The following is a 57,671-nucleotide window of genomic DNA, read 5'->3' on the forward strand; positions in this document are numbered from 1 at the left end:
TTTGTCACAGGGCCGATTTGTCCTTGATTAAAAACCGTGTCATCTGTTTGGCTAATAGCTACAATCCTTTTGGTACTTCCTGTTGTAAATACTTCATCGGCTTCGAGGTATTCTTGGAGAGATACATCTCTTTCCTGAACCTCAAAGTGCTGCGAAGCCAATTGAATCACGTGTTTACGGGTAATACCAAATAACGCACCTTCTTTGGGAGTTACGATGATATTGTTTTTGACAATAAAGATATTACTTCTTGACGATTCCGACACAATTCCTTCATGATGGTACAACAGATCGTCGGCTTGTGCGGCTTTCATTTGTGGAATAGCCCGAATCGGTACAATATAACTAAGCGTTTTAATTTCAGGAATTTCTCGTTTGTAATTCATACTCAGCAATTTGAGTCCTTTATGAGGGTCTTTAAACTCAAAAGGTTTACCTATTACAACAAGGTTTGAGGGTTGTGTAGGCGTGTAGCCATCGGGCGAATACCCACCCGTAAGAATCATTTTAATACCCAAAAGAGGATAAGGGTTCAAACGAATCGTTTCTAAAATGATTTCCCGAAGTTTTTCTCGTGATTCAGGAATAGGTAAGCCCATGAGTCGAGCCGAATTTTCAAAGCGGTCGAGGTGGTCTTCGATAAAAATCGGTTTTCCCTCAATAGCCCTAAAAAAGTCAAAAATACCATAACCTCGCAACAACGCTAAGTCAGTTACATGAATACGAGCTTCTTCGGCTTTTTCAAAACTACCGTTGACGTAAATATATTCTTGCATAATCAATAACAGAATGAAATTTTACTAATTAAGTAAGTGTACAAAATATATAATAAGCTAGTTGAAAGTGCTGAGTTTTGAGATTAAATTTAAAAACCCAAGACTATTATGTAAAATTAAACTTCATTGACAGGCTCGTCGAGGCGACGTAGCGAAACATGGGCATGAAAAATACTTTGGGCACTACCTCTAAACGCCCCATGAATAGGAGATACCAATGCAGGCAAAGCCGACGCTGCCAAAGGAATATGCCGTCCCGACACCAAACAGTTTTGGGTAGGGTCATAACCTCGCCAGCCACCACCAGGCAAATAGACATTGACCCAAGCGTGCAAATATTGAGGTTGTGAAGGGTCGCTAAAGTAGTAGCCACTCACAAATTTGGCTGCAATACCCAGCGAGCGGCACATAGCCATAAACAATACACTATAGTCTCGGCACGAGCCTCTTCTTTCTAAAAGTGTTATTTCGGGCGAATAAGGGGCTCCTTCTTCACGGATTTCGTAGGCAAAGCCATGAATAAATGTATTAAGTTCTGACAAAAAGCTGTTGGTATCCCAGTTGACACTGGCAGCAATTTGCCGAGCAGTTTGGTCTACCAAAGTAGTAACGCCCGTTCTACCCAAATACGCCTGCAAAGAATCATGCAAATCGCCAGCGTATTTGATAGGAAGCTTACTTGATTCAAAGGGGTGATAAATAAACGAATAGGGATTATATTCTGTGATTTCTATTTGAGAAACCGCCTTGATATGCAAATGGTTAGTTTTCTTGCTAAAAAAAGCAATTTGTTGAATATTATCGGCCGAATCGATATTTTTCGATACAAAGTCTGGGGTAGGGCTTATATCAAGCGAGTAGCTATTGGCTTTCAGATAAGGCCCCAGCTTGGGGTGCATATACAAATAATGCGGTTCAAGCCAAACTTCGCCTGTGTAATCGTAAAGCAACTCATGGACAATTTCGATATTCATAACTTTGTTTGTTGATATACTAATGCTGAGGAATAGTAGGGTATTTAGCTATAAAAGAGTAAAACACAAGAGAAAAGAAAATTTCCCCAGTATTTTACTCTTTTAAGAGCAAATGCCAATGCTAATCAAAAAATAGCTTATGCTGTAGTTAGCACAGATTTTTCGAGTATGGTTTGAACCCAATCGTCAGATAATTTATCAACTGATTCTTTGAGTAATGCGTTCCACTGTTTGGTTACTAAATCCATTTCTTCTTTACCCAATCGGTGTTCGATTAGGTGAAAGCTATTGTTTTGATACACAATTACATCAATCGGATAGTCAACGTCGCTGGCACTTACTTGTGTAGCATCAAACGACAAGAAACCCAATTTTAAGGCCTCTTCAAGTGGAGTTTCGTAAGTTAAGCTACGGTTTAGCAAGGGTTTTCCATAATTAGAGTTACCAATAATTTGATAACGCAAGCCTTCGTTGATTTCAATCCAGTTACCTTCAGGAAACACCAAATACAATTTATGCTCATCATCTTTGGCCATCTGGCCGCCAATAATAGAGTGTAAGTTGAAGTGGTATCCTTCCGATTTCAACATTTCCTTATCCTCTTTGGCTACTTTTCGGAGCATATCGCCAAAGGCATTAACAGCCTCGTACATATAATCGAAAGTAACACCTTGTTCTTCGGTCAAACGATTGAAATAGGTAATAGATTTGTCACGAACAGAACGAAGCCCCGCTGTCATAATAAACAACGAATGCTTTCCTACTTCATGCACAGATACCTTTTTGTTTGAATATACCTCTGTACCCGCCGTAATACGAGTATCAGCAATGGCTATAAGTCCTCCACGAACTTTAATTCCTAAGCAATATGTCATTTGCAAATTTATGGGTGTTTAATACGAAGTAGGTGGCTTTTGGGGTTAACAACGAATTCTTAATATACTACAATCGCCTGCCTATCAATGTTTAGTGATTATGTTTCAATGCAAAGATAAAAAAAGCTGAACACTAAGCACTAATACTATTAAGTATTATTCACTAACAACAGGTTTTAAATCAAAATAAGTATTAAAAATAGCTCTTCCTACGCCATTGTTTTTTGTTTGAAAGTCGTCGAGATATTGATGTAACCCTTTATCAAAAATATCATCAATTTCTGTAAACTCAACCTCCGAACGCAGCTTACTTAATGCTTTTTCTGCTAAATTAGAATAGCTATTAGTAATAGGTGAACCCGAAACTTCGTAAAGCGATAGCTCGGCCTGACGCAAACAGTGCATTACCGAACGAGGGAATTTTTTGTCTAACAGCAAAAATTCTACGATACTAGTAGGGTTCATGACGGGGTATTGCTGACGAAACATATTATAAGCACTTACCGAACGTAATACCGCCGACCAAAGCATTAGGTCGAGGGGCGAGCCCACAGCCTCAACACCCGGTAAAAGCGTAAAGTATTTTACATCCAAAAAGCGGGTTGTTTTGTCGGCTCTTTCCAAGAGCCTGCCCAACCGCCCAAAATGCCAGCCCTCGCCACGAGTAATTGTAGAGTCTACAATCCCATAAAATAATTGGCTTCCTGTTTTAATATTTTCCAAAAAGCCTTGATACTGTGAAAGTTCCCACGATTTACTTTCATGTACCGCATTTTTTACTGTCCAGTAAATCTGATTTACATACTCCCACATTTCTTTAGAGATACTCTCCCGAATGGTTCTTGCATTTTCACGAGCATTCATTAAGCACGACAAAATCGAGTTGGGATTGCGTACATCGAAAGCCATAAAGTGCAGAATGTTTTCACGGGTAGGCTCGTCGTAATGCTCTTGAAAAATAAAATGATCTGCGGTTGCAATAATCAAAGGCTCCCATTGTTCAGGCACATCAGGAGGCAGATCTAAGGCCAAGTTGAAGTTTACAGAAATAAAACGGGCATAGTTATCGGCACGCTCAATGTACCGGTTCATCCAATAAATAGAATTTGCAACTCGACTCAGCATAAGTTCTAGGATTAAGTTGAAAAATTGTTTTTGTTCAAAAGAAAGAGTGAATTCGTTCTTAGGTATAAATGCTTAATTGTTCTAAAATAAGATAATTATTCCAAATAAAATTACCCTTATTTTCTAATTATACAATATTTATTTTGTAAAAATATGTTTTTTGCAAAATATTTCACTTGTGTATTGTACATAGTCGTTATAAATTTAGACTTTTCTTTGGTATAACAAATAAGCATTTAGAAACATTTTTTTTATCAAAGAATTAGAAAGTAAACAATATTTTGTATTTTTAGTTAATTACAATAGAGAAATTGGTCAAAAGCCAAATTCCACTTTTATTTATTAACCTTTTCTAAAATTCACATGAGAAAATTTTTACTGCTAACTGTCCTGTTGGTAATAGGACACTGTGGGCTTACTTTTGCCCAAGACAAAGTGGTGACAGGTAAAGTCACTGATGGAAAAGACGGTTCTCCCTTACCAGGTGTAAGTATTGCTGTGAAAGGCACAACCAAAGGTACTACTTCTGATGGTGCTGGGGTCTTTAAGGTAAATGCCGCCGACAATGCTGTTTTGATCATAAGCTTTGTTGGATATTCTACACAAGAAATCAAAATTGGTAATCGTTCTGTTGTCAATGCATCTCTCTTTGAAAATGTCAATCAACTTTCTGAAGTAGTAGTTACGGGGCTTGCCACGAGTGTCAAGCGTTCTAATCTTGCCAATGCTGTTTCTACGATTTCGGGTTCTCAACTCACTGGTACAACTTCGCCAATTACAACCGATGGAGCTTTGTACGGTAAAATGACAGGGGTAAATATCCAGTCAAACTCGTCTGTGCCAGGTGGTGGTTTTTCTATGCAGATGCGTGGGGTTTCTACCTTGGGGGCATCGGCTGCACAGCCTTTGTTTATTGTTGATGGTGTATATATCGACAACAGCCAGTTCTCGAATGGTCGCTCACAAGCCAATAAGGCTACTGGAGGGTCGTCGTCGAGCCCACAAGATAACAACGCCAACCGTTTGGCCGACTTAAACCCCGACGATATAGAAAATATTGAAGTATTGAAAGGTGCTTCTGCGGCCGCTATTTATGGTACTCGTGCCAATGCTGGGGTAGTAATTATTACGACTAAGCGTGGCAAAGGAGGAAAAACCAAAATTTCATTTGGCCAAGACCTTGGCTATTCTGAAGCATGGCGTTTTTATGGCGGTGCCGATTGGACAGCCGAAAAACTAACCAACTATTTTAGTGCAGCCGATGTACCATTGTTAGAAGCCGCCAAAGCTTCGGGGAAGTATTATAATTATGAAAAGGAAATTTATGGTGGAAAAGGAATCATCAGAAACTCACGTTTGAGCTTGACTGGTGGCGACGATAAAACAAAGTTTTATGTAAATGGTAGTTTATCTGATGAAACAGGTATTATCAAAAATACAGGATTTACCCGAGCTTCTGTTCGTGCCAATATCGACCACAAAATTACCAAATGGCTTGATTTTGGTATTAGTACCAACTATATATTCTCAAACAACGACAGAGGTTGGACAGGTAACGACAACTCTAACGTAAACTACGGTTATAGCTTGGCATACACACGTCCTTATATTAATTTGTATCCAGATGCCAATGGTAATTATCCAGACAACCAAGCAAGTGTTGGTGAAAATCCTTTGGCTATTAGAGACCGTGCTGTCAATAACCAAAAAGTAAATAGATTACTTCAAGGTTTTAATGTGAACCTTCGCTTGTTGAATAGAGAAAGCACTTCATTGACAGTGAAATTTAATGGTGGTTTGGATTACCAAAACGGTTTTGCTACGATTTATCTACCTTCTGATTTACAATCGCAACGTGCAGAAGCTAACCCAGGCTTTGCTCAGGATACTCGTACAGAGGTAACCAATACCAACTGGCAAGTGGCTGGGGTTTTTACCAAATCATTGATGAATTCAAAATTAAATTTAACCACTTCAGCGGGTGTAGTGAGTCTTTCAAAAGATGTGCGTTTAACTTATACACGTGGTACTGGCTTGCCAGCAGGTATTTCAAACCCTGGTGCCGCTAAAGTAGTGTCGTCTATTCCTGAATACCAAAAAAATAAAGATATTGGTATTTTTGCCCAACAAGAAGTAAACTTCAACGACCAAGTAATTGTGGCAGGAGGTATCCGTTTCGATAAATCTACGCTCAATGGTGAGTTTGACAAATACTATGCTTTCCCAAGAGGTTCGGTGGCTGTTAATGTATCTAAATTTGATTTCTTCAAAGTAGACGCTATCAATCAATTAAAATTCCGTTTAGCTTATGGCGAAACAGGGGGTGTACCTAACTGGGGTATTCCATTCAACCAATTGCTTACTGTAGGTACTGGTGGACAAGGTGGCTTGGTATTAAGTACAACAGGTGGTAACGCCAAAATCAAACCTGAAACAGCAACAGAATTGGAGGGTGGGCTTGATTTTGGTTTGTTCAACAACCGTGTTACAGGCGAATTTACTTTGTATAAAAAGAAAGTATTCGACTTGATTCAACCACTTACTTTGGCACCAACTACGGGTTTGACTTCTATTCAAACCAACTTGGCCGACTTAGAAAACGTTGGTATGGAAATTTCATTAGGAGCTGACATCATCAGAAGAGAAAATTTCACTTGGTTTTTCCGCCCAATGTATTGGTATAACCGCTCAAAAATTACACGTCTCGAAATTCCTGAGCGTTTGACAGGTGGTTTTGGGGCAACTTTTGGTCAATGGCGTGTAAAAGGCCCTTCAAATGGGGTTTATTATTCTCCAACCGAAATTGTTGGGCAGCCTCGTACAGACCCTGCTGACCCTACGTCTTGGACATCTTATGGTGACCAACAACCAAAATTCGAAATGTCGTTTGATAACAAGATTACTTTCTTAAAAAACTTTGAATTCTCGGCGTTATTTCACTGGAAAAAAGACTACACTATCGTGAGTTTGTCACGTGTATTGTGGGATGAAGGAGGGAATACTTCCGACTGGAATAGCACAAGCTTAGGATTAGGAAGCGACGGTAAACCTGCAACAGGCTCGAATGTAGTGCCTAATGGTATTGCTCGTCAAAATGTAAATGGTGTTGGACAAGAAGGTTATAACCCTTCATTGGTAAGCTATTTGCGTTTGCGTGAAGTGGCTTTATACTATAGAATTCCTAAAGCCACTATTAAAAAGGCTTTTGCTGGAGTTGTAGAGAACATCAAAGTGGGGGTTTCGGGTAATAACGTTATTACCTGGACTAACTACAAAGCGGGTTATGACCCTGAAAGCTCAAACTTTGGTAGTCAGGCATTAGGTGGTGGTGTTGACCTTGGGTCGTCGCCAGGTATTCGTCGTATGATGTTCCACATCACTGTTGACTTTTAGTAGTTGAGGTATTTGACCAAACTACTTATTCAGTATCCATTTTTCTCAAATTTATTTTCAAGAAGATGAAAACATACAAGTTTAAAATATATTGGGCGGCAACCATGCTAATGGCGGGTGTGTCCTCTTGCAGTGTGCTAGAAACCACCGAAGTTATTGACCCAAACAGTCCTAGCCTTGCATCTGTACAAAATAATGCTAGTAAAGCTCAACTAGATGCCCTGGCCGTTGGTCAGGTAGCTCGTGCACGTGATGGCTTGGCAACGTATTTGCAAGTAATTGGTACGTTGGGTAAAGAATTATTCAATTTTAATACTACGGAGTCTCGCTGGATGACTGAGCTAAATGGCTTACGTCCTATCGACAACTCTGCTTTTTATAATGGTGCTACTACGGCATTTGGAGCTCCAGTGCGTCAGGCCAATGCTTTGATTGCATCTTTGGATAAGACTACTTCGGTAACTGAGCAACAAAAAAATGCTTACCGAGGCCTTGCCAATACTTTCAAAGGCCTTGCCTATTTGTATCAGCTTAATGTACAGTACAACAACGGAGTACGTCTCAACGTAGAAGACCCCTTGAAACCAAGTAAATTTGCTACTTATACTGAATCATTGGCAGGTATCAAAAAATTCTTGGACGATGGTGCTACACAGCTAGATGCAGCAGGAACAGCATTCCCTTTTGTATTACCAGCGTCTTATGCAGGATTCAATACGCCTGCAACGTTCAAAAAATTCAATCGTGCGATTGCTTTACGAGTGGCTATTTACCAAAAAGATTGGGCAGGAGCCGCCGCTTTGTTGCCTCAAACATTTTTGGATGCCAATGCTGATTTTAACCTTGGCCCTAAACATGCCTTTAATGCTACTTCGCCAGATATTGGTAACCCATTATTGAACACTTCGTCTGTTCGTGTGGTAGCTCCAGAAAAACTTGTAACAGATGCCGAAGCAGGCGACAAGCGTGTGGCTTCTAAGGTAAGACTATTGGCAAGTCCTGCTGAATATAGCTCGGGTGTAACCTATACAACCAAGTACATTTTTAATATGTATACGGCTCTTGACCAGTCGGTAGCTATTATTCGTAACGAAGAACTTATTTTGATTGCTGCCGAAATTGCAGCCCAGCAAAACAGAAGCTCAGATGCTGTTGCTTACCTCAATATTATTCGTGCTGGTGCTGGCCTTGGAGCTTACAAAGGTGGAACGTCACAGGCTGACTTAATCAATGCTGTGTTGCATGAACGTTTATATTCGCTGTGGTACGAAGGTCACCGTTTGGTAGACATGCGTCGCTATGGAAAAATTGCTGAGATATACTTGCCTGTTGCAGGTATGAAGGTACTAGAACAATTAGAAAGACCTGTGGCAGAAGTAAACTGGGATAAAGCTAATCCATAATAGATACTAAATGTGAATATTTAGGTATTTATGCCTTTAATATTAGAGAGGGGTTGTTTGAAAAAACAATCCCTCTATTTTTATAGAAAAGAGCTTATTTACTGTTTTTTCGGGTGTTTTCATATCAATAAGCCACTTTAATTCAAGTCTTTTTGCTAGATTTAACGAATGATTATTGTAATTTTACAGAGGATTGTAGAGGTTATTCGGCAGGTAGTTGGGTAGCCTCTCTTCTATTATCCGTTTATTTACTAAAACCATTTCTTTTTGCAATAATCTCAAAATAGAGTATAGAATTTTGCATAATATCAAAGAAATTCCCCAAAAAGAGGCTTTTAGTCTTCTTTTTAAAGTGTTTTGTCGCATAGTATGTAAAAATTGAATGTCTCTCTCTATTTTTGTTACTGTCAAAAAGCAATAATCACTAAAAAGTATGTCAAAGTCTGCTCAACGTATTTTATTTGCTTTCTTGTGTTTAGGAATACTCACTGTATCCTTCGATTCTCTTGCTCAGTATGGTTATGGCGGTGGCTATGGTCGCCAAGGTGGTTTTGGTAATCGAGGTGGTATTCCTCAGGCTGGCCAAGGCGAAACTCGTCGTAGAGACGACGGAATGGACCCCGAAAAAATTGCTGAAGAAGATACTCGCTGGATGACCAAAAAGTTGAAGTTATCCGAAGAACAATTACCCAAGGTCGAAGACCTAAACATTAAATATGCGTTTCAACGGTTTGATTTATTTGAAGAAATCAAAAAAGCAACCAATAATGGAACAATGCCCCCTTCAGACGAAGTACGCGTTAAGATTCGTGAAAAAATGCAGAAAATGAAAGTCGACAAGGACAATGATATGAAAGCCATCTTAACTCCCGAACAGTACGAAACTTACCAAAAGAAACGTAAAGACTAATCGGAGTTGATAATGATAAAGATTTTTTGATTGAGAAGTTTAAAGAGGTTTATACAGCAAAGTCACCCTTAGTTTAGGGGTGACTTTCTTTTTGTAGTAAATAGCGGCTAGGTAGGTTATGTGGAATATAATAAGCTAGGGTATTTGCTCATATCCCGAATTAGTGGTTTATTATAATGTTTCGGCTAAAAATCTTTTGAATTCATCTTTATTTTCTTGCCAGATTTTTTCAAATACAACAATCTTATCTCTTAAATCGCTGTGGTCGTCAAACAACACTCTGTCGCCTGCGGGGTTTCCTTTTACTTTTTCACCCAAAGCATTATCCGATATCCTTAATTCATGCGACAACTCGTCGTTTACTTCGTCTTGTCGGATAAATACACTCTCAAAATGCCCTACCTTAATTTTAATTTCTTGTGCTGTGTTTTGTGCCGATACCGTTGCTAATTGCCCCTGAAAGGTTTTTAACTCATCTTTTACAAAATCTACTTTACTTTTCCACTCGTTAATTTCACTATGTAATTCTGTAATATGTTTTTTGTTGCTCATGGTTGTGACTGTTTTTTATGTTGGGTACAGATTAATTATTATTTTAAAGTAAGGATTTTAAAATGAAGAATATTCTCATTTTCAGTGTTTTATAGAAAAATATTCCGCTGTTATCTGAAACAAAATTCAGCTATTTTTACGAACTTCTACATGATTTCCATCAGACAAATCAAAGACCTTACTCATATTTATTCCTGAGCAAATCCAAGTATCGCAAACCCTTTTCTTTGTAGCATGATTTGCCCTGATTAGGACGGACAAGTAGGGTCAAAATATAAGTATTTAAAGATTATATTTACCTAAATAATGGAAAGGTAATACATGCCATAAAAGGATGAGGAAATGTCTATTACAGGTAGTTTTTGGGTCGACTAATAGAGAAAGCCAGAGCCGATACTTTTGTGACAAACTAGGCCAAAAAATGCTTTGTATTCCTACCTCTTCAACACCGAATAATCACCCAATAATATAAAACGAAACCCAATTGTATGAAAATTAGTCTCTTAACGAAATGCTATCTTGTGGTGTTACTGATTGGTTTGGAAAGTTGTAAAAAAGACCAATTACCCGCAGAGTTAGCTCAATGGGAAGATAAACTTCCCGAAAAAATTGATTATAACGAGCATATAAAGCCTATTTTATCGGATAGGTGTTTTAAGTGTCACGGCCCAGACAAAAATAAAATTGAAGCAGGCTTACAATTAGCCAATTTTGATGGTGCAACGGCTTCTTTGAAAAGTGGTAAAACCGCTATTATCCCGGGGAATATCAATAGGAGCGAGTTGGTTGAGCGGATTTTGTCGCACGATCCCGAAACGATAATGCCAACACCAAAGTCTAACTTGAAACTGACCGACGAAGAGAAGGCTTTATTGGTAAGATGGATTCAACAAGGGGCAGAATACAAAGAACATTGGGCGTTTGTAGCTATCGAAAAACCTGCTATTCCTTCAGTACAACAAACCTCATGGGTACAAAATCCTATCGATAATTTTATCTTGGAAAAACTCGAAAGTAAGAAAATTAAGCCTTCTCCCCAAGCCGACAAAGCTACATTACTTAGAAGGGTATCAATGGACATGACAGGCTTACCACCGACAGTCAAAGAATTGGATGATTTTTTACGAGACAAATCGCCAAATGCTTATGAAAAAGTAGTAGATAGGCTTTTGAACTCGCCACATTATGGCGAACGCCAAGCTGTAGACTGGCTTGATTTGGCCAGATACGCCGATTCTCACGGTTATCAGGACGATGGTATGCGAAATGTATTTCCTTGGCGTGACTGGGTGATTAAGTCTTTTAACCAAAACCTACCTTACGATAAGTTTGTAACTTGGCAACTGGCAGGCGACTTGCTTCCTCATGCTACTACCGAAACCCAAATGGCCACTTGTTTTTTACGCAATCATCCCCAAACACAAGAAGGCGGCGTTGTCGATGAAGAATATCGTACCGAATATGTACTAGATAGGGTAAATACCCTTGGAAAAGCATTTTTAGGGCTTACGGTAGAATGTGCCCGATGTCATGACCATAAATATGACCCTATTGCTCAAAAAGAATTTTATCAGTTATCGGCCTTTTTCAATAGCAATAATGAGTCGGGGATTATTCCTTATAATGGAGAAGCTTCGCCTACCATTACATTGGCAACGAAGGCTACTAAGGCCAAACTACGATATATTCTTACCAAAATAGCTCCTCTCCAAAAAGCAATAGTACCACAGCAGCCTATCTACCAAAAGAACTTTGAAAACTGGATTCAGGTAGCTATTAAAACGCCTCAGCAGTTTGCCCAAAGTAACAAGGGATTAATTGCCGATTTTTCATTTGAGGGAAATACCCTTCGTCCAAATAAGCGTTTTGATAAAAAATTGAATAAAGAAATTACCGAAATGCTTCCTTTGGGCTATAAAAATGCAGCTATCGATACCGTAGATGCTTGGATTGCAGGCGATATGGACAGAAAGCCAAGCTTTGTAAAAGGTAAAAAAGGCAGAGGTCTTAGATTTATGGGCGACTGCGGTATAGATTTTCATAAATCCTTGGATTTTGAACAGGTTCAACCCTTTTCGGTAAGTCTTTGGATTAACCCCCTGAAAGTTGGCGAAAAAGGCCCCATTTTCAACTCTACCAATGGTGAGTTTGAAGGGCATCGAGGGTATCGCTGTTGGCTTCTGCCCGATGGTACATTACAGGTAAGCTTGAGTTATGTCTGGCCAGCCAATTGTATAGATATTGTAACTACCCAAAAGGTCAAATATCGGCAATGGCAAAATATCACATTGGTGTACGATGGTCTTGGCAAAGCAAAAGGAGTGAAGATATACCTCGATGGAAAGGAAATGCCTCGTCAGGTGCTTACCGACAACCTGAGTAAGTCGATACTGTATGGCGAAAATAAAAGCCATTGGGACAGATGGACAGATATGCCTTTTATGATGGGTAAGGAGTTTAGAGAAACACTGCAAAATTTGGCTATCGACGAGCTAAAAGTGTATAAACGACAATTATCGGCTATCGAAATTCAAGATTTAGTGTATCAAAAAAATGCTATTTTATCGATTCTCCAAACTCCTCGAAATTGTTGGACAGCTTCGCAGACGCAGGATTTATTTACCTATTATTTACTAAACTTTGATCCTATTTATGACAAAAATACCCGTGAATTGAGCTACTGGCGTGACCAATTCGTACAAGTAAATACCGACAGGAAAGAAGTGATGGTTATGAGCGAACGCAAAATTCCTCGAAAAACCTATATCCTTAATAGAGGTGTGTATGATGCTTTGGGTGAGGAGGTTTCTTGGGGTACAATCAATAAGATTTTACCTTTTTCCGACGATTATCCTAAAAACAGATTGGGTTTAGCACAATGGTTGCTCGATAAAAAAAATCCCTTATTTGCTCGTGTTGCTATCAATCGAATCTGGCAGAACTACTTTGGCTTTGGTATTTGTAAAACTTCCGATGATTTTGGTAATCAAGGCGAAATGCCTTCTCATCCTGCTTTATTAGATTGGCTGGCTACAGCATTTCGCGATTCGGGTTGGGATGTCAAGGCTATGCACAAACTAATAGTAATGTCGGCTACTTATCAACAAAGCTCAACCCAACGAGCCGATTTACAGGAAATAGATGCCGAAAACCGCTTATTGGCTCGTGGCCCAAGCTATCGATATGCCCATGAACAAATCCGAGATGCTATTTTGGCTAGTAGTGGCTTATTAGTTCGCAAAATAGGAGGCCCAAGTGTGTATCCTTATCAGCCAGCGGGTATTTGGGAAGCCCTAGCTACTCGAAATGTTACTTCTTATAAAATTCAGCATGGCGATTCTTTGTACCGACGAGGTATGTATACCATCTGGAAGCGTTCGTCGCCTCCTCCGTCGGCTATTACCTTCGATTCACCAGAAAGGTACTTTTGTGTTATAAAACGCCAGAAAACATCTACACCTTTGCAGGCATTGGTACTAATGAACGACCCTCAATACAATGAGGCTGCTCGCAAATTGGCCGAAAGAATGCTCAAAGAAGGTGGTGCTACCATTCAAGATAGAATAACCTTTGCCTTTAAAGCTATGGTATCTAGGTATCCAAGTGCCAAAGAGGTACAAATTTTAACCCAATTGTATCAAGACGAGAAAAAAGACATAGAAACGCACCCTTCAAGAGCCAAAGAGTTGCTCAATGTAGGTGAGTCGCCTATCGACCAACAGCTTAATCCTGTAGAATTGGCTGCCAATACGGTTATAGGTATGACGCTCATCAATTTTGACGGAACAATTATTAAGCGATAATCAACGGGCTAGGTTTCTTTTAAAACGAAGTAGGTTAGACGTGTTTTTGAATATAAAAATTTGAGTATTAGCTCTTCAATTTTCGTATTCAGTAATTATATCTTAATCAAACTAGACTTTTTGAGGGCAATGTGTTTTAGGTAATAATACAAACCAATCAGACAATGAATACTAAGCAACATATACAAGATATAGAACGACAACTCAGCAGAAGAGATTTTTTGTTTCGTACAGGTGGGTTGTCACTTGGTGCAATGGCCTTGGGCAATCTTTTTAACCCTTTCCAAAGTTTTAGTAATACAGCCAATACGCCCATTGGGCCACATTTTACGCCCAAAGTAAAACGGGTGATTTACTTGTTTCAGTCTGGAGCTCCATCGCAGTTGGAGTTATTTGACTACAAGCCCAAGCTTAAGGAAATGTTTGGACAAGAGTTACCCCCGTCGGTACGTGGAGGACAGCGGCTTACGGGGATGTCGTCTAATCAGAAGTCATTTCCTTTGGCTTTTGGTAAATTTGAGTTTGCTCAATATGGTCAGTCTCGTGCTTGGATGAGCGACTTGTTACCACATCATCATCAAATAGCCGATGAGCTTACTTTCATCAAGTCGATGTACACCGAGGCTATTAATCACGACCCTGCTGTAACATTTTTCCAGACAGGCAATCAGCAGGCTGGTCGTCCTTCTATGGGGTCGTGGGTTAGTTATGGTTTAGGCTCGGACAACCAAAACTTACCAGCTTTTTGTGTGTTGCTTTCACGCTCTAACAACTACGACCAACCCCTGTATGCCAAGCTTTGGGGCAATGGATTTTTACCATCCGAGCATCAAGGTGTAATGTTTAGGGCAGGAAAAGACCCTGTTTTGTATCTGAATAATCCCAACGGAATGGATAGAACCTCACGAAGACGTATGTTAGACTATCTGGGGCAGTTGCATCATGAGCAATTCAAAAAAGAACACGATGCCGAAATCAATTCACGGGTAAACCAATACGAAATGGCCTACCGTATGCAGATGTCTGTACCCGAAACCTTAGACTTATCAAAAGAACCCGACTATATTTATGATATGTACGGAGCCGACTCTCGCAAACCTGGTACTTTTGCCGCTAATTGTTTGTTGGCCAGAAAATTAGCCGAAAAAGATGTTAAGTTTATTCAGTTGTATCATCAAGGGTGGGATCACCATAGCGGTTTGCCCGATAATATTAAAAAAATCACTAAGGATGTAGACCAAGCTTCGGCAGCCCTAATCAAGGACTTGAAACAAAGAGGAATGCTCGACGACACCCTCGTGATTTGGGGAGGCGAATTTGGTCGTACTAATTACTCGCAAGGCAAGCTAACCCCCGATAATTATGGACGTGACCACCACCCACGTTGTTTTACGATATGGATGGCTGGTGCTGGGATTAAAAAGGGTGTTTCGTTTGGTGAAACTGACGAGTTTGGATATAATATAGCCAAAAATCCTGTACATGTACACGACTTACAGGCCACGGTATTACATTTGATGGGTATTGATCATGAAAAACTTACCTTCAAGCATCAAGGCCGTAGATATAGATTAACTGATGTAGCGGGCAAAGTAGTAAAACCTATTTTGGTATAACTATTTGGTATATTTTAAAGAAAAAAGCCTTTGGCCAGTTAGTTGAAATAGTATTTTATATTGAATAACCTAAGCCTCTATTACTGAATATAGGCTTGGGTTTGAGGTTTTTATGATTGATAATCAGTGGTTTAGTTATTGGTAAAGGCTAGCTAATACTCAAAAGGCCATATCGTAGTAATGAATTTTACTTATATTTGTACTAAATCTAAAAATTAGACGTTATCAAGGCGTTAAAACCCCAATAAAAAACATTTCTTATGAAACAAGTTGCATTATTTTTAGTTGGACTACTTTTAGTAGTGTCTAGTTGCAAAAAAAACTCAGTTACAGTAAAAACAAATACTGAAAAATTAACCGCCAAAGTTTGGTTAGTCGAAGAAGCGAATGCTGCAGGAGGGGTTGTAGTTGTTTATAAAAAAGACCAAGCTAACAATGGCTATGATTTGTCGAAAGTTAGGCTTGAGTTTCTTTCTAATGGAACAATCAGAGGTGTCGATAACAACGGTAATAGCTCAACAAGTGGTACTTGGAAATTTGTAGAAAACGAAACTAAAATAGAAATATCTGGAATCAATCTTGCTGGTGTAAACTTTGGAACAATACAAGTTATTCGCCTCGAAGACGCTAATTTTGATTTTAAAGGCAAAGCTTCTATTCCTCAATTAGGTATTCCAGAAACAGAGGCTACAATCAAAATGATTCCTGCTCAGTAAGCTTATAGTATTGGAAATACCTACAATATATTTCCTGCTGTGAGCAAAAACTTTCTTTATAATTACCTCGAATACGTATCCTATGAGCTACTATTCGAGGTATTTTTTTGTTCTACAATCAAGGCATTATCCATTACTCAGAGAGAGAACACAGTAAGTTTTATCTTCTTTTGCTTCTTGGGTGAAAATCCACAATCGTTTGTTTCAAATATTCACGGTCTAAATGCGTGTATATTTCGGTAGTAGTAATACTAGCATGGCCAAGCATTTCCTGAATAGCCCGTAAATCGGCACCACCTTCAATCAAATGCGTAGCAAATGAGTGTCGGAATGTATGTGGGCTAATATTTTTTTGAATACCAGCACTCAGAGCCAAGTCTTTTATGATTAAAAACACCATTACACGAGTAAGTTGCTTGCCTCGTCGATTGAGAAACAAATGGTCTGAAAAATCGTTGTGAATAGGTTGATACTTGCGTATTTCTTCCAAATAAATAGTAGTATAGTGCATTGCATCTTTGCCGATAGGCACTAGCCTTACTTTATCACCCTTGCCTCGTACCCTCAAAAAACCAATATCAAAATAGCATTCTGAAAGTTTTAGGTCGATTAGCTCCGAAACCCTAAGCCCAGAGCTATACAGTATTTCGAGCATAGCCCTATTGCGTGTACCTTCAGGAGTGGATAAGTCTATGGCATCGAACAGCCGAATAATTTCGGGAAAACTTAGTGTAGAGGGAAGTTTTCGGCCTGTTTTAGGAGCACTAATCAAAGCTGTGGGGTCTACTTTAATAACATCTTCGATACTCAAATATTTGAAAAATGCTTTTAAGCCCGACAACATCCTAGCTTGAGAAGTAGCTTCGAGGCCTAGTTCGTCGATAAAAAGGAAAAAATCAAAAATATGTTTGTCCGTAATTTCCTCAACAGCGGGTAATTCTGGCAAAGAAATTTCGAGGTATTCCCAAAATTTTGCTACATCATGCCAATAAGCCTCAATCGAGTTTTCGGAAAGCGAGCGTTCTAAAGTAAGATAGTTTTTGAAATTTTTCAGATAAATTTGCCACATTGTAAAGAACAAGTATAATATTTGTTTTAATAACAATTAAGGGCTTTAATTGCCACAATTGAACGCCCAAAAGGTTCTATTTGTTATAAATCTGACACAACAACGAAAGAATATCGAGTTTAAAGTTGTTGTGTCAGGTTTGAAATAAAGCACTAAGCTAGCAATCTGGTGTGGAAATAACTAATAAATATGAAGGGGCTTTGTAGTATTGATAAAAGCATTGCTACAGATTGTTTGGTTGTTGTTGAACTGAGTAATTTTTAAGGGAGAAAACTCCTCAATTAAAAGAGTAATAAGTTGTTGTTTTTGGTCAATAATGGTATCGGCTGATTATAAAATCGATAAGTTAGTAACCAAAAGAATTTTAAACAGGAATCGCAGTGGTAAAGAAACAAATTTTGATTGTGAATGGCCCAAATCTAAATTTATTGGGCAAACGTGAGCCAGAGATTTATGGACACCAAACTTTTGAACAGTATTTTGAAATACTAAAAGATAAATACGAAACACAGGTAGAACTGCACTATTTTCAGTCGAACCACGAAGGGGCATTGATTGATAGAATCCATGAGGTAGGCTTTACATTCGATGGAATTGTGCTGAATGCAGGAGGTTTTACGCATACGTCTATTGCCTTGGCCGATGCCATTGCTGCCGTAAAAACACCTACAGTTGAGGTTCATATTTCAAATGTACACGCTCGTGAGTCGTACCGTCATCATAGTTTTTTAAGCAAAAACTGTATTGGTATTATTATTGGGTTTGGTTTGAGAGGGTACGATTTTGCTATTCAGACATTTCTGTGATATGAAGCCAATAAGATTAGGTGAATCTGCTTGCGGCGATAAATCTTATTCTGTTGGCATATCACCTAATCATTTTCAGCATTACATATTACTATGATAACATTTTATCCAGGGCCTTCAAAAGTATATCCAGTGGTTGAGCATTTTCTCAACGAAGCTTTTCATGAAGGTGTATTAAGTATCAATCACCGTAGTCAGGCTTGTATGCAGATTACTCGTACAGCCATCGACTTGCTGCATCAAAAATTGCACATTCCAAGCGACTATACCATTTATTTTGTTTCGTCGGCTACCGAAGTATGGGAAATTATAGCCCAGTCGCTTACTCAGCACCATAGTACCCATATTTATAATGGAGCTTTTGGCGAAAAATGGGCAGATTATGCCGAGCGAATTTTGCCTAAAGTAAGCCGCCTAACTTTTGGTGTAGAAGAATTGATTAGTGCCGTAAATTTACCCAAAGAAACCCCCGATGTAGTGTGTATTACACATAACGAAACATCGAACGGAACACAGGTGAAAGAATGGCCAGAAGTACAAAAAGCGTATCCAGAAGCATTGATAGCTGTAGATGTAACTTCGTCGATGGCGGGTGTACAACTCAACTGGCAAGAGGCCGATATTTGGTTTGCTTCTGTACAAAAATGCTTTGGCCTACCTGCGGGTATGGCTATTATGGTTTGCTCGCCACGGGCTTTGGTACGTGCCGAACAAATTGGCGACCGCAAGTATTACAATAGCTTGCTGTTTATTCATGATAATTTCAAAAAATACCAAACTCATTATACTCCCAATGTACTAGAGATTTTCCTTTTGTCGAAAGTCTTACCGTTGTTGCCAGATATTAGCGAAACCAATGCCCGTATTGAGGCTCAAGCAAGTGCTTGGTACACGTTTTTTGATGAAAACTTCGATACCGATGTAACCACAGGCAGCGTACGCCCTTTGGTGAATGTTGCTGCCTTACGTTCAAATACGGTATTGGCCATAGAAGGCTTACCAGAAGTGATTACTAGATTAAAAAAGGCATTTGAACAAACTGGTATAACCGTTGGAAATGGCTATGGGGCTTGGAAAAATACCACTTTTAGAATTGCCAATTTTCCAGCTATTTCCGAAGCCGACATATTGGCTTTGCAAGAACAATTATTAATACTTTTGCCCGAAAAGGCTTTATCTCCGTCAACCTAAGAAACCTTAAATTCAACACATAAATCTATCAACAAACCATGCACTTCGATTTTAAAGAAATTTTCTCGGTATCACTTATCCTCTTTTCGGTAATTGATATACTCGGTTCGATTCCCGTAATCATAGACTTACGACGGAAAACAGGAAATATCCATGCCGAACAAGCCACCTTGGTTTCGGGTGGAATCATGATTGCCTTTTTGTATGTAGGAAAGTCTATTCTTAATCTATTCGGCGTAGATGTAAATTCCTTTGCCATAGCAGGGGCATTGATTATCTTTTTGATAGGACTAGAGATGATTCTGGGAAGAAATATTTTTAAGTCGGAAGAAGTAGAAGGTAGTAAGGCTGCTTCTATTGTGCCTTTGGCCTTCCCAATTATTGCAGGAGCTGGCACAATGACCACCATTTTGTCATTAAAGTCGCAGTTTGATGAAATCAATATTTTGATTGGCGTTTTGTTGAATCTTGTTTTTATTTATATCGTATTGCGTTCAAGCGAATGGATAGAAAAAATGCTAGGTCATGCAGGCACCAATGTACTTCGTCGTGTATTTGGGGTAATTTTGTTGGCTATTGCAATCAAAATTATTAAATCGAGGTTAGGGTAAAGCTACCATAACTTGGTATTAGTTGTTAAGAGTTTGATAATGGTAAACTAATTTACAAGTAATAGAACTCCGTACTCAAAAACAGTAAAAATAAAACTCCGTAAGTGCAATAATACACTTACGGAGTTTTTTATGGAATAGGAATATGTTTTAGCCCAAAAACTAGAAATTGAAATTGACTCTGGCAAAAACATAGCGTCCATTAAAGCCAAACTGTTGTACACGACGAGAATAAACAAAACGTCCCAGCCCCATATTGGCCGAGTGCGTATGTACGTCTTGATACACATCAAATAAGTTGTTAGCACCTACCGCAAAGTTCAACGATTTAGTCAACTGATAATTTACGGTTAAGTCTGTTACAATTTTTGAAGAGAACGTTTGGTCCAACGTTTCTTTTGCTCCATTGTTAAAGGTATTAGCTACGTAGTTGGCACTGCTCAAAATAGTTGGGTCTAAATACACCACTTCACCAAAGCGAACAGCACGAAGCATTACCCCCAATTTACCAACTTTATAGTTGACAGTACCTGTTATTTTGCTTCTTGGACTAGCCACTTCAATACGGCTTTGGTCTTCACGGTTAAAGTAATTACCAATTTGTCCAGTAGCAATAAGCTTTTCGGTAGCATTAATAGCAGGTTTGCCATCAGCACCTTTGATTACCTCGTTGTCGATAAATGCCCCAGCCAAAGTTACTTTAATAGAGTGGTCTCCAGCAAGACGAGTGCTATACGATGCAACAGCCTCAATACCTCTTGAACGAGTATCGATAGCATTGGTAAAGAAATTAACAGTAGTAGCACCAGCCGCGGCCAACTGAGCCGCCACGGTAGCGTCGCCATTGGCTGTAAAGTTATTGGTAAGGATAATACGGTTTTTGATGTCAATCTGATAAGCATCTACCGTAAGCTCTAATTTACCCAATTGAGCGGTAGCTCCAATACTGTAGTTTTGCGATGTTTCAGCTTTTAGCTCAGGAATACCAAAAATTTTGGCAGGCTGACTATTGTTGGGGAACGTACCACTTTCAACAGGCGTTTGCACACCATTGACAGTTTGGAAAAGTGTATTGGTTTTTGAATAATACTGTTGTTGTAAAGAAGGAGCTCTGAAACCGGTACTGATTGCACCCCGAACCGCAATTTTGTCGGTAAGTTTATAACGAGAAGCCACTTTATATTTAAGGCCAGTATTACCAAAGTCAGAATAGTTTTCAAAACGCAAAGCACCCGAAAGTACCCATGCTTTTGTAATATCTAATTCTAAGTCGGTATAAACCCCAACGTTGTTTCTTGAATGTGTACCTGCGTTAGAAGGTAAAAATCCTGCAAAAACTTGAGCTCCAGCAGCAACACCCAAAGCCGTATTGTAGTTTTTATACGAAGCCTCTTCACCTGCACGAGTACCAAATTCATCTACACGGAACTCAGCACCAAAGGCTACGTTTAGGCCATTAAGTACATCGTCAAACTTGCGACTCATGTCGAAGTTTGTAGTATTTTGTGAGAATGTATTGCCACCAGCATCAAATTTTCTTTGGAAAGAAGTAGTACTAGCTGCCTGAGTATAGTTTACAGAATTATCTACACCGTAGTCGAAGGTATTTTTACCATATACATTACTCAAATCAAAATTCCAGTTGGTCAAAATTTTACCGCGAATACCCGCTGCCACCGAAATGTCGGTTACATCAGAAGTAATTTCAGGCAAAAAGCCATTAGGGTATACAGCAAATACATTGGTTCTTACTGCAGCAGGCACAGAGTTGGGATAACGATAAAAACCCGCAGAATTACCTTTTTTGTTATTCCAGCCCCCAAAAGCATAAACATCGAGGTTGGTATTGATAGGCAATAAAGCATTTACGACAATGCCGCCACCTTTTACACGAGAGTTACCGATTCGCATATCAAAATCGTTGCGAGTCAGACCATTTTCTGCAATAATTTGGTCATCGGTTTTACCTGTTATTGTTGGATACACTTGGCCAGTATAAGTACCTGTACGGTTAGTTTGGCCACGAGAAACATATTCACCTGTAATATTGACATATCCTTTTTCGCCAATACGAACACCGTAGTTTAAGCCCAACTGTCCTGTAAACCCGTCTGTTACCGAAACATCTTTTGGCTGGCCATTCGAGTAATTAATGGCATAGTTTTTCTGATAGTTGGTAATATGTTCACCAGCCGATAAATTACCGCTAAGACCAGTTTGCTTTTTCAACACAATGTTGATTACCCCAGCAATAGCATCCGAACCGTATTGAGCGGCTGCACCATCTCTTAGAATTTCAATTTTTTCTACAGAAGTAGCAGGAATAGCGTTCATGTCTGTACCAACAGTACCACGGTTTACAGTACCATTTACGTTAACCAACGATGATTGGTGTCTTCTTTTGCCATTTACCAATACCAATACTTGATCGGGGCCTAAGCCTCTTAATTGAGCAGGGTCTACGTGGTCAGTTCCGTCAGAAATAGCCTGACGAGTAGATTGGAACGAAGGGGCCACAAATGTTAAAATTTGGTTAATATCAACCTGCCCAACATTGTTGGTTACCTGCGAAAGCGGAATAACATCGACAGGTACAGGAGTATCAATTTTGGTACGTCCCGAGCTTCTTGTTCCTGTAACTACTACCTCATCGAGCGAAGAGATACTTTCGGCCAATACAAAATCTTGTGATACTACCGACGATTCAACTTGTACCTGAACCGTCACAATTTGATAACCTATCGAGCTAGCCTTAATATTATAGCTTCCTGCTTGTAGTTTTAGGCTATAGTTACCATTTGCATCGGAAACCGTTCCGATGTTTTTACCAACAACCGTTATTGATGCCCCAGGAATAGCTTGCCCTGTTTTGGTATCCTTTACCACACCTTTAATACCCTGAGCTAATACGTTAAAACTAGAGAGAACAAGGATTAATAAAACGTAGAAATAATGGAGTTTTTTTTTCATAAAAGCTTGTAATTTAAAAAATGGTTAATAAAAAATGTACTTAAATTATCGGTAAGTTATTACAAATTGAATAAGATTCAAAAAAAAACATATCGTAATACCCAATTTTCTTAGGCAAATAAGTAATTTATCAAAGAGATACTGGTATTTATACTCAGAAAAATAGCGAGTGAAAAATGATGAATTATAGAGGAGGAGAGAAGGTGTTCTGGGGGTAAATAAGTGTAATGATGAGGATTTATCATGAAAAAAGGCACAAAGTAGTGGGTATATTTGCTACTTTGTGCCTTGTATGGCTTCAGGAAAAACTACTTGAACATATATCGAATTCCAACACCATAAGAAAGCGAAATGTTGGGGTTGAAATTGTAGTTGAACTGACGTTGTGTATAAGTTTGAACTGGGCCTTGATTAGGACTAACAGACCCATTTTCCCAAGAATAACCCAAGCTGGCTACATTGAGGTTGAGCAACTGACCTGTAAATGCCCATTTGTCGTTGAGGGTATAAATTAACCCTGCTCCACCTGTCAAGTTTAGACTGATTTGATTGTTGGTTTTATCAGTAAAAAGAAAGGGGTCGTTAGAGGTGATATTGGCAATATCGGATTTTGTATAATTAACACTCCCCAATATACGTCCATACAAACCAAACTTTCCAAAAATATTTTTATAAAATTCTTGTCCCTTGCCCAAGCCAAACGATAAGCTTTTGTTTTTGCTCAAACCCGTACTAGGCAGATTACTGTCGGTATAATTCACAGAAAACGACCATATTCGGGCTGAGTTTTTGCTAATATATTTACCCCAATTAATACTACCTGAATAGTTTTGGGGAGTCTTTTGACCAAAGGATTGCTCAATATTGGCTGAGCCTTGAATAAAATTGGTACCTTCTTGTATTTGAGCATTCGCTCCCAAACTGGCTATTACCAAGAAAAATGCGAGTGATATTTTTGCGATATGTTTCATGACAAATAGGGTTTAGAATGATTTACCAATAGCGATACCGAGTGTACTAACATTCATGATGCTATTAAATTTCAGATTCGAGTAATTAGATGTGTTATCGTTGACATGCTGAAAGTTAAGGTTTACCAACGATGTCTCAGCATTCAAAAACCATTTGTTTTTCAGCTGGTAACGCACCCCAAAGTTTACGCTAGCACCAACATTATAGGTTTTTGTACTCTCCAGATAGTCGCCCGACTGAAAGCCGTAGCCAGCTTTTCCAAGCATTTCGGCATAAATCGCCACCGACTTGCTCAGAGGCTTGAATTTATCAACAAAATAACCAGCTTCAATCGTGTGGTTGTACCAGTCTAATCCTGCCGAATTACCAGACGTAGAATGAAAAGATTGAACATTGTAGCCTAACAGCCAGCCTTTTGCTGTGTTTTGTCCAGTAAACACACCTCTTTTAAAGCTAAGCCCTACCGAGTGAGCCCCAAACTTTTGGTCGAGCATACCACTCATACCCGTGCTAACGCTGCTGCTACTGATAGAACCACTAAAACGCCCATCAACTTGCCAAAATTTAGTGCCTTGTTCATATTGGGCTTGTGATAGGTGAGTTGCCATGCCTATGAGCATGAAAACCAGCGGAAGGATTTTGTTTTTCATAGTGTAAACGGAGTTGATTTGATGACGAAAGTACTGGCTCAATATTTAACAAACAAGAAATAAGCCTTATCTTCAGGCTTTTTTAACGATTATTAACAAAATTCTGTGGCAAAGAAACCTAAATTTTATGTGGTTTGGAAGGGGCGAAAAACGGGCGTTTTTTCCTCTTGGGCCGAAACCGAAGACCTCATAAAGGGCTTTGAAGGAGCACAATATAAATCTTTTGATACTTTGGCCGAAGCTGAAAAAGCTGCCAAAGGCAACTATTGGCAGTCGGTACAGCAGGCAGGCTTGGCCAAAACACCTGCAAAATCTGCCAAAAATATAGGACAGCCTATTCCTAATAGTATTTCGGTAGATGCCGCCTGTGCGGGTAACCCTGGCGTTTTGGAATACCAAGGGGTAGAAACAGCTACCAAAAGGGTATTGTTTTCGATGGGGCCATTTCCCGAAGGTACAGTAAATATAGGGGAGTTTTTGGCCATTGTTCACGGATTGTCTTTTTTGAAGAAACATCAGTCAGACGTACCGATTTATTCTGATTCTAAAACGGCTTTGAGTTGGGTGAAAAATAAGGCAATTAAAACTACCCTCGAACGAAATAGCCAGACAGAAGAATTATTTGAGTTGGTAGACAGGGCTATTGCGTGGTTGAAAAACAATACTTATAACAACCCAATTTTGAAATGGGAAACCGAATTTTGGGGAGAAAATCCCGCCGATTATGGCAGAAAATAGCATAACAAAAATATTGCTTATGGCCTGAAATAATAACAAAGATTGCTCATTATGTTTCAATTTAAACAATTTACGATTCATCAAGACCAATGTGCTATGAAGGTGTCTACCGATGCCTGTATTTTGGGAGCTTGGGTAGATGTAAAAGCTTCGACACGGATTCTGGACATCGGAGCAGGCACAGGCTTGTTGTCGCTGATGATGGCACAGCGGTCGGATGCTTTGATAGATGCCGTTGAAATGGACGAACCTGCTTTTTTACAAGCTCAACAAAATATTGGGTCTAGTGTTTTTGCGGAACGTATCAGCATATATCATCAACCTATTCAAGATTTTAGGTCAGATAAAAAATATGACTTAATTGTGTCTAATCCGCCATTTTATAGCAATTATCTCAAGTCGGAGAAGGTACAAAAAAACCAAGCCCATCATACCGAAACACTAACTTTTGAAGAACTTTTGGCCTCGGTGTTTCGCTTACTTACAACTTATGGTAAATTTGTAGTATTATTGCCCGAATATGAAATGCAGCTTTTGCTAAAACTGGCTCAGCTTCAAGGTTTTTTTGTAACCCAACAACTGATAGTGCGGCATAGGGTAGGAGCAAAGGTTCTTAGGGTAATAAGTGTGTTGTCGTTGTCAGATACTGAAATAGTACAAGAAGAACTTTTGATAAAAGATACCCACGAACAATATACAGATGCCTTTAGGGCGTTATTACAAGAATACTATTTGATATTTTGATACATTAGGAATAATAGCCAATGTACTTATTTTAAGATAAAACTATGTTAGCAATTTCGATTGTAGTGCCATTATACAACGAGGAGGAGTCTTTGCCCGAACTTTGTGCGTGGATTGAAAGGGTGATGCTCGACCATAAGTTTACCTACGAGGTGATTTTTGTAAATGACGGGAGCAAGGATAAATCATGGAAGGTAATAAAAGAGCTTTCTCAGAAAAATCCTAATGTTAAAGGAGTATCTTTTAGCCGAAATTATGGCAAATCTGCGGCTTTGCACGTTGGTTTCCAAAAAGCAGAAGGCGAGGTGGTAATTACTATGGATGCCGATTTGCAAGACAGTCCAGACGAAATACCAGAACTTTACCGAATGATTACCCAAGATGATTATGATTTGGTTTCGGGCTGGAAACAAAAACGTTTTGACCCACTTTCTAAAACCATTCCTACCAAATTATACAATGCAGCTATTCGCTGGATGTCGGGTATCAATTTGCACGACAATAATTGTGGGCTTAAAGCATACAAAAAAGAGGTTATTAAAACCATCCGTTTGTATGGCGAAATGCACCGTTATATTCCTGTGCAAGCCAACTGGAACGGCTTTTCTCGGATTGGCGAAAAGGTGGTTCAGCATCAGGCCCGTAAATATGGCTCAACCAAATTTGGTATCGAACGTTTTTTGTATGGCTTGTTAGACTTGCTGTCGATTACATTTGTACAAAAATTTGGCAAGAGACCAATGCACCTTTTTGGAGGCTTGGGGGTGTTTTCGTTTATGGTTGGGCTATTTATAACATTATGGCTTATTGCCGATAAAGTGTATAGTATTGCCAATCATATTCCGTTTCGCAACATAACCGACAATACTTGGTTTTATTTGGCTTTGGTGGCTATTATTATAGGCTCACAATTGTTTTTGGCAGGATTTATTGGTGAATTACTCACGATGAATTCAGACAGAACTACCGATTACCAAGTTCGAGAGGAGTTTTAAGGATTTATTGAGGTGTTCAAAAAAATAATTTCCTTATTACAATATTAAAAAGACCTAATGCTTTACAAAACCAAATTGTAGGGCAGATGTCTGATAATCAGAAAGTTTACATAATAAATTTTATTGAATAATGAGTGATTTAGCATGGCTTGGCCGAACCAAATTATTGATTGGTGACGAAGGTATTCAAAAGTTGCAAAATGCCCATGTATTGGTAGTAGGGCTTGGTGGAGTAGGGTCTTTTGCGGCCGAATTTATCGCCCGTTCGGGTGTTGGCAAAATGACTATTGTCGATGGCGATATCGTCGACCCCTCAAACCGTAACCGTCAATTACCAGCTTTGGCCACTAATCATGGCGAACCCAAAGTCGATATTATGACCGAAAGGCTATTGGCTATCAACCCAGAATTACAATTAACCAGTATCAAGGAGTTTTTAACGCCCGAAGCAGCCGAAAAAATCTTGAGCGAAAATCATTTCGACTATGTAATGGATTGTATCGATTCTATTACCCCAAAATTAACCCTGTTGAGTACCGCACATCGTAAAGGCTTAAAAATAGTGTCGTCGATGGGAGCAGGTGGTAAGGTCGACCCAACGTTATTACGTACGGCCGATTTGTTCCAAACGCGTCAATGTTATTTAGCGTCTTTGGTAAGAAAACGACTGCGTAAATTAGGTATTTATTCGGGAATTAAGGCGGTATTTTCTTTGGAAAAACACGACGACGAATCTTTGATGCTAACCGACGGAACAAACTTCAAAAAATCAGCTTATGGAACAATTTCGTATATTCCTGCAGCTTTTGGTGGGGTATGTGCATCGGTAGTTTTGCGTGACTTGTTGGATTATCCTATCAAAATGGAGAAAAAACCGAAGGAAATGATTGCCCGTGAGAAAAAGCAGAGAGATAAGAAAGAATAATAAGATTGAATATTGAAAAGGATAAAACGTATCAGCGGCCAAGTTAAGTGTATGTTTGAGCTTTGAGGCTCTAAAAACAAGCCTTCTTACACGGTTACTTCATTGGGTCGCTGATAGAGTTGTTAAAAACGTATGACAGCCCAAGGTTTAACAGCACTACGACGACTATTTTAAGTACTAAAACCAATACAAGTGTAACAGATAGGAAACCTGTTTTTGGGTATTTCCCTGCAATTAGATAAACCCACATGTCATGATTCCAGCAAAAGAATTATTGTTATTTGCTCTTGCAGCTTTTGGCTTAGTCATAAGCCCCGGCCCCAATATGATTTACCTTATTTCGAGGTCTATTACCCAAGGGCGTTCGGCAGGGATGGTTTCGCTAGCAGGTATTATTGTAGGCTTTTTCTTTCATATCTTGATGGTTTCATTTGGGCTTACGGCTGTTTTGCTAACCATACCACTAGCATATACTTTACTGAAAACCTTAGGGGTATTGTACCTTTTGTACTTGGCTTTTCAGGCAATCAAGCCACAGGCCGAAAGCGTATTTGAAGTACAACAAAATACCTTGATTGATAGTCCTGGTAAACTTTTTAGAATAGGTTTTTTGACGAGTATGCTAAATCCTAAAGTGGCGGTGTTTTATCTTTCTTTTTTCCCGCAGTTTATCAAGATTGGATATGGGTCTGTTTTTTTGCAAAGCATAGAATTAGGTATTGTCCAAATTCTGGTTAGTTTTTCGGTGAATTGCATGATTGTACTTTTTGCCGCCAGAATGGCACGGTGGTTTGCTCAAAAACCCACTTGGCTAAAATTTCAAAAATGGTTTATGGCAAGTATTCTTACTGGATTAGCCCTAAAAATGGCATTGACCAAAGCCAAATAATATTTTCTGAGTGCTTTACAACGATTCAACATGAGGTTATTTTTTGCCACGCTCTTACAATTCAGTATATTACCCTTTGTTCTTCTGTTAGGATTATTGGCGGGCTATTGGTATTTCGACCCATTCAGAGTACTCAAAACCTATTCAGACTTTTCTAATCCTGTCGTGATTCCTAATCGAGATTATGTGTCTACCGAGGTATTTATTCAGCATTATCCTCAATATCACTATAATTCGTTTATTCTTGGAAGTTCGCGTACAATGGCTTTTAAGCCTAAACATTGGCAAAAATACCTTGGTACTAACGATACGCCCTATTTGTTTGATGCTTCCAACGAATCTATTTACGGTATTTATCACAAACTCAAACTACTTGATAATAGAGGTGTAAAAATCAAAAATGTGCTATTGATTATTTGTCGAGATAGAACCTTTACGCATACAAGTAATCAAATAGGGCATTTGTATATCAAACATCCTTTGGTTTCGGGCGAGAGTTCGCTCGACTTTCAAGCTCAGTTTTTAAAGGCTTATTTTTCTCCAGAATTTTTGTTTAAATATTATCTGTATCAGCTATGCGGCTATAGCGATTGGATGCAAGGAGTTATTGAAAATAAACAGATTCTATATGATACAAAAGACAATACCATTACAATTCCTGCTCAAGAGGCTGCCATAACTCGGTTTCCCGAACGTTATTATGCTGCTAAAATGCACGTTTTTTATAAAAGAAATAGCGAAACAACCGATAGAGTAGCCCGTATAAAGCCTTTACAAAAGGCTATGTTGGCCGAAATTAAACAGCTATTCCTGAAGCACAAAACCGCTTATAAGGTGGTTATTAGCCCGTTGTATGACCAAGTAAAATTGAATCCTAAAGACAAGGCTATTTTGGAAGAAATTTTTGGAAATAATATATACGATTTTTCAGGAAAAAATACCTTCACACAATCATACACCAATTACTACGAAGCAAGCCACTACCGTCCAACGGTTGGAGATAGTATTTTGAGATATATTTATAGGTGAAATTCCCTAAAAGTGCTTTAGAAGCTGTAGGGGCAAGCCTTGCGGTTGCCCCTACATAATAACAGATACATCTACTACTCCTAATTATTCAATTACCAATGTTTGATTAGTTTTGAATGACTGCTGAACGCCATTTTTTACCTGAAACATTCCTATTTGATACAGACCTTTTTCAAAGAATTTATTGGAAATTTCGCTACTAAAATCATGGCCATTTTCGCTATCAGCAAAAACCAAGTAGGTTCGTTCTGGAGCTTGGAGCAATATATAAACACCGTCTTGATAGCTATTGCCAGCCGCAATGTGCTTAATTACAATAACAGAAGCATCGGCCGATAGTTTTTTGACCGAAACCTCGCCCGTTGTTAGTGGAGCATTGATAAGCGGAGCTTTTATTTGCTGAGCATCAAAAAACGTAGGATATTCATAGAGCTTATTGCTAATCAGATACCCCATAATTTTGGTAGTATAAGCTGCAAATGGGCTATGTATTTCGGCTGCCAAACCAATGTCGTTGTGCTGTTGGTTGTATGCTCCTACCAACATTTTACGGTGACGGTCGGAGGCCTCTTTGGTAATAGTCAAGTACGAGTAGCTCGAAAATAATAAGGCAAAAACCAAAATACCATTCAGCAGTTTTTGGCGATGAGGTAAATAAAACAAAATCAACAAATACGCCACTGCCAATAAATGAGATGGATATATTTTGTAATTCACTACCAACATAACATGATAGCCAAATCGTGGACGAAGTAACCCAATAATAAAGGCATTGCAAAGCAAAAATACCAAACAACCAATTACAAAATAAATATCGTTTGACTGGGTTGTATTTTGGTTGTTATCGCCATTAGTACCCACCCATTTGCGAAGGGCTACCGAGTGTTTTTTGATAAGATTCCAGCTAATATATAAACACGTACTTACCAAAATAAAGCCCATAATGGTCGGGAAAACAGAACGCTTGACAATATCCCATTTGGGCATAAAGTCGAATGAACCACCCAAAAATGTAAAGAAACCAAATACACTTTCGTGAGGGTGTTGCATAAAATACTCTAAGCCATGCCCGTTGGCTTGGTTATTAAATCCATAGAAATACAAGCCAACGCCAACAACCCACACCCCAAGCCAAATAGCGAGTTCTTTGATTCTGTTTTGTAGCAGCAATATAAATGCCCCAGCAATACCAAAAAACAAGCCATTACTCATAGTAAAAATTGTATAAAGAATAGCCAAACATGCCCACAAATAGGTTTTTGTGGTATTTCTAGATACTAAATAAAGCGTAAAAATCCCAGCAAAAAGTACTCCTTCATGTTGCCAAGAAGTAATAATCCAGAGGCTAGTAAGGTAATACTGAGGCTGGCAAAGAAATAGCGTAATGGGTAAAAAATACCAAATAGAATGATTTTCTCTTTTGAAAACCTTCCAAAACAAAAATACCGTACCCATTAGGTTGAGATTACCAATAAAGGTAAGTATACGGAAGTCTATTTTGCCAGTGAAAAGGTAATATAAAACAGCCCAAAATTTGCCAGGAAACATTCTATGCTCGTTGTTGGGATGAAACAATTCCTTGATACCAGTAAGCAAATCAGAGGTAATCCATATTCTTAGGGTATCGCCAAATGTTTCAATATCATCAAACCAAGGTACATCTGTAGTATAGAGAAATATGAATATCCAAAATATAATAAGCGGGAAAAAAACGAATAAAGTTTTGAGTGAGTAATTTTTTGACATGGTCTAAAAAGAATAAATAGTACTTTCATTATTTGAATAAAAGTACTATTTAACTTTGCTTTTACCAAGTATTTTCGAGCAAGAGAGCATTAATCGTTGGTTAAATTATTAAGTGGGCATACCTACACGATTTTAATGTGTATCTTTTTTATGGTGCAGCAATAGGCTTTTGGTGTACACTGTAGCTATTTTCTAGTTTTTTGACAAGTATATTTTTAGACATTCTTTACCTGTGAAAAATATTGTATTAAAAAGAAAGAATGGTATGATTAAAATATATTAATAGAGGTATAGCTATTTTTGAATGTGTAGTCAAAACAGGATTTTGTTATTGATAAGGTAATTGTTAGAAGAATACCCCGTTGGGATATATATGATTATCAGGAATTTAGCGTGATTGTGCCAAAGAATTGGACACCGTTTTTGCGGTGTTGTTCTCAATACAATATAGTTCAAAAGCTGTACCAACAGCTTGTCAAAGGTTTAGCCATGGCTATACGACTGATTCATGGCAATGCTGTACCATTTGTCAAATTAATACTGTATTTTTGGTACTTAGCACACTGATACTTTTGCCCATGAAAACTTCTTGTTTATTTGCCATACTGATAAGTTCTTTAAGTATTCTGCCAGTTTTTGCCCAAAACTGTAACTGTAATTTTACGATTACACAAAGTGGTTCTTATAGTCCAAGCAATCTTAATGCTCAAGCTGGTGCTACTATTTGTATTAAGGCAGGCACGTATAGCAGTCTTTCTTTCAATAATTTTCAAGGAACTGAAAGCCAGCCTATTATTATTAAAAACTGTTCGGGTCAGGTAGTTATTCAAAATACGACCAATGCTACAGGCATCCATTTTGGCAAAAGCAAAAATATCAAGCTTACAGGCAGTGGCGATAATAACTTAACTTACGGTATTAAAATTGCAGGTACTGGTAATAACAGTAGAGGTGTAAATATTGGTGATAAAAGCTCAAATATTGAGGTTGAGCGTTTAGAAATACAGAATATAGGCGGTACGGGGATTCTTGTCAAAACCGATATGACTTGCGATAGTACTACTTGGCGAGACTATTATGCTATGTACCAAATCAAATTACACGATAACTATATTCATGATACCGTCGGCGATGGTATTTCGGTAGGAGATGCCTCGTATGGCACAGGCAAAACGATTACTTGTAATGGTGCAAGTATTACAAAATTTACTCATTTGATTTATGGATTGGCGGTTTATAACAACCGCTTTGAACGAACAGGAGGCAAAGCTATTCAGTACGGCAATACGCCCGATGCTATGATTCATCATAATTATATGAAAAGCTGTGGAAAACAGCCTTCTAGCTCTACGCTCAACAATTCGGTAGCTATTAATGGCAGTGCAGGAGGTGATTTTTATAGCAATACTATTATTGATGCAGAAGGAACGGCTATTATGATGGTGGGCTTTTTGGGTAATCAAAATATCTATAATAATCTGATTGTTAGGCCAAAAGGTAATGCAATTTTCTCTGATTCTCGCCCGTCGTCTATTCCTAATACCTATTTGCGAATAGCCAACAACACTATTGTGTCGCCACAAACAGAGGCTTTGAAGCTGTATAGCTTGATTCATACCCACGAGGTTGTCAATAATATTATGCTCAATGCTGGAAATGGAAAATTTATTAGTCCGTTGTCGAGTTCCGTTAATATTTCGGCCCGAAAAAACTACCTCAATACGATTGTTGACCCTACTTTTTTTGAAGATATTACAACCGAAAATTACCGACCACTGAGCCATACGCCTTTGATTAATACAGGAGAAAATTTGCAAGGCTGGGGTATCAATTCCGATATTTCATACATTGGCCGCCCAAATGGTGCTGATTTTGATATAGGGTGTTTTGAATCGGCTTCGGCTGTGTCTACGCATTCGGCTAGTACTTGTGATTACACGATTTGGCAAAGTGGCGAATATTCTCCGCTCAATTTGAGTGCTGAGGCAGGTAATACGATTTGTATTTTGCCAGGCAATTATACCAATCTCAAACTTAGTAATTTTGTGGGTAGCGATACCCAACCGCTCATCATAAAAAATGCCTCAGGGCAAGTTGTTATCCAAAACTCAACCACTAACCTAAGTGGAATTAGCTTTAGCAATTGTCGGTATTTTCAACTAACTGGTACTGGCGATGCCAATGTACCGTATGGTATCAAAATTGCTGGTACAGGCTCGGGAGCTATGGGTATAACCGTAGGTGCTAAAAGTAGTAATTGTGAAGTAGACCATCTCGAAATTTCTAATACGGGTTTTGCTGGTATCATGACCAAAACCGACCCTAGCTGCGATGCGTCGACATGGAAAGGTAATTTTGTGATGACCAATGTTAAACTACATCATAATTATGTACACGATGTGGCAGGCGAGGGGATTTATGCGGGTAATTCGTTTGCTAGCTCAGGGGTTACGGTTACTTGTAGTGGTATAAGCCAAAAAGTGTATCCACATACCATCGAGGGACTTGAAATATACGAAAATCATTTTGAACGTATTGGCTGCGAGGGAATTCAATATGGTTGTTCTACTAATGCCAAGGTACATCACAATACTATTATCAACTCGGGGGTTAGTCCTTTCGACAACTACCAGTCTAATGGCATACAAATAGGCGAAGGCTCGGGGGGCGATTGTTATAATAATACTGTTATCAATGCCCGTGGTACTGGCATTATTATGTTGGGCTTTTTGGGTAACCAAACCGTGTATAACAACTTGATAGTAAATGCTGGCTATAATGGTCTTTTTGCCGACTCACGGTCTAGCTCTATTCCTAATACTTTTTTGCGTATTGCCAATAATTCTATTATCAACTCTCAGAGCGATGCCATAAAATTATATAGCCTGATTCATTCGCATGAGGTCGTTAATAACTTGATTATCAATCCTGCCACTGGCAAGTTTTTAGTAAAATTAGGTACTCCTGTCCTTGTAAACGAACGAAATAATTTCATGAATATGTCTATTGGTACAGCGTTTTTGAATGATGCTGCCAATGGGAATTATTACCCGACTAGCAATTCACCTTTGGTAAATACTGGTGAAAATTTAAGCAATTGGGGGATTGTATTCGACCGAGATAATAATGCTCGCCCTAGTGGCTCGGGTTATGATATTGGTAGTTTTGAATTTATTCAGCCCTGAATGAATTGCGATTTGTTGAATGTAGAACGAAACAATGCTAAAATTACGGATAATATACTGAAAATCATTTATTGACTATTGTTCAAATAAACTTGGGTAATCTTATACTTTCATAAGTAATATTGATTAAATTATGAGTTTGTTATTTTAATTAGTGATTTGTGTTTTAGTGAATGAGTTAGTGAATGAGTAACTTTAGCGAATGATTTGTGCCAAAATATTCACCATTACCTAATCACTTATGTCGACTATTACTATTAGAGAAGTTCAAAATAAAGATGATTTAAGGACTTTTATTTACCTTTCCGAAAAACTACACCAGCATCGTAACAATTGGGTGCCTCCACTATATATCGACGAACAGGTATTTTTTGATAAACAAAAAAATCCTGCTTATCAGGTTGCTGATACTATCTTATTTTTGGCCTTTCAAAATAATAAGCCTGTAGGCAAAATTATGGGGATTATTCATCATGAATACAACCAAATGAAGTTTTGTAGGCAAGCTCGTTTTTTTCATTTCGATTGTATCGACAATAATGAGGTAGCAAAGGCTTTACTGGGTAGTATTGAAAATTGGGCAAAAAGCCAAGGTATGCAAACATTAATTGGCCCTTTTGGCTTTTCAGAAAAAGACCCTCAGGGCTTTCAAATAGAAGGTTTTGAATATTTGCCTGTTATTGCTACAGCTACCAATCCTCCTTATTTGCCAGTGTTGTTAGAAAAAGAAGGCTTTCAAAAATTAACAGATTGTATTGTTTACAAAATTGCGATTCCAGACCCTATTCCTGCATTTTATGAGAGAATCTATGAAAGAGCTATGCGAAACCCGCATATTCGATTGTTGACATTCAAAAATAAATCAGCGTTAAAGCCCTACGTTGTACCTATTTTTAGGCTAGTAAATGAAACCTATAAGGATTTAATGGGCTTTGTTCCACTCAACGAGGCTGAAATGGCCAAAATCGCTAAGGCATATTTGCCGATCTTAGATCCTGAATTTGTAAAAATTATTGTTGATGCTCAACATAACCCTATTGCTTTTGTGGTAGGCTTGCCCGATATGAGCCGTGGAATTAAACGAGCTAAGGGTAGGCTTTTTCCTTTGGGTTTTCTGCATTTGTTGTGGGATGCCCGCCAAACCAAACAACTAGATTTGTTGTTAGGGGCTGTAAAAGAGTCGTATAGAGGAAAAGGATTGACTACTATATTGGGTGTTAGCATGCTAAAATCTGCTCAAAAACGTCACCTTGATTATATTGATACCCATTTGATTCTAGAGAATAATCTTCCTATGCGTGGCGAAGCCGAAAAGCTTAAAGGCGAAATATATAAACGGTATCGTGTGTTTGAAAAAGAACTCTAATAACATTCTACTTAGCGGGCTAATTAAAGTGTAGACAGTTTATATTAAAAAAGTCCTTCCAAATATGATATTCGGAAGGACTTTTTTAATATAGTATAGCTTTGGGCCTAGTATTCGTGTGGCAATTCGATGTTTACCAATTCGTTCCAAGGCAAACCATGAATATTTAGCATAGCCATGAATGGGTCTGGGTTCATTTCTTCGCAGTTCCAAACGCCTGGTTTGAACCATTCACCTGTAATCATCATCATAGCTCCCAACATAGCAGGAACACCCGTTGTATAACTTACCCCTTGAGCCTGAACCTCTTTCCAGCAGTCTTGGTGCTTACAGTTGTTCCATACGTAATAAGTTTTTTCTTGGCCATCTTTGATACCTTTAATTTGGCAACCAATAGATGTCTCACCTGTATAATTTTCGCCCAAAGTCCCTGGTTCAGGTAATACAGCTTTCAAAAACTCTAAAGGAACAATATCCATTCCTTGGAATTTGATAGGTTCAATTGAAGTCATACCCACATTTTGGAGTACATTCAAGTGAGTAATGTATTGTTGCCCAAAAGTCATCCAGAATCTTGCACGCTTCAAGGTTGGGAAGTTTTTTACCAACGATTCTAACTCTTCGTGGTACAAAACATACGATTCTTTTGGCCCAATACCTGGGTAGTCAATCGGTTTGTGAATAGACATAGCAGGAATTTCTACCCATTCGCCATTTTCCCAATAACGTCCATCTTGTGTAATTTCACGGATATTGATTTCTGGGTTAAAGTTGGTAGCGAAAGCCTTTCCGTGGTCGCCTGCATTACAGTCGATAATATCCAAGTAGTGCATTTCGTCGAAATGGTGCTTATTGGCGTATGCTGTATAAACTTGGGTTACTCCTGGGTCAAACCCACAGCCTAAAAGAGCCATTAAGCCAGCCTGCTCAAAACGTTCTTTGTATGCCCACTGCCAAGAGTATTCAAATTTGGCAACATCTTTGGGCTCGTAGTTGGCTGTATCCATATAATGAACGCCAGTTTCCAAACAGGCATCCATGATGGTCAAATCCTGATAAGGCAATGCCACATTGATAATCATCCAAGGTTTGATTTGGTTGATTAACGCTACCAATTCAGGTACGTTGTCGGCATCTACTTGTGCAGTTTGAACAGGTGTTGGCAGACCTATTTTTGCACATTCTTCTGCGATAGCATCGCATTTTTTCTTGGTACGGCTGGCCAATACGACCTCCGAAAATACATCGGGATTCATGGCACATTTCTTAGCTACCACATTTCCAACACCTCCAGCACCAATAATTAAAACTTTCTTGCCCATTCCTAATAGTTATGATTGAGTTATGAATGTAAATGATATTGCAAAATTAATGATTTTAAAATAAGGTTTCATCATTCCTATGTTAAAAGTAAATTTGTATTCGATTATGCTTTACTATTTAGTGTAGCTTTTTGGTATATAAAGCTATGTTCAACCAATATATTCATGAATCCAACCAACGCCGTTTTTATTACTGCTCTTTCGATTATAGCACTCGGTTTTTTCCTAAAAAACAAAGGTATTATTACCGAAAAAGAAGGTAAGATTATTACTAAATTATTGATGCACACTACTTTCCCTTCGTTGGTGTTTGTAACGGTAATGAGAGTAAATATTGTACCTAACCTTTTACTATTGCCTTTGATTTGTATTAGTTTTAGTGCTATTACGATGCTAATAGGCAGTTTTATTTTTAAATCTCAGACCAAAAGAATACGAGGATTATTAACCATGAGTAGCGGAGGCTTTAACCTTGGTTTGTTTGCTTTTCCGCTTATCGAGGGTATTTGGGGGCGAGAAGGGATGGTTTATGCGGCATTATTTGATGTTGGCAATTCGATTGTGGTGTTTTGTATGGTATATGGTACGGGTGTAATTTTTGCAGAAGCAAAAGAGGAGGTAGCAATTAGGAAACGAGAAAAACTCAAAAAGGCTTTTCTGAAAATATTTACATTGTTGCCATTTCAGGCAATGCTTTTGGGGTTGTTTATCAACCTTACGGCTTTGGAATTACCTCAAATTGTAGTGGATATTATTGATATTTTGGCAAAAGGTAATAAAGTGCTGGTTTTGCTTATTATGGGTATTTATCTGAGTCTTAATATGACTAATGAGGTGCTGAAAAAAGTAGTAAACGTATTGATAATAAGATACACTGTTGGCTTAACGATGGGCTTATTGTTGTATTACAACCTTCCCTTCGAGCCACTTTATAGAAGCATCGTGTTGATTTGCTTGATTTTACCTGTAGGAATGACTTTATTACCTTTTTCAGACGAATTGGGGTATGATTCTAAAATTGCTGGTGTATTGGTCAATCTTTCAATGATTATCAGTTTTGTCCTGATGTGGGGCCTGGTATTAGGAATGCACTTGAATTAGATTTGTTCATTTAGTGATTTGTTCATTTAGTGAGTTGTGAATGAGTGATTTAGTGAATTATGAGTTAGATTTTTTTTAAAATAAAGAAGTTATTTGGGAACTCAAAATAATGAGAGTGCATTTGCCTTAACTCACAACTCACAACTCACAACTCACAACTCACAACTCACAACTCACAACTCCTCTCCATTTATCCTATTATTTTGCCATTCTCCATTTTATGGGTTTTTTATTTGGATTCTCTAAAATCATTGTTCTATATTTGTAGTGTACTATATAACTAATACACTATGCTTAAAAAAATACTTTCCCCCAAATTTATAGCAGGTAGTATTCGATTTTGGTTAGGTTTTATGCTATTGAGTGCAGGCGTTACCAAGTTATTTCATGGAAATTTTATACAATTAATAGGCCCGCCATGGCTAATTGAAGAGTTAGCAAAGTACCAATTAGGTTTATATGCTGAATTTGTAGCTTATAGCCAGATTATAATTGGTTTTTGCCTGCTAGTAAAGCGATTTGCTACGATTGGTGCAGTAATGGCCATTCCGATGTTCTTGAATATTCTAATGGTAACAATTTCACAGCATTGGCAAGGTACTCCATACGTAGTTGCATTCTTGTTGTTGTGCAATATGTATTTGTTGGTATTTGATTTTCAGAGACTTAAATATTTGTTCATCGACGATAGCATACTTGTACCCGAAGGGAAAATTCAGCGAAAGAATCTACAACTAGACCTCCTGTATCTGTTTGGATTAGGTTTGATTTTAGTAGGAGTGGGTATTTATCGTTTTAGCGAGCCAGCCGCAATCATAATGGCGTATTTGGGCTTAGCGTGGTTTGTGGGTGTTTTTGGATGGCAAAAAATAACAAAGAAGCAATAACTAAAAAGCGATTTTCGCAACAATATGTATGATTTCAATTGACAATTTATCATTTAGTTACGGCAAGAAGAAACCTGTGTTCAAAGGTTTGACTCTTTCGCTCAAGGAGGGAAATGTCTATGGCTTGTTAGGTAAAAATGGAGCAGGTAAATCTAGCTTATTACGCAATATAGCGGGTTTGCTTTTTCCGACGAGTGGTTCTTGTACCGTAAATGGTTTTGACACCCAAGCTAGACACCCTGGGTTTTTGCAAGAACTCTACTATTTGCCTGAAGAGTTTTATGCTCCGCCTATCAAAATCAAAGATTTTGTAACTACTTATGCCCCTTTTTACCCTAATTTCTCACTGAAACAATTTTTGGAATATTTAGAAGAATTTAAAATTTCAGACAACGAAAAGTTTTCTGAATTGTCGCTAGGGCAAAAGAAAAAAGCTTTAATTGGCTTTGGCTTGGCTACCAATACCAAAGTCCTGATTATGGACGAGCCTACCAATGGATTAGATATTCCTTCTAAAAGCCAGTTTCGTAAAATTATTGCTTCGGTGGCTACTGAAGAGCGTATTATCGTGATTTCGACTCACCAAGTACGAGACTTAGATTCGTTGATTGACCCAATAATTATTTTGGACAACTCCGAGATTTTGCTACATGCCACTACCGAAGAAATTGCCGAAAAACTTTCTTTTAAAACGGTAAATGATGTCACCAATCACGAGCAGCTATTGTATTCCGAGCATTCTATCCGAGGGTTTTCGGTGGTATTGCCCAATACCAATCACGAACATACCAAGGTAGATTTAGAATTGTTGTTCAATGCCGCATTGGTCAATAGAGATGCTTTGAAAAACATTTTTGCATAAGATATTTTAATCTAAAAAAAGAATTACGATGAATCAATATTTCGAAATCAGCCGTTTTAACTTACTTGTCAAAAGAATTTGGGTAGAAAACTACCGCTTTTTTTTCATGGCGTTTAGTATTATGATAGGACTGGGTATTACTTTTTACCGATTATCATTTAATACTTACACTGGCATAGTAGGCAATGTACAGGAAAGCTATTTTATAGTAGGCTTCTTGATAGGTGGCACTTTGTTTGCTAATTATATCTTCAAGGATTTCTCGCAGTCCAACCAAACCCTCAGTTATTTGCTCTTGCCTGCATCGCATATCGAAAAGCTCCTTAGTGGTTTGTTTTATGTGTTTGTTCTATTTCCTATTATATATACGCTTGCTTTTTTGCTGGTAGACTATGTATTTATATCGTATGCCGAATCGGTAAGGTTGTCGATTAGTCAAGGCTCTAATAAACAAATGGTTACTGAGGCTAATAGGTTTCTCATAGAACGTGTTAGTGGTAAATCTTCTGTTCATTTTCCCAACAAAATGCTAGGGGTAGGTTTGATAGCCAATTTGTACGCATTTGCAGTTTTGGGAGCTATTTTTTATACCAGAATGTCGTATGTCAAAACTTTTTTTACAGGCTTTGCTATTTTGGTTTGTATAGGATTGTTGAGCTATATACTACACAAATTATGTATTACAAACCTAGAGGACAGAAGTGATTTTATCAACCTTAGCAAAGAAAACTATGCCAATTTATTACCAACAACATCATTTTTGTTGGAGGCTACTTTCATTGGTATTACGTATTTTCTAACACCTTTTTTAATCATAGTATCGTATTTCAAACTCAAAGAAAAAGAGGTTTAAGGTTATGGAATTTAGAGATAATCAAGCAATATACCTCCAAATAGCAGAGTTTATTTGTGAGCGGATTCTCCTGCAAAACTGGGGCGTAGGAGAGAAAATACCTTCGGTACGGGAGTTGGCAGTACAACTAGAGGTAAACCCCAATACAGTAATGAGAACTTACGAGTTTTTACAACAAAAAGAAATCATTTTTACCAAACGAGGAATGGGCTATTTTGTGTCGGACGATGCCTCAGATAAGGTAATAGCATACCGAAAAGAGGAATTTATCGAAAATGAATTACCTCAGTTTTTTAGAAATATTCATTTGCTAGGCATTGATTTTTCTGACCTACAAACCCGATTTGACCATTTCAAACAAGAAAATTTTTAATCGCATGAAAACTTCTCATAAATTACTCATAGGATTTGCGGTACTTGTGGTAGCGGGAATGCTCGCATTTAATATCAGTTTGCGTGCCGAATATGTTCGTCTAAAAGAGCATCCCCTCAAAACTACTATAACGCTACAGCCCTTCAAGCATATTCGTTATTCATCCGACTATGAAATTAGGTTGGTATCGGGTAATAGTTATTCTTTGACCATGAAAGGGGGAATACTAGACTCTGCCCAGATTAGCTATAGTGGCGATACCTTGATTATCAAAGGGAATAATATCTATAATATTGCTGTTCAAGCACCACAAATTAGCTCGGTGAGTTTATTGAATAGAGGGGCTGAACTCAATATTGATTCAACTTTCAAAACCCCTTCTTTGTCGATAGTATCTAAGTCTGTTGAGGGTAGGATTGCCATTTCTTCAGCTAATATTGATTCTTTGCGTATCGAAACAATACCTCAAAATACAGTTTTTATTAGCAATTTAAAAAGTACCTATACCAGCTTTAATTTGCCCAATCAGGTGTCTTTGCGACTTGAAAACTGCCAGTTGCAACACCCTGTATTTAATCTGGGCGATAGCACCGAGGTTACTACTGTGGGTAAAAATGGGTTACAGGTATTGTCAAATACAAAATAGGCTTGATAATGCTCAGAATAAAGGTTTATTAGATTAAAGGAGGGGGGGGAGGAGGACAAAAGTGTTTTTTGGGGAAAAGGTATTTTCTTTTTCTAGAAAAACACTTTTTACGTTTTAATGGGCAATTTCAAAAAGAATAGAGCGTTGGAGAAAGCAAAAAAAGAAATAAACTTAGGCATAAAGCTATGGTGGTAAAATGTTTTGTAATCAGGCTTTTTCCATTAAATCCTGAGCGAAAAGCCCAAGATTGAGTATATTATTGCATCTTTATGGCTGGAGTTGAAGGAATCTTTGGGGGGCGATTTTCCAAAAACAAACTAATCTTGTAAATTGCGACAATTAATATAACGAAGACCGAAATGATAAAAATTCCAACAAATTCTAAAAAAGACGTTTACACCCATGCTGCCATTATTGTTTGTTTGCTCATGGTATTGTTTTTTGGATTTTTCTTTATTTACCTTCCTTGGAGTACCAATCATGGCGAAACTATTACAGTTCCCAATCTGAAAGGTTTGACAATGGAAGAAGCCGAGGATTTATTGGACGATAGAAACCTTGATTTTGAAGTAACCGATAGTACTTTTACGCCAGGAGTAAAACCCCTGACAGTTTTGTCGCAGTATCCATTAGAAAACTCAAAAGTAAAACAAGGTAGAAAGATATACCTAACTATCAATACCGAAACAGCCCCAATGATTAAGTTGCCAAAACTCACCGAAATGTCGGTAAGAAGTGCCGAGCAACAGCTATTAATTGCGGGTTTGTTGAAGCCTGGTTTAGAATACCAAAACGATATTCGGGAAAATGAGGTATTAGAAGTCAAATATCAAGGTACGAAAATTGAAGCTGGAACGTTAATTGCAAAAGGCTCAAAAGTTATCTTGGTAGTTGGAAATGGTACAGGCAATGCCGAAATGGATATCCCTTGTGTAATAGGCAAACCTCTCGACGAAGCTATTATTATTATTTCGGGTTCGGGATTGCAAAAAGGTACAGTGATTTATGACCCAGAGTCGAGCGAGCCAGCAGGAACGGTGATTCGTCAAAATCCAGCTTGCGAAGATGGTAAAATCAAGTCGGGTGAAATGATTGACCTTTGGGTAGCAGGGAATCCTCCGTCGGGAGAGTAAACCCAGCCTGAACTAGCCTGATAGCCAACGCCTAGAGATATAGGCTCTCAGTTATGAAATTAAATATGTACTAATGAAAAACATTTCTTCTAGCACTTCTAAAAGCATAGAAATTCCTTTCTTTGGAAAGGATAAAAAAGGGTGGTTAATTTTTTTGCCACTCTTTTTTATTGGGTATTGTCAAGCTATTGCCCAAATCAATATTATTCCGTTGAGTGGGCCAAATACCCAAAAAACACAAGCTCGGGTGGCTGTGCCAACAGCCATAACCTTACCTTTTTTCGATGATTTTTCGGGTAATAATCAAGGTTTAGAACCTACCAAATGGCTACCAAGTGGAGGTGTTTTGGTCAATAATAGCTATTCTAACAATCATCCAACACTCAATATTGTTACTTTCGACGGCCTCAAAGCCGATGGCCGCCCTTATGTATTTACCAATAGTTTTGCAGAAGGCCCTGTCGATACCCTTACTTCTCAGCCTATTAATTTAGCGGTATATGCTCCAGCCGATTCTGTTTATATGAGCTTTTTCTGGCAAAATAGGTCTCTAGGTGATTTACCCAATACCAATGATTCGCTGAGGTTACAGTTTTTGACCAATGGCGGTATCTGGCAGACCATTTGGACAGTAAAAGGCGATGTCGAAGCCACCAATTATCAGCAAGTATTGTTGCCAATTAGGGCTAGGTTGTATCTGCACGGACAATTCCAGTTTCGTTTTCAGGCATTTGGCCGCCAGTCGGGGCAATTCGATATTTGGAATATAGATTATGTGTATATCAACAAAGGGAGGTCGGCCAATGATAAATATTACCGAGATTTGGCTGTTCGCAAAAGTGTTTCGCCTTTGTTAAAAAGATATAGGTCTATGCCACTCAAGCAACTGTTGGGTAATTCAACCCAAGATTTGGCCGACTCGCTGAGTACCGATGTAACCTATTTGTTTAATAACGAAAACTTTTTTGATTATACTGCTATTCTTCAAAACGAGCTTACGGGAACAATCCTTTACCAGAACGAACAACGCAATATCAGGATTTCGGGTATTACCGATACCACCATTCCGTCGGTAGCCTTACAGCTTAAGCTCAATAATATAAAAGATAAACTACAAGGCGATAGTATTGTATTAAAGGCAAGTTTTAGGCTTAGTACAACCGACGACAACACCCTACAGCGGAAAATGAATGATACGATTTCGACCCGAACGGTGTTGTCTAACTATTATGCTTATGACGACGGCTCGGCCGAGGCGGGAGCTTATTTAGGAAAAGGATTTGGCCGAATTGCTGCTCAATTTATCAACAACAAACCCGATGCCGTAGCAGGTATTCGCCTAAATTTGTTGCCAATGTTAACCAATCTTGAAGGGAATCCAATTACGATTCAAATCATGGATAACAACAAAGGTAAACCTGGTAATGTGATACGCTCGTTGTACACCAAAGTTTCGTATGCCAATGTTATTAATGGATTTGTAGAATATGCCATCGAGCCAGTAGCAGTAAAGGATACTTTCTATATTGGTATATTACAATTTACTGATGGCGAACCTATTATTTTGGGATTAGACAATAATTCGCCACAGTATTCGGGAAAGTACTTTTATAATTTATCGAGCGAATGGATTAACCTAAGTACAGTAGCCAACAACCAAACCTTTGCTGCAGCCAAAGGAAGCTTGATGATGCGGCCAGTAATGGGTGGCATTGTCAAAGACGTTGTATTAGGAACAGAATACGAAGAACAAAACAAGTATCTGGCTGTTTATCCAAATCCATCGAATGGAGTAATTTTTTGGAACGATAATAGCTTGAAAAATGTAGAAATAGTAGATTTACAAGGAAAGTCTGTTTGGAAAGAAAAAGTAAATACCTCACAACTTACTGTAGATACCCTGAATTCGGGAACATACATATTGTTACTTTCAAACGAACGCAATACATTTGTTAGAAAAATTAATATTATTCGGTAAATAAAATAGCAGAGCAGATTGTTATTTTATCCTATCTGTTCGGCTAAATCTTAATCAAAAAATGGATATAACTGTAGAAGAATTAAAACAACGCCTCGATGCCGGCGAACAATTTAACTTCCTTGATGTAAGAGAAGAATATGAATTTGATGAACAAAATCTAGGAGCAAAATTGATTCCATTAGGCGAACTCCCCGACCGTTTGGACGAAATCGAAGCATGGAAAGATGCCGAAGTAGTAGTACATTGTCGCTCAGGGGCTCGTTCTGGACGTGCCAAAGCATTTATGGAAAGTCAAGGGTTCACCAATGTTCGTAATGTAATTGGTGGTATTCTGGCTTACAATGAATTAGACTAGGTAATTAATGTATTGAATATCATACATTTTAGCATGGTTCAGGCGAAGGCTTGAACCATTTTACTTTGAATACCCCCCAAAAAAATGAACAGTATTTCGGCAGAAGAATTTAAAGAACGATTAAGTAGCCTCAATATATTGGACATTAGAACCCCCGACGAGATTGAAGAGTTTGATCTAGGGGGGATCCATATTCCTTTTGAAAGCCTCTTTGAGCGTATGGAAGCCTACGAAACCCTCAAAAATCAGGAGGTGATCGTGATTTGTTATACAGGATTGCAGAGCAAAATTGCTGTGACAATTTTATCGAAAAAAGGCTTTGTCGGTGTCAAAAACCTAGAAGGTGGTATCGAGGCTTTTTTGAGTTTATAAATTCTCAATGCAAAGTCTTAATTATGGGGGGCAATGTATTTTTTGAATAAAAGACGTATTTTTGAAATTTATTATTCTCCTTTGCGACTCATTAGTCCAACAACTTTAGTATTTATAATAACCCTAAAAATATATAATTGAATGTTAGCTTATATTGATTGGTATACGTCCTCTGAAATTTTTTCATTACCCCAATGGCTTCCTCTAATCGGTGGTTTTCCGATACGTTGGTACGGCCTTATGTTTGCTATGGCCTTTTTGTTGGGCTATCAGGTACTAAGCTATTTTTTCAAAAAGGAAGGCCGTCCTATTGAACAAGCCGACGAATTACTCATGTATGCTATGCTGGCTACAGTATTGGGTGCCAGAATGGGGCATTATTTCTTTTATGAATACCCAATGCTATTGGACAACCCCGGACGTTTCTTTATGAGCATGATAACTCCTCCGTATGCTGGCTTGGCCAGTCATGGAGCAGCAATAGGCTTATTTATCGCCTTTTATTTGTACGTTCGTAAACACAAAGACCAAAGTTATTTGTACGTAACCGACCGCATTGTACCTACTGTAGCATTGGGTGGGGCTTGTATTCGCCTTGGTAATTTGATGAACTCCGAAATAGTAGGCAAACAAACCGATGTACCTTGGGCATTTAAGTTTTATAATGACCCATCTCTAGGCCACGATTACTTTTCGGTTGTTCCTCGTCATCCTGCTCAGTTGTACGAAGCCTTGTCGTGTATTGTATTGTTTGTTATTCTGGTTTTAATTTGGAACAAGAAGAAAGAAAAAACACGTGAAGGACTTATGACAGGTGTATTTATGGTAGTATTATTTGTTTTACGTTTCTTCTACGAGTTTATCAAAGAGAATCAAGTAGGTTTTGAAAATAATATGAGCTTGAATATGGGGCAATGGTTGAGTATCCCAGGTGTGTTGTTTGGATGTATTGTTTTGTGGTATGCTTTTCGGAAAAAGGAGGCCTGAAAAGTGACTTTTATCTATGATATATGTCACAAAAGTGCTTGATTTATAGGAAGTTTAATCGTAAATTGAAAAGAAATATTCCTTAACGTCTTATATCACAACCCAATCAACATATTGTCATGGAAAACAAAGAAACAGAACCAACCAAAAGTCAGTTAGAAAATTTAAAAGACTCTGCTGTAGAAAAGATAGAAAGCTTGGCCGATGCAGCAGGCGAAAAAATAAAAGAATCAACAGGTATTGATGTAAAAGCAAAAGCTACTGAGTTTGCTGAAACAGCCGAAGCCAAACTAGATGCCATTGCAGATATTGCTGATGCTAAAATAGATGAGGTTTCTGCGGTAGTTTCTGAAAAACTGGATGCTGTAGAAGATAAAATCGAAGAACTTGTAGGAGGTGACCTTTCTGCTAAAGCCGAAGCATTAAAAGCTGAAGCAAGCGAAAAACTTGAAGACATACAGGAAGCTGCCGCCGAAAAACTCGAAGATATTCAGGAAGCCGCTGCCGAAAAAATAGAAGAGGCTAAAGAAGCTGCTTCGGGCGTGTGGAGTAAAGTGAAAGGCTTGTTTGGAGCTGAATAACTTTGTTCAATCCTAAACAAACATGAGTCATTCCGAATTTTTTAATCAAACAAGGCGGTCGAAAACTAATTTCGACCGCCTTGTTTGATTAAAAATCAATAAATGGCTACCTTTTATGAAATGGTATCTATTTTAAATTATCCTATAATTTGGGATAGCTCATGTTTTATGGCTACTGATAAATACCATTAGGTTTTAATTTGATAAGTCCTTGCATATTGGTTTTAAGGATTCTTTTGGCACGTAAGTAACGTTTACTATTGTATTCGTCGTAGTTAGATTCACTAGGGTTCATACTGCCAATGCGTACTTTGTCGGAAGCATGAATAAACTCGTTGTTTCCAATCCACATTCCCACATGTACAACTCGCTCCGAACCATCCTCTCTTTTTTCTCCAAAAAACAATAAATCACCTTCTTTCAAATTACCCCAATTACCATTTTTGTCGATGGTTTCGCCTATCATTACCTGCTGTGAGGCATCACGAGGAAGAAGTATACCATTGAGAAAATAAACTGTTTTGGTAAAACCACTACAATCAACCCCTTTAAACGAAGTGCCTCCCCAAAGATAAGGAACACCCATAAGTCGTTTGGCTGTTTTTACCAAAGCGTCATCTGTTATTTTGAGGTTCGATACCCAGTTGTTATACATACTCGCCTCTTTTTTAGCAATATACCCAAGGCGGTTATCGGGTAATAGTACTTCATAAAAAAAGTCGTTTTCGGCTCTTAGTTCAACAATACAGCCTGCCACCATATCCGAAACCGTTTGAGAATCTTCGTTGGGTTCGCTATAAACAAATCCATAAGAACGAGTAAAAATCACCTTAGCTTTAGCTTTCCATTGTTCGTATTGTGAGGTTGTAATACCCGTAATAGCCCCTCTGTCTACCCACGCAATATAATTATCAGGTGTTTGAATTAACAACCAGCCATTATCTTCTCTTTCCAAAATCCTGACAGGTGTACCCATCAGTGCCTGCGAAGCCATTTCGCCCGAATGGCGTGGCGAATACCTAATATTACAAACAGAAACCTCGACCAAGCCCCAAGTTTTTCCGCCCAAATCAGGCGAGGGAAGTGTTTTGATTTGGTCTATAATCTCAAGTTTTTCAGCTTTGAGACGTTCAAGCAAAAAACTTTTTGCACCAATTAAATTGGTTTTTCCTGTTAGTATTAATTGCCCCTTTTGTTGGTAGGCATCTATCTGAAAAATAGCAGTTCGTTTGTCAGGTGCAAATCTATGGTTGAATTGGTCAATAATTTGGGTAATTGTAGAGTCGGCTCGTGTTCGTTTGGATAATTTACTTTTTCCAGGATTGGCTACCGAAAATAGGCATGTTATTGCCCATGCAAATAATAAAAAGAGTAATCTCATGATACGTAAGTTTGTTAAGAATACCCAAACAAAACTTCAAATACTATGCCGAAAGCTATTTGTCGTAGGTCATCTTAAATTTGTGTAATTTAGGAAGGTGTTTTTTAGGACGTTTTAGTTCGTATTGATAGATAAGTTCGCCTAGGTTTTTCATAAATGGAAAACCTATGGTTTCATAATCGTATTTATCATCATTAAAAACCTGGTCTTCATTGCATAAAATAACGGTAGTGAGCATAAATTCAACCCCTTTATCAAAATCAACGATATAGGCATTGTCTAGCAAAAAGCCATAAGCATCGCCTACTTTGTTGAAAATTCTCATATTAGGATTTATCTGGGCATTTTGGTCGCTTCCATACATCAAAAACTTACAATAAGTAGGCCAGTATTCTTTGGTGTTGTAGTTAGGGAAAGTACTTTCCGTTGGCATTTGCGACATATATTTATAAATCAACTGATAATCGTCGGGCTTTAGGTCAAAGCGTTGTTCTTTTTTTACAGATTTTGGAAATAGTACAGAACGAAGAATACCCTGTTGTTCGAGTAGTGGGAAAAAGTTTTTTTGAGTAAAGTCTAAAGGTTCATTTACTAAATTATCGTCATTGTAATACCCTTTACCAAGCTTGATAGGCGTACTCGGAAAATAGTTTTTAGTAGTAGTAACCATAGGCTGTTCGTACACAACCTGTTGATTATCGACAAACGAAATGGGATTGGTATGGCGGTTTTGTTCGGCATTCATACCTACCTGCAATCGATGAACAATCCGGGTTTGATTATAGCCTTTTTTGCGAAGAGCTTCATTAAAACCCTCTTGTCCTATAAGCTCGTACAAGCGATTGAAAGCGTCATTGTCGGATACCATCAAAATCTTTTTGATATAATGAGCTACCGAAGGTAGGCCATTAGGGGCTGTGGTATCGGTTTTGGCGGGGGTATGCCTTTCAAAAGTAGCTTCAGTAAGCATAGGCGTATTTTTGGTAAGCCCTTTTCTATGCAACTGATTGATTTTTTCTAAAGCCAATAAGCTAGCAGGAAATTTTACGGTGCTGGCAGGGTAGAAATATTCATTGGGATTGATTCTAAAGCCATAAGACTGAAAAGATGGTCGGTTGAAGGCATCTCGGTTAATTTGTGTATATAGAATCTGAACACGGAGGCGGTCGGCATTGTCTAGTATAAACTGAAATTTTTCGGGTTGCGATTTCATCAGTTCAGGGAGCAATTGTGCATCTATTTTTTGTGAATATAAGGTAGTTGACATAGCCAAAAGTGCCAAGATTTTGCTTATCGTTTTTTTCATAAGAAAAATAGTTTTACAAGGTAATTCTATCCGTGGTAATAAGTTATTGAGCAAATGAGTGATTAAGTGTTTGATAAATACAGTATTTGTTGGAGGTATTTTTATAGAGTACACTTATTTGCTAAAGGGTTTATTGTTAACTACTATTAGGAGCTAAACTCGTTACAATGTTTGGCTAATAGACGAATATCGTCTTCGTGGTGCAAGGCACTAATGACTAATCTGCTTACAGGCTGGTCGTGTACCGTTGGATATGGAAAACACGAAGTCATAATACCATTTTCGAGGAGGTATTCGTGCAAGCCTTCTCGATGCGTGCAGTACGCCGGATAGGCCCGAATACTGTCCAGATAATCTGTTTCGAGTAATTGATTAAATAGCTCGATTCGTTGTAAAAGGATTTGTTTTTGTAACTTATAAATACCTGTCGACTGTGTAAATGCCTTGAGTAATGCAGGCATCATTGGCGAAGCCCCCGAAAACATCGGCGTACTTTTTATTTGTTGCAAAATACTTACATTGCCCAAAATAATACCGCCAGTCATTCCCATAGCTTTGTTGAGCGAACTGGTAATCAGGATATTTACATTACTATTTGTTTCAAAGATAGGGCTACTTGCCAATAAATCATTGAGGTTTTGTATGCCTAAGCTATGAGAGGCATCAATAATTACAACTATTTCTTTGTTGGGGGGCAGTTGCTGTATCCAATCAAACGAATAGGCTTCTACATAAGGCGAACCTACCGAGTCTGAGCAAATAACTATTTTGGAAGAAGCATGATGACGTATTTTTTCAGAAATACGCTCGGCCCATTCTGCATACTTAATTGTTGGAATATAGCTATTGTCTGTCCAAAGTGCAGGGTGGGTTTTGGGGGCATATTCAAAACTATAGCCTTGTAGTTGCCAAAACTTCTGAGCGAGTTGCCCTGCCCACATACCCGATGCTACTGTTAGACTGGCTGGTGCATCAAAAAAACTAGCAAGGGCTTGTTCAGCTATATCATAAACCTCTAAGCGTACAGTATTGTTGCGAGAGCTTCCCCACGAAGTACCTAATTGTTCTATGGCTTCCACAAAGTGTTGTTTGAAAATAGGGTGATGAGCCATTCCCAAATACCCTGTACCACTAAACCAAAGGTAAGATTGGTTTTGTGTGCAAAGTGTATTACTAGGAAGTATTTTTGTGTAAAAAGTCATACGCTAGGTAGTTGAGGAATTACTTCAATAAATGAAAGTACGAGGCAAAGGCATTATATTAGCCAAAATTCGTTATGCCTTTGCCTTGTATTATGCTATCAGATTAGCTCCTGTACCGTTTTCTTGGGCATAAATAACCTTGCCAAAGTCGATAGTAACACCTGTTGAAATTTGGTCATCAACAAGCAAAATACCATCCATGTCGACATAATCTAGTAAAGGCAATAGCTGAGCAATCGCCGAACAACCCACATTCGACTCGGTCATGCAGCCTACCATTACTTTCAAGCCTATTTGTTTGGCATGAGCAATCATACGAAGGGCAGGAGTAAGGCCTCCGCATTTCATTAATTTGACATTTACACCATGAAAAAATCCATAGCAACGAGCTACATCCTCTTCTACAATACAGCTTTCGTCGGCAATAATAGGTAAAACAGATGCTGCAAAAACCTTTTTCATTCCCTCCCAATTATCGGCTTTCATGGGTTGTTCAATAAACTCTACCCCCAATTCTTTTAAGGCAATAGCATTTTGGATGGTTTCTTCAACACCCCAAGCGGTATTGGCATCTACCCTAAATACTGCGTCGGTATGTTTACGTAGTTCTTGGACAATCCTGATGTCTTCTTTTGTTCCTAATTTGATTTTATATAAAGGAAAGGGCATTTCTTTCATTTTAGAAACCATTTTCTCGATAGTATCTATACCAATGGTATAATCCGTAATAGGATTTTTGCTGGTTTCTAATCCCCATGCCTGATACAAGGGTAGTTTGAGTTTTTTGGCCCAAAGGTCATTAGCCGCAATATCTAAAGCACACAAAGCAAAAGGGTGTTCGTCTTCCAAATGAGGGAACATATCTTGCCAAAATTGTTTAGGGTCTTTGAGGTCGTATTGCTCTATTATAGGGCGAATGGCCTCTAGCTGAGCTATCATTTTCGGAATTGTTACGCCATAATAGGGCGTTTCGGTGGCTTCGCCAAAGCCACTAAAATTGCCATCTTTTAATTCAACTATCAAGGTAGGTTGTATATCTCTCGACTCGTGTGTAATCGTAAATGTGTGTTTGAGGGGTAATTGAAAGCTATGTAAGATAAGTTGCATGTAATAATGGGTTTGGATGAAGTCAAAATGTGTTTTAAATGCCAGATAAACAAAAAGAAATTATGTATTCAAATTAACGAAAACGGATGAATTTTACTATCTCTCCTTGTATGAATTCCTGTTTTTCAGGCGAAAGTTCTACAAAACCATCGCATTCGGTCAAATTGGCAAAGTCGGCCGAGCCACTTCCCTCAAATGGAATAGCCAATATTTGGCCGTTTTCAAAATATACCTTGGCTGGGGCAAAATAGGTAAGTGGAGGCTTAAAAAATACCGATTTAGCCAAAATCACTTCTTCGTATTTGGGTAAGGCTTGCTTAATAATAGGCAAAGCGTATTTGGTAAAACACAAAAAGGTAGAAACAGGATTGCCAGGAAGAGCAAAAAGATGCTTAGTAGTTTGGCCAGCCTCATTTTGCTGAACCCCAAACCAGAAAGGTTTGCCTGGCTTTTGAGCTACTTTATGAAAAAGTTTTTGCACACCTAACCGACTCAATATTTCGGGTACAAAATCTTTTTTACCTACCGAAACGCCACCACTGAGCAAAATAATATCGTGCAAAGCCAAGATTTCGCTAAGCTTTTGGCTTAATAGCTCTTTGTGGTCGATGAGGTGAAAAAGGTTGGCACGTATGCCTGCTATACTCAACGCACTGGCCAACATATAAGAATTGGACATCCGAATCTGATGAGGCTGTGGTTGTGTATTTATCTCGACAAGCTCGTCGCCTGTTGAAATAACGGCTACTTTGGGCAATGATTCTACCAGTACAAAGGGTTTTCCCACCGAGGCAATTACAGCTATCTCGGCTGGACTAATTTTAGTGCCTTTGGCTAGTAGGCGTTGTCCCTGTTGTTTGTCGATACCTTGTTGATGGATATTTTGCCCTTTTTTTAGTTCATCAAAAGGAATCGTTATGCTAGCAAACTTTTGTTCGTCTTTTTCAAAGAATGCAACATCTTCGTATCGTACTACAGTATCGCATCCCAAAGGTAAAACAGCTCCCGTCATTACCTCTAAGCACGCTTTGGTATCAAGAAGTGATTTTTGACTTTCGCCTGCATATTGGGTATTTTCAAGGACTATTTCGCTTGGATTGATTGCCTCTAAGAGAAACGCAATACCATCCATAGCTACCCGATTGAAAGGCGGAAAGTCTCTATCGGCCACAATATCTTCTGCCAAAATCCGATTGCTAGCATCTAATAAAGCCACAGGTTCGGGTTGTGAACAAAAAGGATGTTGCAAAACAATCTGAAAAGCTTCTTCTACAGAAATCATATTTGAGATTAAGTTAGTGTTAATAATAAAAGGCTTTTTCAATAACCTCTATTTGTGTTTTGGACAAAGGCAAGGTTGCTTCCGACAAATTTCTATAATTTGCTCTATCTTTTGCGTGTTCTACCTGTATTTTTGCAAAAACAAATAGAATATGACAACCGAAAATCCTGTAGATAAAACATTTACCCATTTAGATACCCAACACAACCCATCGATGGTCGATGTATCTGAAAAAGCTATTACCAAGCGTACCGCTACCGCTAGAAGTATAGTGGTATTGACTCCCGAAATTATAGCACAATTAACCAATGGCGATATTCAAACCAAGAAAGGGGCTGTATTTCAAACGGCTATTATTGCTGGTACAATGGGTGCTAAAAAAACAGCCGAGCTTATTCCGCTATGTCATCCTTTAGGCTTAGATTCTTGTAAGTTCAATATCGAAGTACAAGGACTGGAGGTAATTATCAATTGTACGTGTTCGCTAACAGCCAAAACAGGCGTAGAAATGGAAGCCCTAACAGGGGCAAGTATTGCCGCCTTGACAGTGTACGATATGTGTAAGGCTTTCTCGCATGATTTAGTTATTAAGGAAACAAAATTAATGATAAAAACAGGAGGAAAAAGCGACTACAAAGTATGATAAATGGACTGATATTATCGGGTGGGCAAAGCTCCAGAATGGGAGAGGAGAAACGGTTGCTCAATTATCATGGGCAAAGCCAAGAAGTGTATTTGTACAATATGCTAAAACCTTTTTGTACAGAAGTTTTTGTGTCGATCAATGTCCATCAAGAAAGTTCGTTGCCTTTTATTCGAGATACTTTCATAGAAATTAATAGCCCTATGGTAGGTATATTGTCGGCTTTTCAGCAAAATCCTGATACTGCTTGGCTCGTAATAGCTTGTGATATGCCTTATATAAAGGCCGAAACCATTACCGAGCTATTGGACAAGCGTGATGCTACTAAAAAAGCAACAGCTTTTGAAAACCCGCAAGAACATTTTCCTGAGCCTCTAATTACCATTTATGAGCCTAGTATTTATCCATTTTTATTGGAAGCCTATCGGGCAGGTCGAAAATCGGCATTGAGGGTTTTACAACAACAAGATATAGCCTTGATTGCCGTAAGCGACCCCAAGGTTTTGAACAATATTAATACGCCTGAGGCATTTGTAAAAACGCTTTTGGACTTAGGCGACAAAATAGCATAAATATGTCATCACATCATATCATCAGAGACGAACAAGAGCCTGCCCTTATCATAGCCAATGGCGAAGCCTGCCATCCAGAGCTACTGGGGCAGTTGCTAGAATGGTCGCCTTTGGTAGTAGTTTTAGACTCGGCGATTCATCGGGTGTTGGAGCTTGGTATTAAAGTCGATGTTTTGTTGGGCGACTTTGATAGAGAGCTAGACCTTGATACAATCAGACAGTTACAATACCCTCTCGAAATTGTACATACACCCGACCAAGAAAAACATGATTTAGAAAAAGCCTTTGAGTATTTGGTAGAGCGAGGCTTTCCTGCCGCCAATGTTATATGGGCAACAGGTCGCCGAGCCGACCACACAATGACCAACATTACCAATGTGGTGCGGTTTAGGGATAAACTAAAGATTGTTATTATAGACGACTATTCAAAAATCTTTTTATTACCTTATCAATTTCAAAAATGGTATACCAAAGCAACGCCTATTTCATTGATTCCTGTGGGTGTGGTGAGTGGTATTGTAACCCAAGGGCTCAAATATAATTTGTATGATGAAAGCCTAACGTTGGGCTATCGAACTGGCAGTAGCAACGAAGTCGAAGAAGATGGCTTTATAAGTATTCAATACAAAGAAGGCGATCTTTTGATGATGGAGTGTACTGATTAAAACAGGAGTCATCTCAAATTTTAGGTACTATTAAAAGATACCCACTATTGGTGCTTATTGTGATTCATAATGCCGTCAAGTGAAGATTGATGAGGCTTATCAATTACCCAAATAAGAGAAATTTAGAAGCTATTCATGCAAAAGGCGTTCGAAAAACTAACTTCGAACGCCTTTTGTTAAACGACACCTCTTTAGCCGCAAAGCATTGCGTTTTTACTAGTGAAAATCATCTTCAAAAATACTCACACACTCGCTCACCATTCACTAAATTTGGAATGCCCCATGTTTTTAGTATAAAATTTATATGTTGAATTTGTCATCATTACTGGTCTTTCTTTTGAAAGAATACAAAACGCCCGAAGCAAGAATTGCTAATACAATTAAATATAGAGTTCTCATAGATTAAGGTTTTTATGGTGGAAGAATAGTATTAATATACCAAATAATCGGGTACTGACAGATCAAATTTTTGTTATTTTTTGTGACCTACAAGTCGAGATACCACGTTTATAGAACAAGCTACGTGGTTTGTTGGATAACGGATTGAAGCAAGAGCATATTTTTGCAAATAACAAATAAATTCATTAAAACTATATACGTATAAATACCTGTTTTGCAGTGTAAAAATACCTGTTTTATCCTCCTACCAGACAAAACTCTGTAATAATGTGGTAGCTTCGTAGCCTAATCATCAACGTGAGTGTCGAAATAGAGTACTTTTTAAAATAGTTCTAGAATTGATTTAGCATACAATGATTGAAAATGCCCTGATAATAACCTCGTCCTCCTCTGTGTTATTGCCTTTGATATTTTGTCTTCAAAATAGGCATAGCTTGAGTAAGCCACTCAAGGTTCTTTCCTATTATTTATACCTATCAGTTGCTGTTGAAATATGGACGGTTACTTATTATTATTTGCATATACCCAACCTTGCCGTAATTAATCTCTATAATGGACTAGAGTTTATCTTTTTTTCGCTGTTTTTTTATACCCTCTACAAATCCTATTGGTTTAGACAATTGGTGTTGTTAATAATACTGCTAGTACTTGGTTATTTTATTTATATATTCAAGGTATTGGAGAGTATTCAACTACTCAATTTACATCTTTGTTTGTTGTATGCCGCTCTGGCAGTAATGTACATTATTTTGTATGGATTTCAATTACTACGAACCCTCGAAACCAAAGAGTTGTCGTCGTCACCAGTTTTCATTATATGTTTGGCCTTGCTGTTATACTCTTTTGGCAATGTCTACATATTTACCTTTGCTCAGCACTTTGTTGATACCCAAAGGCTTCCTCACGAAACATTAAGTAGGCTATATTACCTTGTACTGATTCTGTTTCGAGTACTGATGGGCTTGGCGTATTGGAACGTAGGTCAGCTTTCAAAAAAGGTGTAACGAAAAAGGAGGGTAAGTAACTACTCATAATACCATAGTTGACTAGCGTATAAATACCTGTTTTGTACGTAATAATACGCTAATTAATATGAGTTTTTTGGTTATGATAGGTTGATTGTATAGTTTTAGCGTATTAATTACAAAAACTATACAACACACTTTAAATATCATACACAACTATGGCAAAACTTATTACAACATCAGAACACCCAGAAGCATTTTCAGAGGCCACTAATTATGTAAAAAAATACCAAGCAGAAGGGCATGAAGTTCATTCTCAATTTTTTACAGCAGAAACATTGAAAAAGTTATTAGAAACAGAGAACTTTGGGGGACTTAAAATCCATCATGGACGAGATGGAGAAAATCTTCACACATTGGTCTTGGAAGCAACAGATGAGGACGGGGGAAGTTTAGGAACTTATGTTTGTGACGGGCCACTTTGCCCACCAAACTGTATCCCTCCAATAAAGCTTGACGACTGATAATAACTTTTGTTGAAATGGTATTACAAGAACTCCTAATCTATTTATCATCGTTAGCTATTATTCCTGCTTTTGTGGTAGGGGTATTATATTATAAATATTTATCAGAGCCACTCAGGTTAGTCTTTATTTACATCTGTTTT

General features: G+C 38.3%; 50 protein-coding genes (1 of these 50 running past the window's edge). 34 read left to right on the forward strand and 16 right to left on the reverse strand.

Features of this window, described 5'->3' with window-relative positions:
- From FLEMA_RS0103130 to FLEMA_RS0103145, 4 genes are all read right to left on the reverse strand, one after another.
- A protein-coding gene (locus FLEMA_RS0103130) for an aminotransferase class IV (protein WP_026994203.1) crosses the window boundary here: on the reverse strand, positions 1-776 show its 5' portion. Its footprint begins 43 nt before the window's first position; 776 of the gene's 819 nt are visible here — the first part of the coding sequence; its start codon is at positions 774-776; its stop codon lies off the left edge, out of view.
- 116 nt (positions 777-892) lie between these two features.
- The gene (locus FLEMA_RS0103135) at positions 893-1,750 is read right to left on the reverse strand and encodes a transglutaminase family protein (protein ID WP_026994204.1); all 858 of its coding nucleotides are present in this window, start codon (positions 1,748-1,750) and stop codon (positions 893-895) included.
- Positions 1,751-1,887: 137 nt separating this feature from the next.
- Entirely contained in the window at positions 1,888-2,625 is a 738-nt protein-coding gene (locus FLEMA_RS0103140) for a proteasome-type protease (RefSeq protein WP_026994205.1), read from the reverse strand.
- A gap of 156 nt (positions 2,626-2,781) precedes the next feature.
- The gene (locus FLEMA_RS0103145) at positions 2,782-3,750 is read right to left on the reverse strand and encodes an alpha-E domain-containing protein (protein ID WP_026994206.1); all 969 of its coding nucleotides are present in this window, start codon (positions 3,748-3,750) and stop codon (positions 2,782-2,784) included.
- A 363-nt stretch (positions 3,751-4,113) separates the two neighbouring features.
- Between FLEMA_RS0103145 and FLEMA_RS0103150 the strand changes: the two genes are divergently transcribed.
- From FLEMA_RS0103150 to FLEMA_RS0103160, 3 genes are all read left to right on the forward strand, one after another.
- Positions 4,114-7,143: a SusC/RagA family TonB-linked outer membrane protein gene (locus FLEMA_RS0103150; RefSeq protein ID WP_026994207.1), complete on the forward strand. Its 3,030-nt coding sequence runs from the start codon at positions 4,114-4,116 to the stop codon at positions 7,141-7,143.
- Positions 7,144-7,208: 65 nt separating this feature from the next.
- Complete coding sequence (locus tag FLEMA_RS0103155) at positions 7,209-8,546, forward strand: RagB/SusD family nutrient uptake outer membrane protein (RefSeq protein ID WP_026994208.1); 1,338 nt, start codon at positions 7,209-7,211, stop codon at positions 8,544-8,546.
- Between the two features lie 433 nt (positions 8,547-8,979).
- Positions 8,980-9,456: a DUF4890 domain-containing protein gene (locus tag FLEMA_RS0103160; RefSeq protein WP_026994209.1), complete on the forward strand. Its 477-nt coding sequence runs from the start codon at positions 8,980-8,982 to the stop codon at positions 9,454-9,456.
- Positions 9,457-9,627: 171 nt separating this feature from the next.
- Here FLEMA_RS0103160 and FLEMA_RS0103165 read toward each other — a convergent pair whose 3' ends face one another.
- Entirely contained in the window at positions 9,628-10,008 is a 381-nt protein-coding gene (locus FLEMA_RS0103165) for a hypothetical protein (protein ID WP_026994210.1), read from the reverse strand.
- Positions 10,009-10,496: 488 nt separating this feature from the next.
- Between FLEMA_RS0103165 and FLEMA_RS0103170 the strand changes: the two genes are divergently transcribed.
- From FLEMA_RS0103170 to FLEMA_RS0103180, 3 genes are all read left to right on the forward strand, one after another.
- A complete protein-coding gene (locus FLEMA_RS0103170) occupies positions 10,497-13,811 on the forward strand; it encodes a DUF1553 domain-containing protein (protein ID WP_044170703.1) in 3,315 nt (1,104 codons plus the stop codon).
- 164 nt (positions 13,812-13,975) lie between these two features.
- Positions 13,976-15,427, forward strand: a complete 1,452-nt coding sequence (locus FLEMA_RS0103175) for a DUF1501 domain-containing protein (protein ID WP_026994212.1) — start codon at positions 13,976-13,978, stop codon at positions 15,425-15,427.
- Positions 15,428-15,687: 260 nt separating this feature from the next.
- A complete protein-coding gene (locus FLEMA_RS0103180; protein ID WP_026994213.1) occupies positions 15,688-16,143 on the forward strand; it encodes a hypothetical protein in 456 nt (151 codons plus the stop codon).
- Positions 16,144-16,303: 160 nt separating this feature from the next.
- Here the strand turns inward: FLEMA_RS0103180 and xerD are convergent, their stop codons facing one another.
- Complete coding sequence (gene xerD, locus FLEMA_RS0103185; protein ID WP_026994214.1) at positions 16,304-17,212, reverse strand: site-specific tyrosine recombinase XerD; 909 nt, start codon at positions 17,210-17,212, stop codon at positions 16,304-16,306.
- A 380-nt stretch (positions 17,213-17,592) separates the two neighbouring features.
- Between xerD and aroQ the strand changes: the two genes are divergently transcribed.
- The 3 genes from aroQ to FLEMA_RS0103200 all read left to right on the forward strand — a co-directional run bounded on the left by aroQ (position 17,593) and on the right by FLEMA_RS0103200 (position 19,820).
- A complete protein-coding gene (gene aroQ / locus FLEMA_RS0103190) occupies positions 17,593-18,018 on the forward strand; it encodes a type II 3-dehydroquinate dehydratase (RefSeq protein WP_044170707.1) in 426 nt (141 codons plus the stop codon).
- Between the two features lie 93 nt (positions 18,019-18,111).
- A complete protein-coding gene (locus FLEMA_RS0103195) occupies positions 18,112-19,209 on the forward strand; it encodes an aminotransferase class V-fold PLP-dependent enzyme (protein WP_026994216.1) in 1,098 nt (365 codons plus the stop codon).
- Positions 19,210-19,247: 38 nt separating this feature from the next.
- On the forward strand, positions 19,248-19,820 hold the full coding sequence (locus FLEMA_RS0103200; protein WP_026994217.1) for a MarC family protein: 573 nt from the start codon (positions 19,248-19,250) through the stop codon (positions 19,818-19,820).
- A gap of 162 nt (positions 19,821-19,982) precedes the next feature.
- On the opposite strand, the gene FLEMA_RS0103205 is transcribed toward FLEMA_RS0103200, so the two are convergent.
- From FLEMA_RS0103205 to FLEMA_RS0103215, 3 genes are all read right to left on the reverse strand, one after another.
- The gene (locus FLEMA_RS0103205) at positions 19,983-22,790 is read right to left on the reverse strand and encodes a TonB-dependent receptor (protein WP_026994218.1); all 2,808 of its coding nucleotides are present in this window, start codon (positions 22,788-22,790) and stop codon (positions 19,983-19,985) included.
- A 308-nt stretch (positions 22,791-23,098) separates the two neighbouring features.
- Entirely contained in the window at positions 23,099-23,761 is a 663-nt protein-coding gene (locus FLEMA_RS0103210) for a hypothetical protein (protein WP_026994219.1), read from the reverse strand.
- 12 nt (positions 23,762-23,773) lie between these two features.
- On the reverse strand, positions 23,774-24,412 hold the full coding sequence (locus FLEMA_RS0103215) for a hypothetical protein (protein WP_044170709.1): 639 nt from the start codon (positions 24,410-24,412) through the stop codon (positions 23,774-23,776).
- Positions 24,413-24,517: 105 nt separating this feature from the next.
- Here FLEMA_RS0103215 and FLEMA_RS0103220 point away from each other — a divergent pair, with 105 nt between their 5' ends.
- From FLEMA_RS0103220 to FLEMA_RS0103245, 6 genes are all read left to right on the forward strand, one after another.
- Complete coding sequence (locus FLEMA_RS0103220) at positions 24,518-25,150, forward strand: ribonuclease H1 domain-containing protein (RefSeq protein WP_026994221.1); 633 nt, start codon at positions 24,518-24,520, stop codon at positions 25,148-25,150.
- 51 nt (positions 25,151-25,201) lie between these two features.
- Positions 25,202-25,894, forward strand: coding sequence for a tRNA1(Val) (adenine(37)-N6)-methyltransferase (locus FLEMA_RS0103225; RefSeq protein WP_026994222.1), 693 nt, complete (start codon positions 25,202-25,204; stop codon positions 25,892-25,894).
- Positions 25,895-25,938: 44 nt separating this feature from the next.
- Positions 25,939-26,889, forward strand: a complete 951-nt coding sequence (locus FLEMA_RS0103230) for a glycosyltransferase family 2 protein (RefSeq protein WP_026994223.1) — start codon at positions 25,939-25,941, stop codon at positions 26,887-26,889.
- A 130-nt stretch (positions 26,890-27,019) separates the two neighbouring features.
- Positions 27,020-27,814 (forward strand): tRNA threonylcarbamoyladenosine dehydratase, encoded by a 795-nt coding sequence (locus FLEMA_RS0103235; RefSeq protein WP_026994224.1) that lies wholly within the window; start codon positions 27,020-27,022, stop codon positions 27,812-27,814.
- Between the two features lie 253 nt (positions 27,815-28,067).
- A complete protein-coding gene (locus FLEMA_RS0103240; protein WP_026994225.1) occupies positions 28,068-28,703 on the forward strand; it encodes a LysE family translocator in 636 nt (211 codons plus the stop codon).
- A gap of 30 nt (positions 28,704-28,733) precedes the next feature.
- Positions 28,734-29,732 carry a hypothetical protein gene (locus tag FLEMA_RS0103245; protein WP_026994226.1) on the forward strand — a complete coding sequence of 333 codons (999 nt, stop codon included), beginning with the start codon at positions 28,734-28,736 and terminating at the stop codon, positions 29,730-29,732.
- Positions 29,733-29,816: 84 nt separating this feature from the next.
- On the opposite strand, the gene FLEMA_RS67335 is transcribed toward FLEMA_RS0103245, so the two are convergent.
- Complete coding sequence (locus tag FLEMA_RS67335; RefSeq protein WP_052353934.1) at positions 29,817-31,478, reverse strand: hypothetical protein; 1,662 nt, start codon at positions 31,476-31,478, stop codon at positions 29,817-29,819.
- 578 nt (positions 31,479-32,056) lie between these two features.
- Here FLEMA_RS67335 and FLEMA_RS0103255 point away from each other — a divergent pair.
- Together FLEMA_RS0103255 and FLEMA_RS0103260 are read left to right on the forward strand one after the other, a co-directional pair.
- Positions 32,057-34,663 (forward strand): right-handed parallel beta-helix repeat-containing protein, encoded by a 2,607-nt coding sequence (locus tag FLEMA_RS0103255; RefSeq protein ID WP_026994227.1) that lies wholly within the window; start codon positions 32,057-32,059, stop codon positions 34,661-34,663.
- A gap of 241 nt (positions 34,664-34,904) precedes the next feature.
- Positions 34,905-36,029 carry a hypothetical protein gene (locus FLEMA_RS0103260; RefSeq protein ID WP_026994228.1) on the forward strand — a complete coding sequence of 375 codons (1,125 nt, stop codon included), beginning with the start codon at positions 34,905-34,907 and terminating at the stop codon, positions 36,027-36,029.
- Between the two features lie 107 nt (positions 36,030-36,136).
- On the opposite strand, the gene FLEMA_RS0103265 is transcribed toward FLEMA_RS0103260, so the two are convergent.
- The gene (locus FLEMA_RS0103265; RefSeq protein ID WP_026994229.1) at positions 36,137-37,351 is read right to left on the reverse strand and encodes a saccharopine dehydrogenase family protein; all 1,215 of its coding nucleotides are present in this window, start codon (positions 37,349-37,351) and stop codon (positions 36,137-36,139) included.
- A 165-nt stretch (positions 37,352-37,516) separates the two neighbouring features.
- Between FLEMA_RS0103265 and FLEMA_RS0103270 the strand changes: the two genes are divergently transcribed.
- The 12 genes from FLEMA_RS0103270 to FLEMA_RS0103325 all read left to right on the forward strand — a co-directional run bounded on the left by FLEMA_RS0103270 (position 37,517) and on the right by FLEMA_RS0103325 (position 47,482).
- Positions 37,517-38,452, forward strand: coding sequence for an AEC family transporter (locus FLEMA_RS0103270; RefSeq protein ID WP_026994230.1), 936 nt, complete (start codon positions 37,517-37,519; stop codon positions 38,450-38,452).
- A gap of 290 nt (positions 38,453-38,742) precedes the next feature.
- Entirely contained in the window at positions 38,743-39,339 is a 597-nt protein-coding gene (locus FLEMA_RS0103275; RefSeq protein WP_026994231.1) for a hypothetical protein, read from the forward strand.
- Positions 39,340-39,367: 28 nt separating this feature from the next.
- Positions 39,368-40,201: an ABC transporter ATP-binding protein gene (locus FLEMA_RS0103280; RefSeq protein ID WP_026994232.1), complete on the forward strand. Its 834-nt coding sequence runs from the start codon at positions 39,368-39,370 to the stop codon at positions 40,199-40,201.
- A gap of 28 nt (positions 40,202-40,229) precedes the next feature.
- On the forward strand, positions 40,230-41,054 hold the full coding sequence (locus tag FLEMA_RS0103285; protein WP_026994233.1) for a hypothetical protein: 825 nt from the start codon (positions 40,230-40,232) through the stop codon (positions 41,052-41,054).
- 4 nt (positions 41,055-41,058) lie between these two features.
- Positions 41,059-41,427 carry a GntR family transcriptional regulator gene (locus tag FLEMA_RS0103290; protein ID WP_026994234.1) on the forward strand — a complete coding sequence of 123 codons (369 nt, stop codon included), beginning with the start codon at positions 41,059-41,061 and terminating at the stop codon, positions 41,425-41,427.
- Between the two features lie 4 nt (positions 41,428-41,431).
- Entirely contained in the window at positions 41,432-42,073 is a 642-nt protein-coding gene (locus FLEMA_RS0103295) for a hypothetical protein (RefSeq protein WP_026994235.1), read from the forward strand.
- Positions 42,074-42,432: 359 nt separating this feature from the next.
- The gene (locus FLEMA_RS0103300) at positions 42,433-43,206 is read left to right on the forward strand and encodes a PASTA domain-containing protein (protein ID WP_026994236.1); all 774 of its coding nucleotides are present in this window, start codon (positions 42,433-42,435) and stop codon (positions 43,204-43,206) included.
- Positions 43,207-43,279: 73 nt separating this feature from the next.
- Positions 43,280-45,184, forward strand: a complete 1,905-nt coding sequence (locus tag FLEMA_RS67340; RefSeq protein WP_052353935.1) for a T9SS type A sorting domain-containing protein — start codon at positions 43,280-43,282, stop codon at positions 45,182-45,184.
- A gap of 61 nt (positions 45,185-45,245) precedes the next feature.
- Positions 45,246-45,542: a rhodanese-like domain-containing protein gene (locus FLEMA_RS0103310; RefSeq protein WP_026994237.1), complete on the forward strand. Its 297-nt coding sequence runs from the start codon at positions 45,246-45,248 to the stop codon at positions 45,540-45,542.
- 84 nt (positions 45,543-45,626) lie between these two features.
- Entirely contained in the window at positions 45,627-45,914 is a 288-nt protein-coding gene (locus FLEMA_RS0103315) for a rhodanese-like domain-containing protein (RefSeq protein WP_026994238.1), read from the forward strand.
- Positions 45,915-46,055: 141 nt separating this feature from the next.
- A complete protein-coding gene (gene lgt, locus FLEMA_RS67345; protein ID WP_044170714.1) occupies positions 46,056-46,901 on the forward strand; it encodes a prolipoprotein diacylglyceryl transferase in 846 nt (281 codons plus the stop codon).
- A gap of 119 nt (positions 46,902-47,020) precedes the next feature.
- A complete protein-coding gene (locus tag FLEMA_RS0103325) occupies positions 47,021-47,482 on the forward strand; it encodes a hypothetical protein (RefSeq protein ID WP_026994239.1) in 462 nt (153 codons plus the stop codon).
- A gap of 172 nt (positions 47,483-47,654) precedes the next feature.
- Here the strand turns inward: FLEMA_RS0103325 and FLEMA_RS67350 are convergent, their stop codons facing one another.
- The 5 genes from FLEMA_RS67350 to FLEMA_RS0103350 form a co-directional block, all read right to left on the reverse strand.
- Positions 47,655-48,863 (reverse strand): C40 family peptidase, encoded by a 1,209-nt coding sequence (locus tag FLEMA_RS67350; protein ID WP_081681249.1) that lies wholly within the window; start codon positions 48,861-48,863, stop codon positions 47,655-47,657.
- A gap of 55 nt (positions 48,864-48,918) precedes the next feature.
- The gene (locus FLEMA_RS0103335) at positions 48,919-50,169 is read right to left on the reverse strand and encodes a serine hydrolase (protein ID WP_026994240.1); all 1,251 of its coding nucleotides are present in this window, start codon (positions 50,167-50,169) and stop codon (positions 48,919-48,921) included.
- Positions 50,170-50,315: 146 nt separating this feature from the next.
- Positions 50,316-51,371, reverse strand: a complete 1,056-nt coding sequence (locus tag FLEMA_RS0103340; protein WP_026994241.1) for an aminotransferase class I/II-fold pyridoxal phosphate-dependent enzyme — start codon at positions 51,369-51,371, stop codon at positions 50,316-50,318.
- A gap of 90 nt (positions 51,372-51,461) precedes the next feature.
- Complete coding sequence (locus tag FLEMA_RS0103345; protein WP_026994242.1) at positions 51,462-52,478, reverse strand: dipeptide epimerase; 1,017 nt, start codon at positions 52,476-52,478, stop codon at positions 51,462-51,464.
- Positions 52,479-52,551: 73 nt separating this feature from the next.
- Entirely contained in the window at positions 52,552-53,760 is a 1,209-nt protein-coding gene (locus FLEMA_RS0103350) for a molybdopterin molybdotransferase MoeA (protein ID WP_026994243.1), read from the reverse strand.
- Between the two features lie 151 nt (positions 53,761-53,911).
- Between FLEMA_RS0103350 and moaC the strand changes: the two genes are divergently transcribed.
- From moaC to FLEMA_RS0103375, 5 genes are all read left to right on the forward strand, one after another.
- Positions 53,912-54,403: a cyclic pyranopterin monophosphate synthase MoaC gene (moaC, locus tag FLEMA_RS0103355; RefSeq protein ID WP_026994244.1), complete on the forward strand. Its 492-nt coding sequence runs from the start codon at positions 53,912-53,914 to the stop codon at positions 54,401-54,403.
- Positions 54,400-54,975, forward strand: a complete 576-nt coding sequence (locus tag FLEMA_RS67355) for an NTP transferase domain-containing protein (protein WP_044170716.1) — start codon at positions 54,400-54,402, stop codon at positions 54,973-54,975. Before moaC ends, FLEMA_RS67355 begins: the two co-directional genes overlap by 4 nt.
- Positions 54,976-54,977: 2 nt before the next feature.
- Complete coding sequence (locus tag FLEMA_RS0103365) at positions 54,978-55,640, forward strand: thiamine diphosphokinase (protein ID WP_026994245.1); 663 nt, start codon at positions 54,978-54,980, stop codon at positions 55,638-55,640.
- 833 nt (positions 55,641-56,473) lie between these two features.
- A complete protein-coding gene (locus tag FLEMA_RS0103370; RefSeq protein ID WP_026994246.1) occupies positions 56,474-57,043 on the forward strand; it encodes a hypothetical protein in 570 nt (189 codons plus the stop codon).
- Positions 57,044-57,222: 179 nt separating this feature from the next.
- Entirely contained in the window at positions 57,223-57,528 is a 306-nt protein-coding gene (locus tag FLEMA_RS0103375; RefSeq protein ID WP_026994247.1) for a hypothetical protein, read from the forward strand.
- The last annotated feature ends 143 nt before the right edge of the window (positions 57,529-57,671 follow it).

It is taken from the genome of Flectobacillus major DSM 103 (assembly GCF_000427405.1).
In the GTDB taxonomy this organism is placed as follows: domain Bacteria; phylum Bacteroidota; class Bacteroidia; order Cytophagales; family Spirosomataceae; genus Flectobacillus; species Flectobacillus major.

Bases quoted from the DNA above. Each gene is read 5' to 3' on its own strand.
- FLEMA_RS0103135 (WP_026994204.1), bottom strand. From the start codon at position 1,750: ATGAATATCGAAATTGTCCATGAGTTGCTTTACGATTACACAGGCGAA.
- FLEMA_RS0103140 (WP_026994205.1), bottom strand. From the start codon at position 2,625: ATGACATATTGCTTAGGAATTAAAGTTCGTGGAGGACTTATAGCCATT.
- FLEMA_RS0103145 (WP_026994206.1), bottom strand. From the start codon at position 3,750: ATGCTGAGTCGAGTTGCAAATTCTATTTATTGGATGAACCGGTACATT.
- FLEMA_RS0103150 (WP_026994207.1), top strand. From the start codon at position 4,114: ATGAGAAAATTTTTACTGCTAACTGTCCTGTTGGTAATAGGACACTGT.
- FLEMA_RS0103155 (WP_026994208.1), top strand. From the start codon at position 7,209: ATGAAAACATACAAGTTTAAAATATATTGGGCGGCAACCATGCTAATG.
- FLEMA_RS0103160 (WP_026994209.1), top strand. From the start codon at position 8,980: ATGTCAAAGTCTGCTCAACGTATTTTATTTGCTTTCTTGTGTTTAGGA.
- FLEMA_RS0103165 (WP_026994210.1), bottom strand. From the start codon at position 10,008: ATGAGCAACAAAAAACATATTACAGAATTACATAGTGAAATTAACGAG.
- FLEMA_RS0103170 (WP_044170703.1), top strand. From the start codon at position 10,497: ATGAAAATTAGTCTCTTAACGAAATGCTATCTTGTGGTGTTACTGATT.
- FLEMA_RS0103175 (WP_026994212.1), top strand. From the start codon at position 13,976: ATGAATACTAAGCAACATATACAAGATATAGAACGACAACTCAGCAGA.
- FLEMA_RS0103180 (WP_026994213.1), top strand. From the start codon at position 15,688: ATGAAACAAGTTGCATTATTTTTAGTTGGACTACTTTTAGTAGTGTCT.
- xerD (WP_026994214.1), bottom strand. From the start codon at position 17,212: ATGTGGCAAATTTATCTGAAAAATTTCAAAAACTATCTTACTTTAGAA.
- FLEMA_RS0103195 (WP_026994216.1), top strand. From the start codon at position 18,112: ATGATAACATTTTATCCAGGGCCTTCAAAAGTATATCCAGTGGTTGAG.
- FLEMA_RS0103200 (WP_026994217.1), top strand. From the start codon at position 19,248: ATGCACTTCGATTTTAAAGAAATTTTCTCGGTATCACTTATCCTCTTT.
- FLEMA_RS0103205 (WP_026994218.1), bottom strand. From the start codon at position 22,790: ATGAAAAAAAAACTCCATTATTTCTACGTTTTATTAATCCTTGTTCTC.
- FLEMA_RS0103210 (WP_026994219.1), bottom strand. From the start codon at position 23,761: ATGAAACATATCGCAAAAATATCACTCGCATTTTTCTTGGTAATAGCC.
- FLEMA_RS0103215 (WP_044170709.1), bottom strand. From the start codon at position 24,412: ATGAAAAACAAAATCCTTCCGCTGGTTTTCATGCTCATAGGCATGGCA.
- FLEMA_RS0103225 (WP_026994222.1), top strand. From the start codon at position 25,202: ATGTTTCAATTTAAACAATTTACGATTCATCAAGACCAATGTGCTATG.
- FLEMA_RS0103230 (WP_026994223.1), top strand. From the start codon at position 25,939: ATGTTAGCAATTTCGATTGTAGTGCCATTATACAACGAGGAGGAGTCT.
- FLEMA_RS0103235 (WP_026994224.1), top strand. From the start codon at position 27,020: ATGAGTGATTTAGCATGGCTTGGCCGAACCAAATTATTGATTGGTGAC.
- FLEMA_RS0103240 (WP_026994225.1), top strand. From the start codon at position 28,068: ATGATTCCAGCAAAAGAATTATTGTTATTTGCTCTTGCAGCTTTTGGC.
- FLEMA_RS0103245 (WP_026994226.1), top strand. From the start codon at position 28,734: ATGAGGTTATTTTTTGCCACGCTCTTACAATTCAGTATATTACCCTTT.
- FLEMA_RS67335 (WP_052353934.1), bottom strand. From the start codon at position 31,478: ATGTCAAAAAATTACTCACTCAAAACTTTATTCGTTTTTTTCCCGCTT.
- FLEMA_RS0103255 (WP_026994227.1), top strand. From the start codon at position 32,057: ATGAAAACTTCTTGTTTATTTGCCATACTGATAAGTTCTTTAAGTATT.
- FLEMA_RS0103260 (WP_026994228.1), top strand. From the start codon at position 34,905: ATGTCGACTATTACTATTAGAGAAGTTCAAAATAAAGATGATTTAAGG.
- FLEMA_RS0103265 (WP_026994229.1), bottom strand. From the start codon at position 37,351: ATGGGCAAGAAAGTTTTAATTATTGGTGCTGGAGGTGTTGGAAATGTG.
- FLEMA_RS0103270 (WP_026994230.1), top strand. From the start codon at position 37,517: ATGAATCCAACCAACGCCGTTTTTATTACTGCTCTTTCGATTATAGCA.
- FLEMA_RS0103275 (WP_026994231.1), top strand. From the start codon at position 38,743: ATGCTTAAAAAAATACTTTCCCCCAAATTTATAGCAGGTAGTATTCGA.
- FLEMA_RS0103280 (WP_026994232.1), top strand. From the start codon at position 39,368: ATGATTTCAATTGACAATTTATCATTTAGTTACGGCAAGAAGAAACCT.
- FLEMA_RS0103285 (WP_026994233.1), top strand. From the start codon at position 40,230: ATGAATCAATATTTCGAAATCAGCCGTTTTAACTTACTTGTCAAAAGA.
- FLEMA_RS0103290 (WP_026994234.1), top strand. From the start codon at position 41,059: ATGGAATTTAGAGATAATCAAGCAATATACCTCCAAATAGCAGAGTTT.
- FLEMA_RS0103295 (WP_026994235.1), top strand. From the start codon at position 41,432: ATGAAAACTTCTCATAAATTACTCATAGGATTTGCGGTACTTGTGGTA.
- FLEMA_RS0103300 (WP_026994236.1), top strand. From the start codon at position 42,433: ATGATAAAAATTCCAACAAATTCTAAAAAAGACGTTTACACCCATGCT.
- FLEMA_RS67340 (WP_052353935.1), top strand. From the start codon at position 43,280: ATGAAAAACATTTCTTCTAGCACTTCTAAAAGCATAGAAATTCCTTTC.
- FLEMA_RS0103310 (WP_026994237.1), top strand. From the start codon at position 45,246: ATGGATATAACTGTAGAAGAATTAAAACAACGCCTCGATGCCGGCGAA.
- FLEMA_RS0103315 (WP_026994238.1), top strand. From the start codon at position 45,627: ATGAACAGTATTTCGGCAGAAGAATTTAAAGAACGATTAAGTAGCCTC.
- lgt (WP_044170714.1), top strand. From the start codon at position 46,056: ATGTTAGCTTATATTGATTGGTATACGTCCTCTGAAATTTTTTCATTA.
- FLEMA_RS0103325 (WP_026994239.1), top strand. From the start codon at position 47,021: ATGGAAAACAAAGAAACAGAACCAACCAAAAGTCAGTTAGAAAATTTA.
- FLEMA_RS67350 (WP_081681249.1), bottom strand. From the start codon at position 48,863: ATGAGATTACTCTTTTTATTATTTGCATGGGCAATAACATGCCTATTT.
- FLEMA_RS0103335 (WP_026994240.1), bottom strand. From the start codon at position 50,169: ATGAAAAAAACGATAAGCAAAATCTTGGCACTTTTGGCTATGTCAACT.
- FLEMA_RS0103340 (WP_026994241.1), bottom strand. From the start codon at position 51,371: ATGACTTTTTACACAAAAATACTTCCTAGTAATACACTTTGCACACAA.
- FLEMA_RS0103345 (WP_026994242.1), bottom strand. From the start codon at position 52,478: ATGCAACTTATCTTACATAGCTTTCAATTACCCCTCAAACACACATTT.
- FLEMA_RS0103350 (WP_026994243.1), bottom strand. From the start codon at position 53,760: ATGATTTCTGTAGAAGAAGCTTTTCAGATTGTTTTGCAACATCCTTTT.
- moaC (WP_026994244.1), top strand. From the start codon at position 53,912: ATGACAACCGAAAATCCTGTAGATAAAACATTTACCCATTTAGATACC.
- FLEMA_RS67355 (WP_044170716.1), top strand. From the start codon at position 54,400: ATGATAAATGGACTGATATTATCGGGTGGGCAAAGCTCCAGAATGGGA.
- FLEMA_RS0103365 (WP_026994245.1), top strand. From the start codon at position 54,978: ATGTCATCACATCATATCATCAGAGACGAACAAGAGCCTGCCCTTATC.
- FLEMA_RS0103375 (WP_026994247.1), top strand. From the start codon at position 57,223: ATGGCAAAACTTATTACAACATCAGAACACCCAGAAGCATTTTCAGAG.